Origin of the sequence: Paractinoplanes aksuensis (assembly GCF_024137025.1) — a bacterium.
In the GTDB taxonomy this organism is placed as follows: Bacteria; Actinomycetota; Actinomycetes; order Mycobacteriales; family Micromonosporaceae; genus Actinoplanes; species Actinoplanes aksuensis.
This window is the reverse complement of the sequence record NZ_JAMYJR010000034.1, coordinates 1-56,284: the sequence shown is the minus strand read 5'-3', so window position 1 is coordinate 56,284 and position 56,284 is coordinate 1. Positions and strand designations below refer to the sequence as shown.

Genomic DNA, 56,284 nt, shown 5'->3' with positions numbered 1-56,284 from the left:
CGCGTACGGCACGGCGGTTCCTCGGACGGGGGCGGGTGAGAAAGTCGCCCAGGGCGACGCCGGCGGCCAGGGCGAGGCCGATGGCCAGGGCCAGCGTCATGGTGACCAGGCCGGTCGTGGCCTGCTGGGTGGCCAGTTGGTAGAAGCCGCGGTAGGCCGTCAGGCCCGGCAGCAGGGGGATGATGCCGGCCAGGATGATGACCTGGGCGTGGACGCGGCCGCGGCGGCGGGACAGGCCGGTGGCCGCGCCGACCACGGCGGCGGCGACGCCGGTTGCGGTGGCCGGGCCGAGGTCGGCGTAGAGGGTCAAAGCGCCGTACACAGCCCAGCCGGTGCCGCCGGCCACGGCCGCTGCGGCCAAAGAGCGCAAGGGGGCGTACGAAGCCAGCGCGAACATTCCGGCCGCGGTGGCCGCGGCGAACGTGGACAGGCCGAACTGGGCCACGTCGGCGCTCACGGTCTGGGCCGGGTCCAGGCCGATGCCGAACTCCAGGCCCAGTTTGAGGCCGAGGATGACGCCCGACAGCAGCCCGGCCGAGAGCAGCGCGACCTCGGCCGCCCGGCCCGCCGCCGTCACGTAGTAGCCGGAGAGGGCGTCGCGGACCGCGCTCATCACCGACAGGCCGGAGAGCAGCGCGGTGATGCCGGCCGCGATGACCAGCGACGGCTGCGTGCCCGGGGGCAGGATGCCGGTGGCGAAGACGCCGACCGTGGCCAGCGTGGCCACCAGGCCGCCGGTGAGCTGCAGGAAGAACGGGGCCACGCCCCAGCGGGTGAGGACGCGGCCCAGGCGGTCGATCAGAGCGGTCACCACGAACGCGGTCAGGGCGATCAGCGCCGTGCCGCCCAGCAGCACCGCGACGGCGGCGGCCAGCCCGCCCCAGCCGGCGGTGGCGACCCAGCGCGGGTACGGGTGGCGGGCCGCGGTCGCTTTCGTCAGGGCTGCCGTGGCCGCCTCGACGGTCACCCGGCCCCGGGTCACCTGGTCGGCGAGGTCGGTGACCGCGGCCAGGCGGGTCAGGTCGGTGGTGCGGTAGTGGACGATCCGCATCGAGGTGACCGGGGCCGCCACCTTGCCGCGGTGGCAGCACATGCTGATCGAGTTGAACGTGATGTCGACGTCCACGGTGGGCAGGCCGCACGCTCCGGCCAGCCGGGCCATCGTGTCGGCCGTGTCGCCCGCAGGCTCGCCGCTGGACAGCAACACCTCGCCGACACCCATGCACAGGTCGACGACCTGCACGACCTCGGCGTCGGAGGGCACCTCGGGCCCGACCGGCCGCAGCAGGTCGGCCGTTGGCGGGCCACCCCGCAGCAGGTCACGGCGTAACCGGAAGCGGCGCAGGATCGGAGCCATGACCAACACTATCGGCGCTGGTCAGGCCCGGAGCGTGCGCGACTCGCGAATCTCAATGATGGAACTCTAGCCGGATATCGGCGCTGTCGCGCAACAGCAGCACGCGGCCCGTCTCCGGGCTCCATCCGTCGTTGATGAGCAGATACTTGTCCCCGGACCGCTGCAGCAACCGCAACCCGGAGTAATGGAAGCGGAAGGCACCGGCCGTGGCCGGATCGCTCCGAGCGCTCACGTTCGGTACGACGATGGCGAGATCCTTGGTGCTGTGGATCTCGACGGCGGCGAGCTGTCCGGGGTCGGTCACGACGCTGTCGGCCAGCCCCTCGCCCACGGCCCGGGCCAAGCGCTCGGTGTCACCGATCACGGCGATGACCAGCAGGGACACCATCACCACGCGGACCGCCAGGCTCCAGCGCAAGGCCGGTTCGAGGGCGGCCCGCAGATGCTCGCCGTACAGGGCGGAACCCGTGGCGGCGGTCAGCAGGAACGGCGCGGCCGGCGTGGCCGCCGAGGGCGCGAACTGGGCCAGGAAGACCGCGATGACCAGGCACAGGAGCCAGAAATGCAGCATTGCGTACGCGACCCGGCGGCGTCCGGCCGGGCCGACGCGCTCGGTCAGCCACCGATGGCCGCGCAGCGCTCCGAACGTGAGGACGAGCACCGCCACCAGCGGTAGCGACAACACGTTGACGCTGCGCAGAACGTAGTCGGCGGTGGTGAACTCGAGGATCTTCGAGTCGAAGCCCAGCGCCGCGGCCTCGGTCTTGGTCCGGACCCAGCCGAAGTAGAACAGCAGCACGGTGCCCACCGCCAGCGGCGACACGACACCGAGCACGGCCTTGAACCGTTCGGAGAGGCGGCCGTCCTCGGCGTCGCCGCGCTGCCGGTTCGAGTGGAGACGGCGATAGCTGTCTCGGGCAGCCGTGGGCCGGGCGCCCGGCCTACGGACCACTGCTCTCCTTGGCCGCGGGTGGGTCGTAGGTGAACGTCGGCGAGTGATTGCTCTCGTACGGCCAGCCTTCGACCCAGACGCCCACGTCGCGATACTGGCCGACCGGGGGCACGGTGAACCGGAGGGTCCGGCCGTTGCTGGTGGCGACGGTGCGGGTGACGGCACCGAAGTGGATGACCGCCGGATTCGGAAGCTGCTCTCCGGTGATCACCACTGGATAGCCACCCGCCGCCGGCCCACTGCTCGGCGTCACCGACAGCAGTCGCGGGCACGGTCCTCGCGCGCTGTCGGCACGGCCTCGCTCCAAGATCACATCAGGTTGAGTGCGATGGATCTCGACCAGCGCGCGGGTGACCTCATAGGCCGCTCGGTCGATGCAGTCGAACGACGAGGAACGTGCGCTGAGCCGTTCGACGCCCGCGCCGGCGGCGCTCCAGAGCGACGTCTTCCCGTGGAAGGCGGCCAGACAGGCCTGAGCCGCCGTCCGGTACAGCAGGGGAAGCCACGTCGGCATCTCGTCCGCCGACGACCCGTCGACATGGCTGAGCAGTTCGGCGCATCGGCCCCAGCTCAGCTCCGCGAAGAAGGCCTCCTGATAGGAGCCACCGCCGCCGGTGAGCCCAAGATCCTGCATCCAGGCCACCACCCGGGAGCTGACCTTCCCGGCGGTCTGCGTGGCCGTGACTTCCGGCGTGACCCGGGTCGTCGGCGCAGCGGCCCCGGTAGTGGGGAGCGGCGCCGGGGCCGGGCCGCCCGGCCCGGCCTCCGGGCCGCCCGTCTCGGCCTCCCGGGTCGGCGGTTGGGCCGAGCGGCTCACGGGCGTCGGGCTCTCGGCCGAAGGGGAACCGGCAGAGCGCTCGGACGGCACAGCCCTCTCGGGCCGCGACAGTCCGACGAGCAGCACGATGGCCACAACCAGAAAGGTCGCGGCAAAAGGCAGCGCGCGTTGGAGGGCAGCCCTCCGCTCGTTCCCGCTCACCGGATCACCCAGTTCCGTTGAGGACAAACCGACGTCAGGCTAAGCCCACAGCCCGCACGCCACGCTGCTTCTGTCCTTGAACCGATTCGACGCCGACCGGGCCGGGCAACGCGCGGGCGTTGGCCTCGGGATCTGGTGGAGGACGGCGGGGTGAGGTGCTGGTCAGGTCTCGAGGCCGAACAACGTGCGGGCGTTGGTTTCGAGGAATTGGCGCAGGACGGCGGGTTTGAGGCGCTGGGCCAGGCGGAGCAGGCTCTGGTTGTAGGTCTCGCGGGACTCCAGGTTGGGGGGCTCGCGCACGAAGTGGCGGGGGCCGTCGGTGGCCGCGTCCGAGCCGAACAGCACGCGGCTGGGGCCGACGTCGTCGATCAGGCGCTCGACCGTTCTGGAGCCGCACCATGAGGTTTCCAGATGCAGAGTGGGTATCCGTTTCGCGTGGGCGACGGCGCGGCGGCGGCCGTCGGGCGGGCCCAGATAGGTGTGGTAGAGCACGAACGGCACGGTGGGGAAGCGGTCGGCCAGGCGGGCGATCAGGTCGGGGTCGGCCGGGCCGGGGGCGCTGTGGACGGTCACCGGCACGCCGGCTTCCTCAGCCGCTCTCAGATAGGGATCGAGGCCTGCGGTGTCGGCCGGGTAGTTGTCGTACGCGGGATGCAGCTTGAGCCCGGCCGCGCCGTCTTCGAGCCTTTGCCGTACGTCGTCCGGGTCGGGTCCGCCCGGCCGCACCCACACGAGTCGCGTCAGCCAGGGCACCGCCTCGGCCGCGATGTCGACGAAGTCGTTGTCGCCCCACGACACCACCGCCTGGGTCATGCCCCCGGAGTACTCGGCGGCGAGCAGGCTGCCGAAGCCCAGCGTGTCGCGCCCCGGCGCCCGGACGTGCACGTGCGCGTCCACCGGCTCCACGCCAATCCATAATCGATAATCGGCGCCGAAGTTGTTGTCGCATTTAAAGTCGGCCCCGCCGACAGAACTCGAAACCGCCCCAGGTGCTCGGCCCGACCCAGCTGCGAAAGCTGACCGGGATGAAGGCGCGGAAGTCGAGCGGGAAGCAGGCTCGGATCGGATGACGCAATCGATAAGCGATCGGCCGCGCGTCGGCACGGCGGCCGTCCAGGAATGCTCGCCGATCCGGGTCATGGGCACGTCAGTGGGGTACTTCCAGCCGTCGTGTCCCAGGTGCAGCACCAGATTGCGGCCGTCGCGGGCGAGGCGGCCCGTGTAGAGCACCTGCCCCGGCGCCGACCAGCGCAGCGGGCGCTCGAACCGCCTCACAACGCGACGACCCAGCCCCGGCCGCCGTTGTCGTCCCAGCTCTCGCCGTCCTGGGCCGGGTCGGGCCGACCGTGCCGGATCAGATGGAGGGCGTACCTGATGCTGGTGCCCCGGACGCCCCAGACCCGCCCGCGGAAGACGTGCGGCAACGGCTGCGCGCGGACGAACTCGTAGAGGCTGCCCTCGCCGGGCGCGTCCCCCAGGGTCTCGAACGGCAGCCCGTCCATCACCGTGCTCGTGTAGTTCGGCGGCGCGCCGTCGGAGCTCCAGACGAGGCCGGCCGCGGTCAGGTCGCCGGTGGCGTCGGTGCAGGTCACTTCGGTCGAGACGATGTCCTCGGTGAACACCGGTGAGGCGGCGCGGTCGTCGGCGCCGACCACGAAGAAGAAGTGGTGGAGCTGGAAGTCCCCGGCGAGCCGGGGCACCTCGAGCACGGCCGCGCGCAGCGGACCGTCCTCAGGCGCGAGCACCACCTGCTCGGCGTCGGCCCAGTCGGGCGCGGCGCCGGGGTCCGACCACGTGTAGTGCGCCTGGACGAGTGCGATGCCGGGGCCGGGGTCGAGCCACGTCTTGCGCAGCCCGAAGTACGGGGTCACAGCCGGTGCGTCCAACAGTTGTCACCTCCCGGCGCCGACGAGCCGAGCGGCCCGAGCCAGGTCTCGTTCTTCTCCTCCGGCGGGTACATGCGCCCGACGTGGTACTGCTGCACGATCGTCGTGCCCCGCGGCCCCCACATGCGCGAATGGAAGCGGTGGGGCAGCCCCAGCTCGTACAGCATCTGGTACTTCTGCCGGTGGAAGCGCTCCTTGTCGTCGTACGTGTAATAGTTCTTGGCCAGGAACTCGGAGCCGGCGGGGATGCGCGGGTCTTCCATCGGGCTGTAGACCGGCGCCCGCCAGTCCCCGACCGACCAGTAGATGCAGATGTTGGTGACCCAGCCGTTGTCGTCGGTGTACTCGAGGTCGCGATAGACGATGTCCTCGGTGAACAGGTCGGTCGTCCAGCGGTGCCCGTTCTGGTGGATCTCGAAGTAGTAGTGGAACCGGTACTCGGGCGTCGACCAGCCGTGCTGCATGTCCCACACCTCGCGCGGCATGCGTAGCACCTTGAGCCGCTGCCGGGGGAAGCCGCCGACGTCCTGCAGCACGCGCGCGTCGTGGCGCCAGCTCCAGTCCGGCCACTGACCGGGCGGCGTGCAGCTGTAGTGGATCAGCACCTGGTCGATGCCGTCCTCCTGGTCGGTCCAGCCCTTCGGGTAGTACCAGCTCATGCCGGCCGCCACCCGTCGGCGCCGATGACCTCGAAGGTTCGTACGCTCGGCACGCCCATCAGCAGCGGGGGCAGCGCCTGATAGAAGGAGTTGGTCGCGGGCTGGTCGAGGTAGCTCTGCATGTCCTCGACGCTGCGCCAGCTCGAGACCGCGAGCACGCTGTCGCCGCTGCGCAAGGACTGGGCGAACACGATGCCGGGCGCGTCGGCGACTACCGACTGTTCCTGCTGGACGAGCAGTTCCGACAGCCGCCCGATCGCGCCGGGCCGGGCGGTGGCTTCGAGGATGCGAAAGACGGACATGGACGCCCCCTAAGAGCGTTGGTCGATCACTCGCTGGATCTTTCCGGCCGAGCGGGGAAGTGTCTCGGGCTCGACGGTCACCACCTCGACGCTGGTCCCGATGGTGTCCTTGATCGCCTTCGCGACCGCGGAGGCGGCCCGGTCAGCCGGGTGGTCCGGGCGCGTCTCGACCTGCACCGTGAGGTGGTCGAGACGGCCCCGGGTCGAGAGCACGAGCTGGAAGTGCGGGGCCAATCCGGGCGTACGCAGAACGATCTCTTCGATCTGGGTCGGGAACAGATTGACGCCGCGCAGGATGATCATGTCGTCGCTGCGACCGGTCACCTTCTCCATGCGGCGCATCCCCGGCCGCGCCGTCCCCGGCAGCAACCGGGTCAGATCGCGGGTGCGGTAGCGGATGACCGGCATCGCTTCCTTGGTGAGCGAGGTGAGGACGAGCTCGCCGAGTTCGCCCTCGCGCAGCACCGCGCCGGTCTCGGGGTCGAGCACCTCGGGATAGAAATGGTCCTCCCAGATGTGCAGGCCGTCCTTGGTCTCGACGCACTCCTGGGCCACGCCGGGCCCGATGACCTCGGACAACCCGTAGATGTCGACGGCGTCGATACCGGCCCGCTCCTCCATCTCGCGGCGCATCTGCTCGGTCCACGGCTCGGCCCCGAAGATGCCGATCTCGAGGCTGGACGCGCGCGGGTCGAGCCCCTGCTTCTCGAACTCGTCGATGACCGTGAGCATGTAGGACGGCGTCACCATGATGATGCGCGGCCGGAAGTCGGTGATGAGCTGCACCTGCCGCGGCGTCATGCCGCCCGAGACCGGGATGACCGTGCACCCCAGCTTCTCGGCGCCGTAGTGCGCGCCCAGCCCGCCGGTGAAGAGTCCATAGCCGTACGCATTGTGCAGTCGATCGCCCGGCCGCCCACCCGCGGCCCGGATCGAGCGGGCGACCACCGACGCCCACATGTCCAGGTCGTTCCGGGTGTAACCGACCACGGTGGGCCGTCCGGTGGTGCCCGACGACGCGTGGATGCGGCGGACGTCGGCCTCGGGCACGGCGAACATGCCGAACGGGTAGTTCTCGCGCAGGTCGGCCTTGCTGGTCGTCGGGAACCGGGCCAGGTCGGCCGGCTCGCGGCAGTCGTCGGGGTGCACCCCGGCCTTGTCGAACGCCTGCCGGTAGTGCGGGACGTTCTCGTACGCGTGCCGCAGCGTCCACCGCAGCCGCTGAAGCTGCAGGTCGCGCAGCTCGTCCACACCCATGCGCTCGGCTTCGTCGAGGTCCATGACACCGCCTCCCACGTCCATCGGTGTTCTGGTAACCCAACGCCGGGTCGCTACACCTGTCAACAATCAGAAGTTGTCGATCGCCGGGAGTGAACTGCGGTGATCTCGGCCGCGAACGGCGTAGCGTGCCGCTATGAGGGTGCGAGGTTTCGTCGCGGTCGTGCTGACCCGCCCGACCCGGGCAGCCTGCTCGACGGCACCATCCTTCCGGGAGTGACGTGACCAATCCCGCCATCATCGACTGCGACCCGGGGCACGACGACGCGCTGGCGGTGTTGCTGGCCGTGGCCGATCCGCGGATCGATCTGCTCGGCGTCACCACCGTCGCCGGGAATCAGACGCTGGACAAGACGACCGTCAACGCGCAGAAGATCCTGGCCCTGGCCGGGGCATCGGACGTGCCGGTGGCCGCCGGCTGCGAGCGGCCGCTGGTCGGCGAGCTGACCGTCGCCGACGACATCCACGGGGAGTCGGGGCTGGACGGGCCCGACCTCGACGGGCCGGTGGCCGGGACGGTGGGGGTGCACGCGGTCGAGCTGATGCGGCGGCTGATCGAGCGCTCGCCCGAGCCGGTCACGCTGATCGCCCTCGGGCCGCTGACCAACGTCGCGCTGTTCCTGCGCCTGCACCCCGACACCGCCCGCAACGTGCGGCGGGTCGTCTTCATGGGCGGGTCGACTGAGCGGGGCAACACCACGCCGTACGGGGAGTTCAACATCGTCACCGATCCCGAGGCGGCCGACATCGTGCTGCGGTCGGGGCTACCGGTGACGATGATCGGGCTCAACGTCACGCACCGGGCGCTGGCCACCACGCGGATCATCGACGAGTTCCGGGGGCTGGGGACCCGGGTCGGCACGGTCTGCGCCGAGCTGATGACGTTCTTCGCCGACGCCTACCAGCGCAACTTCGGCTTCGCGCATCCGCCCGTGCACGACCCGGTGGCGGTGGCCTGCGTGCTCGAGCCGGCCGTGGTCCGGTCCGTGCCGGCGCCGGTCGTGGTCGAGCTCGGGGGTGCGTACACCCGGGGCGCGACCGTCGCCGACCTGCACCGCCGCACCGGGCTGCCGGTGAACGCCGAGGTCGCGGTGGATCTCGACGTGGACGCGTTCTGGTCGATGCTTATCGGCGCGGTGCGCGCCCTAGGTATGCCTAGGACGGCCGTGACCAGCCAAGATAGGTAAACGCACCCGATGTGACAGGCCTTCTGCCGGCCGAGGATTGAGTCATCAACCGGCACCCAGGAGGCACGTCATGCTGATCCACCCCGAACTGATGCTGACCATGGTCAACGACCGCCACCGCGAGCTGATCGCCGAGGCCGAGAAGTCGCACCTGCTCAAGCGCGCTCGCGAGTTCCGCCTCCCGCGGCGGGCCCGGACCGCGCCGCCGCCCACCGGTAGGGTGGCCCCGTGCGAACCCTCCGTGGCGGTGCCGGCCCGGTGATGATCGGGCGGGAGGGCGAGCTGCGCCGGTTGGCGCGGCTCGCCGCGTCCGGTGACCCGGCCGTCGCGATCGTCGCGGGCGAGCCCGGCATCGGCAAGACCCGCCTGGTCCACGAGCTGCTGGCCACCCTGCCGAGCTCGACCGTCACTCTGGTCGGCCAGGCCGAACCGGGATCGCTCTCCCGCCCGTACGAGGTGCTGCTCGACGCCATCGACGGCCGGCCCGAGGTCGGTGACGAGCAGGTGGCGGCCCTGACCGACGCCCGCCGCAGCCCGGTCGAGCGCCTGCACACGGGCGTCGCCATCCTGACCGGCCTGATCGGGGACGCGCCCGCGGTGGTCGTGTTCGAAGACCTGCACTGGGCCGACTCCGAGAGCGCGGCCCTGTTCGAGCGGCTGGCCGACCAGCGCGGACCGCGGCTGCTCATCGGCACCTACCGGCCCGACGAGGTGACCCGCCGCCAGCCGGTGGCCGGTCTGCTGGCCCGCTTGGAACGGCGGCACGCGGTCACCCACGTGCGGCTCGACCGCCTCACCCCGGCCCAGACCGCGGCCATGCTGGCCGCCGCGACCGGCGGCCCGGCCCCGCTGCGGGCGGCCACGGCCCTGCACCACCGCACCGGCGGCAACCCGTTCTTCCTCGAGGAGCTGCTGCGCGCGCTGCCCGGGCACGACGTCGAGGCGCTGGTCGAGCAGCCGCTGCCGTGGAGCCTGGCCGACGTGCTGCGCCGCCACGTCGACGACCTCGACCCGGCCGGCCTGCGCATCGTCGAGGCGGCCAGCGTGCTCGGCCACCGCATCCTGTTCGACCTGCTGGCCGACGTCTCCGGGGCCGGCGAGGACCAGCTCATCGCCGTGCTGCGCGACCTGGTCACGCGGGGCGTGCTGGTCGAGTCGGGCGACGACGAGTTCGCGTTCCGGCACGCCCTGGTCCGCGAGGCGATCGCCGGTCAGATGCTCGGCCGCCAGCGCCGCCGCCTGCACGAGGCCGCGCTCGAGGTGCTGCTGCGCGGCGGCGCCTCCGATCCGGCGATGGTGGCCCATCACGCCCGCGGCGCCGGCCGGTACGACGACCTGGTCGCCGCCGCCCGCAGCGGCGCCGCCCTCTACCTGTCGATCGGCTCCGCCTACCAGGCGTTGCAGCTGGCCGAGATGGGCCTGGACGAGCTGCCCGACGACACCGAACTGCTGGGCGCGGCGGCCCGCGCGGCCTGGCTGGCCGGTCTGCTCGACGACGCCCTGCGCTACGGCCGGCGCTGGCGTGACCTGGCCGGCGCCGCGACCGACCGGGCCGAGTCGCTCTACCTGCTCGTCCGGCTGGCCTGGGAGTCCCGCGAGTACGACGAGATGGGCGCGCTGACCCACGACATCGAGACCCTGATCGCGCAGCTGCCACCGGGCGCCGCTCAGGCCCGAGCGATGACCGCGGTCGCGCAGTCGAAGTACCTGCGCGACGACCTCGAGGCGGCCCTGCTCTGGGCCGACCGCGCGCTGGCCCTGGCCGACGAGTTCGAGCTGCCCGTGATCCGCCTGACCGCGTTGCTCGAGAAGGGCTCGGCCCTCAGCGAGCGTCCGCAGTCGGCCGCCCAGGGCCGCGAGATCCTGTCCGCGCTGGTCGACGAGGCCGAGAAGGCGGGGGAGTGGGTGCTGGCCGCGCGCGCCCTCAACACCCTGGTGCAGGAGGTGCCGCCCGAGTCGCCCGACGAGCAGGCCGAGGCCCTGGAACGGATGCGGGTCGACGCCGAGCGGGCCGGGTTCGAGTCGCTGGCCGTGGCCACCTACTTCCAGGGCCGGGCCCGGCTGGCCCAGCGCTCGGGCGACCTGCGGGCCGCCGTCGCGGCGCTGGAGGAGGGCCGCCAGCACGACAGCGGCTACCGGCGGAGGGGCCGTTGGGCCGACTACCACGGCGTCTTCCTGGCCGGGCTGCTGATCGAGGCGGGCGAGCTCGACCGGGTCGAGCAGATCGTGGCCGATCTGGCCGCGCTGCCCAGCAACCCGCCGATCACGATCCCCGGCCTCACCTTCAACCTGGCCTGCCGCCGCGGCGACCTGCCCCGGGCCGAGGCCGCCCTGGACGAGCTGATCGCCGGCCTCAAACTGCAGGAGTGGCGCAGCGGCGAGATGGCCCACGACCTGATCTCGGCCGCCCTCGAGCTGGGCCTGCCCGCGCCGCAGGTCGACCGCCTGCTCGGCGAACTGCTGGCGGCCGACGTGGCCCCGGCCTACCGCACGCTGGTGGCGGCCCAGATCGCCGAGGCCCAGGGCCGGCCGGCCGAGGCGCTGCCCGGTTATCTCACGATCACCGAGGTGCCGTTCTTCAACCCCGCAGTCCGAGGCGCCGTACGGGTCGGCGCCGCCCGCTGCCTGCTGGCCGCCGACCAGCGGGCCGAGGCAGCCGCGCACGCCGAGGCAGCGGCGACCCTGCTGGCCGGCTGGTCGGGCTGGCGGGTGGCGCAGCTCGACCAGGTACGCGCCCGGCTGGGCCTGGCCCCGGCCGACGCGCCGCCCGCCGTCTCCGGCCCGGCCTCGCTGACGCCCCGCGAGCGCGAGGTGGCCGTGCTGCTCGGCGACGGCCTGACCAACGCCGAACTGGCCCGGCGGCTCTACATCGCCCCGAAGACCGCGGCCGTTCACGTTTCCAACATTCTGCGCAAGCTCGGCGTCTCGTCCCGCACCGAGGTGGGCCGGGCTCTGACGACATCCGCCTCGTAACCGCCTGAATTCGGACCGTGTAGATAACGGGACGGTAACAGCAGGCGGTCGACGGTCGACAATCAGCGGTCGACGATTGAAGATCCGTTCACGCCACAGCAACCGCTGACGGTCACCGTCGCGAGCTATAGCGACACGGTCTGACCGCGCTCGCCTGCCTGGGCAACGAGGCCGTGGTGCACGGCGGCGCGGCAGCCGGGCGGCGCGGCCGGGTGCTCGGCAAGCGCGGCGAGCAGGGCCGGGTGATCGTCGTCTTCCCCGACGATGTGCTGGCGCTCCTGCTGCCGGGCGACCCGATCCTGGTGCGGGCCCACGGTCAGGGTGCGGCTCCCTCGGCCGACGTGACGATGATCAACACAGATCCGGACTTCCTCGATCGGCTGCCGAAATCGTCAGTCGGCTTGGGTGTCCGGGCCATTGTGCCGTCATCGCTGGCCGGCAACGGGATCGGCCGACCGGCCCACATGTGGGACCTCGACCTGCAAGTCACGGCGGACACCGCGGCGGCGGCCGGGCTGGCCGGGCTGCGGCTGGGCGACCTGGTCGCGATCGACGATCTGGACGTCCGCCACAACGCCGGCTACCGCCGGGGCCGGCGCACGGTCGGCCTGATCGTGCACGGCGGCAGCCCCCAACCCGGGCACGGCCCAGGCCTGATGCCGATGTTCTGCGGCCAGAAAGAGGCGCTGACGATGGACGTCCAGGGCGACCAGCACCGGGGCGTGACCACCGACGACATAGAACTCCGGCCATGAGCGACCCCGCGAGCTTCCTGCACCGCTCCCTGCCGGAGGCGGTCTACCTGGAGCTGCGCCGCAAGATCCTCAACAACGAGTACGAGGCCGGCCAGCGCCTCGTCGAGGCCCCGCTCGCGGAGGAACTGGGCGTCAGTCGCTCCACCGTGCGCGAGGCCCTGCGCCAGCTGAACACCGACGGCCTGGTCGACATCTCACCCCGCCGCCACAGCGTGGTGACCCGCATGTCGTACGAGGAGATCCGGGACGCCTGCTACGCGCGGTTCGTACTGGAAGCCGGCGCGGCCCGCCTGCTGACCTTCCAGAAGGACCCCATCGTCGACCGCCTGCAGGCGGTCGTCGACCGCATGGCCGCCACCGCCGCCGGCGGCGACGTGGCCGCAATGATCGACCTGGACACCGAATTCCACAGCTGCATCATCGACGCAGCCGGAAAACACCGTTTGGCCGCGCTCTGGCGCACCCTGGACGCCCAGATGGGCGCCCTGATGCGCTCCTCGATCGACCGCCAACACATCGGCCTCGACGAGGCAGCCCGCCGCCACCAACAGGTAGTCGACGTCTTCCGCGTCGGCACCGCCGAAGACTTCGTCCAAATCCTCGAGGAGCACTACCTGGGCACAGTCGACAGCATGGCCCAGGCCGGCGTCCTGGACTCGGCGGCCGCCTTCAAACCCTGAAGTTGGGCGGTAGCCGAGTCGCCGCCTGCGCGGCGACCACGGCCACCCCACCAGCTGTCAGCCTGACGCGACGATCGGCTCTCCCAAGCGGGTTGAGGCTGAGTTCTGTGCTAAAAACGCGACGTGACCGACGAAGGTCTGCGCGATGCACTCCGTTCGTGTTGGACGGCCAGAGACGAGGCAGTCGACCGTTCCTCGCGTGCGGGTCGGACGTTGCCGCTCGGCGCCTCACTTCCCCTCGACCCGGTGCGGAAGCTCGTCGTTGATGGCCTGGCCGAACGGGGTGTGCCTCGTTCTGACATCCGCATCAATCTGCGCCAGCCTTTGGTTCACTCCTACCGGAGCATGCCGCGCCGCTTTGACCTGGCAATTCAGAACGGCAACGATCTGATGGCCGTAGTCGAGTTCAAGCTTCAAGTCGGTGGGTCGTTTGGGAATAATTTTCATAACCGACTGGACCAGATCATCGCCCTAGCGGCCGACAACGCCCGGAATCGTCGCCCGGGTGGCGGACCCTCGAGACCGTTCCTCGGTCTCTTCTTCGCTTTGGAGGATTGCGAGGAAACTCGGAGACCGCGCCGGTCCGGGTCGGAGAGTGTGCCCTCGATCGAGGAACTCTACGGAACGGCGTTCCAAGGATTGATCGATGATGCCATGTTCGACGCGGTCTGTTTCGTGACAACGGCGGGCTCCCCGAACTTCTCGGTGCGCGAACCCCTCCCGGCCCTGGGGTTCTCGGCGTTTGTCGATAAGATCGCGAGTTATGTGGTCGGCGGGGGAATGTGGAGGGACCGAGTGAAATCCGAGGTCTTCCTGTGTCACTCCTCCGGAGACAAGGAGCAGGTGGCTGAACTATATCGACGCCTGACGGCGGATGGCTTCAACTGTTGGTTCGACCAGGAGAGCCTTCTACCGGGGCAGGACTGGGACCTTGAGATCGGTAGGGCGATCCGCCGGTCACATTTCGTTCTGGCTTGCCTCTCCAACAGTTCCATCATCAAGCGGGGATATGTGCAGAAGGAGCTGCGCCGAGCCCTCGACGTTGCCGACGAACAGCCGGAAGGGTCGATCTTTCTCGTCCCTGTGCTGCTCGAGCCTTGTGAGGTCCCTGAGCGGCTGCACCATCTGCACCGGGTAGACCTGTCGGTACCGAACGGCTACAGCCATCTGGTCCGAGCACTCCGGCTTGGCGAGGGCCCTCTGCCTAGCGAGGGCTCTCTATCAAATGGAGTGGGCGCTGCTGGCGACAACCCATCCATGAACGTTCTGCCGCTCCCCTCACCCGGCAGGCAAACTCTCGAGGATGGCGCTTCCAGCGGGTCGAACAGCAGCGAGGCAATCCGCGTGGACGAACCGACTGCCATTGGCGCGGTCGAGCCACCGCAGTTCGCTCTTTGGTCAACGCTGCCCCCCGAAGCCGCGCGCCTTGCCTTGTATGCTCGGGATCAGAGCAGTATCTACAACTCGCCGGTCGTCGCCGGCGGCAGGCAAGCCGAGTTTCGGTTTCTCTGGCGCATCGCCTGCGCGGAATTACCTACAGCGCAACGAGCAAAGCGCATATCGGATGCCCTGTTGACCCTGCTCAGCAGTCCGGCGATGACAACGGCCCTTGCTCGCCACGCCGACATCGGCGGCTTGACATGGACTCGCTACGGTGACCACTCGAAGACCAGCTTCGGTGCCATACTTCGCGCAGTCGACGACGACGAGCCGGTTGCCTGGGCCCGCTTCAGCCCGCCCCCCACCTCGGCATACCCGATGTTCGGCCGTGAGTCGGGATGCGCGGACCTCGTGCTCGCTGTGCGATTCGGCGAGGGCGGTGGTCCCTCGGGTCTACCTGCATCCCTCTTGGCCTGGTCAGAGACGTTCACCAAGTGGCTCGAAACGTTCCCCGACGTTGGCGCCTTCCTGAGCGGGCTAGGCCTTGACCTCAACGCGCAGCCAGCCACTCGAGCCGCAGTTGCTATTTCTACTCGGTCCAACCTCAGCGAATTGGTGGACCTCAACTCGGTCACGTTAATCCCAGGTACCTCCGTCGCAGCCTGGTTCCACGCTGTGGCTGCCGCCGATCGAAGCGGCGTGCCGGCCGGTGATGTGAGTTCTGAATGGCTTGAATCGATGTGCGAGGATGCGCTTCACGTGGACGACTACGGCTCAGTTCTCGGTAGCTAGTCCAGTGAACTTCGAGGCGATGACGGCCTTCCTCGCCCTGCACGTGGCCGTGGTCGTGCACTACGTCGTAAGCCATCGCAGCCGGGAGTGGTGGCGGCACCTGGTTGTGCCGGTGGTCGGGTTCCTGATCCTGCTCTACGTGGTGATCAACGCGGACATCGCCGCGCAGACTCTCGGGTTTGCCTGGCTCGGGGTCGGCGTGATCGTGCTTATCGTGTTCTCCGTGACCGGCCGCCGTCCCGCGCTGGCCGGCCTCTCGGATCAGGAGGACAGCCGATGACCGACGTCGTGAGCTATCGCCCCGCCCCGGAGGAGTTGTCGTACACCTTCGGCGGACGCGAGCCGGTACGCCGGGTCAAGCCGGGCACGATCGTCGAGCTCTACACCGAGGACTGCTTCGGCGGCCGGGTCCGCGACGTCGGCGACCTGCCCTCGGTGGTCTGCGAATTCCCCTACCTGAACCCGGTCACCGGCCCGATCCACGTCGAGGGGGCCGAGCCCGGCGACACCTTGGCCGTGCACTTCGTCGAGATCGTGCCGGCCCGTGACTGGGCCGTGTCGTCAACGTTCCCGCACTTCGGTGCGCTGACCGGCACCCACACGACGGCGACCCTGCACCCGCCGCTGGACGAGTTGGTGTGGCGCTACGACGTGGACGTGGCGGTCGGGGTCGTCCGCTATCACGCCCGGCGCAGCGACTTCACCGTCGAACTGCCGTTGGACCCCATGCACGGTACGGCGGGAGTCGCCCCCGCCGCGTTCGAGAGCCGCATGACGATCGTTCCCGACGCGCACGGCGGCAACCTGGACACCCCGGAGCTGCGGGCCGGTGTGACCGCGTACTTCGGCGTCAACGTGCCCGGCGCGCTGTTCGCCCTGGGCGACGGCCACTGCCGCCAGGGCGACGGCGAGGTCTGCGGCACCGGCGTCGAGTCAGCCATGAACACTGTTGTCATCCTTGACGTCATCAAGGGCGCGGCCACCCCGACGCCGCGCTTCGAGACCGACGCCGCACTCATGTCGGCCGGCTCGGCCCGCCCTCTCGAGGACGCCTACCGCATGAGCCAGCACGACCTGGTCACCTGGACCGCCAACCTGATCGGCCTCGACCTCCTCGACGCCTACCAACTGATCAGCCAGGCCGGCGAGGCCCCCGTCGGCAACGTCTGCGACCCGAACTACACGATGCTGGCCAAGGTCGCCAAGACCCACCTGCAAAACCCTTCCGCGTACGACGGGATCCACGCCACCCTGCGCACCCGAGCCCAGGAATATCTGGCCACCCGCTGACCGCACACCGCTGCCGGATCACAGACACATGGGTTGCCGCACGCGCATCGACCGGGATAGGCCATTTGACGACGGCCCGGGAGGTGCGCTGTGGACACTGTGCCGGCAGCGGAACCGAGGCAAAGCTCCTACGGCTCGGCGCTATGGACGATCACTGTCGTCGGCACCGCTCTTACCGTGGCGGCTGCCGTCCTCCTCGCCAACAGCGGTGCGCCCCGGGCCTGGTGGGTGGCCGTCAGTTTGGCCGGGGCGGCCACCGCGGTCCTCCTGACGACAATCGTTCTCGCATCGAAGTCCGGCGGCCTGAGCGCGACCACCTCGACAAGCCGGGAGCCGTGAGAATCCGAGCAGCGAGAGACACCCTGCAAACCGGAGCCGCTAAGCGGGAACACCGCCGCGGCAGACACCTCGCCGAAATCCACTGAATCGCCCTCTTCGGGAAGGCGCAGCTACAGGGAGGTGCGGGAGCCCGTGGAGAACGTCGGCGCGGTGCCGCCGGTCGACATTTCGGACGCTCACCTGAAGAAAATCCTCGAGAAGAGGTACGAGGCGGCTTCGAGTACTCACGCCGCGGCCCAACGTGAGTGGGATGCGGCTAAAGCGATTCTGGACAAAGCTCGGACAAAGCTGGAGAAGATTCCGAGGGAGCCCGAACCATGGCCGAACACCTTGTATGAAGATGGCGCGGGCCTGGCCAGGCTCACCCACGACGAACTAAAGCGTCGCGTCGCCCGTGAAGTTGTCGACGCCGAAATTGCCGAGGATGAGTGCAACAGGATTCTGAAGGAGGCGGCCGCCGCCCTCGCCAAGGAAAACGAACTGAGGGCGAAGCTCAGTGAGGGGAACGTTGACACATGAGCAATGAGGTCCGGGCCGGATTCATCGCCGGCGCCGCTCAGATCGTAGCGGCGGCGGTCGCACTGGTGGGCGTGCTGACCACTGCGCCTTCGAAGACCGAGCCGACTCGGTCTGTCAACGCTCAGTCACCGGCCTCTTTCTCGTCCTGCTCGGACGTCTTCGAACACTATCGGCGGATCGTGCGCCTCGACTTGAGGACGCTGGAGGCGCTCGTGGCAACCGGCTCCGACGGGGTCGCGCCGATCGAGGCCGACCCGGAAGCGCGCCGGTGCGGCGTCAACGAAGCCGCGCTACGGGCGGTGCGGTGACCAAGTTCCGGCGGTGAGGATGGAGAGCGCGGAGCGCGTCGGGGAAGGGCGAGCGTCACGCCTCGTCGGCGACCACGTGGATCAGGTTGCGGGTCTGCTGGGCGATGGCCAGCCGCCACGCGTCGAAGGTGGGGTCGCTGGGCTCGTAGTCGGTCTCGAAGTGCTGCATGTCCGGGGTGTGGATGTGCCCGGCCGGGATGCTCAGGTCGAGCCGGTCGCGCAGCAGTGTGTTGCGGTAGGCGCTCTCGTTGGACAGGTAGTTGCCGCCTCCGCCGCTGTAGGCGCAGGACTGCGGTGACGGCGGCACCCCGTCGCGCGTGACCCGTTCCGGCGCCGCGCAGTCCGGGAACTCGGTGTACGACGTGCGCCAGACGACGCCGAACGCGACCGACTCGTCGGGCCAGGTGTCACCCGGTGGCCGCGGCACATCGGCGCCCGTGTTGGCCGCGATCATCTGCTCGACCGGCAGCGTGGCCGCCGTCCACTGCGGCGGGTTGCGCAGCTCGGGCGTGGCCGGGCCGCCCCAGCGATCGGGTATCACGATGTTGCACTCGGGGTTGTTGACGGCCAGTTGCGGCACTCCGCCGACCGCCGCGCACGGCCGGAAGTTGTCGTTGCCCAGGGAAACGCCGTGGTAGCGCCCGTTGAACTGCTCGAGGTTGAACACGGCGCCACCGGCCTGGCTCACGGTGATCGAGGCGTCCAACTGCGGCAGGAGCGGCCCGACCGTGTCCTCCAGATAGCCGCGCCGGAACTCGGGATAGCTCACGGGCAGCGTGTAGGTCTCGATGAATGCGTTCCCGTGGCGGGTGCCGTCGAGTGACAGCGCCGTCGCCCCGGAGGGGTTGCCGTGCCGGATGTTGTTGCCGCCGACCCCACCATCCAGCGTGTACGGATCGAAACCGCTGACGATGACCCGCTTCTTGGTGGCGCCCGTCGGCAGGTTGATGTCCGACATCCCGCGTGACGCCCGGTCGAACTTCTCGATCAGCTGCAGGTTCTGCCCCGAGAAGAGCGGGAACTGCCGGATGGCCGCCATCGCCTCGACCCGCGCCCAATAGAGGGGCCGATCATCACTGTACGGAAGCTCTCCGCGCACCGGTCCGTGCCGCTGCGCCCGGTCGACGGCCGCGCGCCACAACCTCTCGCCGTCGCGGGCCACGACCCGCTCGGCCGCCGCGAGCGAGCGGGTGGCGCAGAGCCGCCGGACCAGGGCCGGGGTGAAGTTCTGGAAGCCCGCGCCCTCGATCATCTGCCGCGCGAACGGCCGGTCCTGCCCTGGCAGTGTGAAGGTCAGCCGGTTCTCCTCGACCGACGGCGGCCGGCCGGGATCGAGACAACTGGCCGCCCGGGCCGGACCGGCGACGACGGCCACGGAGCCCGCGGCCAGGGACAGCACGGCGAACGCTCGGAGAAGCCTCATCTCATCAATATAGGTTGTAATGATGAGCATCGATGGATTTCAAGAGGGTGCCATTCGGTACCAAAGCGGTGACCTTCGGATCGGCCTCCGCGGGCCGCCCGGCCAATGGCGCCAACCTCGTGGCCGGCGCCAACCGGGCCATGACCTTCGGCGGCCGCAAGTCCGTCGTGGTCCCGGCCGGGAAGACCGTCCTCAGTGATCCGGTCCGCGTGGTGGTGACCGACGCGCAGACCCAGCGGCTCGCGGTCAGCTCTACGTGTCCGGCGCGACCGGCCCGATGACGCGTCCACGCCCGCGGCATCAAGATCGTCGGCGCCACGCTGACGCCCTCGGCGGGCACGGAGTTCGGCCTCTACGGCACGCCCGAGACCGACGCCAAGCGCCGTGCCGTCAACGACTTCATCCGCAGCGGCGCCTTCGACGGGGTCGCCGACTTCGCGGCCGTGACCGAGGACCCGGCCCGCCCCGGCCACCTGCGTCCTGAGTTCGACACCAACAGCAGTGTCGGCGGCCCCGGCGACCACCTGCACCCCAACCGCGCCGGCTTCCTGGCCATGGGTGGCGCGGTCGACCTGACCCAGCTGCGGCGCTGGACGCAGCACGCTGTCGCGGTCCGCTAGGCCGGAAATACGTTTCTCCGGTGGCGCGTACTCCCTAGGATCTTCCACGATCCAGGAGGCATGGCATGGGAGATTTCCAGCAGTTCGTGGCCGACGTGACCATGCGTCTGTCCGCGATGTCCAAGGGCGAGTTGTACGTCGTCGGCGACGGTCTCGACCGGGATTCGCTCTGGCTGACCTTCCTCGAGTCCTTCCCGGCCGGGACCAATCCACGGTTCCGTGAGCGGACCGAGTACGACTGCTCGACCTGCCGTGGGTTCATCAAGAACTTCGGCAATGTGGTCGAGATCGACGACGGGCAGGTCCGCTCCGTCTGGTCCGGCGTGTCCGCGGCCGACCCGGTCTTCTCCGTCGTCGCCGCCGCGATGGACGAGTTCGTCGCCACGCTGCCGTTGTCCGGCCTCTTCCGGTCGACCGAGGCGCAGTACGGGGCGAAGGTCACCCGGTCGCTGCGCGACGGCCAGGTCGAGGTGTGGCATCACCTGCACGGCCCGGTGGCCAAGCGGCACCGCACCCAGGACGTCGGCGCCGCCCGCGGCGAGTTCGACGCCGCGGTGCAGGTGTTCCAGCGCGGCCTGGCCGAGCTGACCCCGGCCGCGCTGGACACTGTGGCCGACCTCATCGACGACAACGCCCTCTACCGCGGCACGGAGCATCTGCGGGCGGTGACCGAGTTCCGATACCTGCGGAACCAGTGGACGCAGGCGGCCGACCAGCGGGCCTTCGTGTTCGCCTACGCCACGAACCCGGCCGCCCGGTTCCGGAACACGGTGATCGGCACCCTCGTCCAGGATCTGTCCGCGGGTGTCGACCTGGAGCAGGCGGTCCGGTCGTTCGAGTCCAAGGTGGCGCCGCAGAACTACCGGCGGCCCCGGGCCCTGATCACGCCGGCCATGGTCAAGGCGGCCATGAAGACGATCGACGAGCTGGGCCTCGAGGAGTCGTTGCAGCGCCGGTTCGCGCGGCTGTCCGACGTCTCGGTCACTAACGTGCTGTGGGTCGACAACGACACCCAGGCGCGGATGAAGGACGGCCTCGAGGGGTTGCTCATGCAGGCGGCCACCACCACCTCCAGCGCGCGCCTGCGGGACGCCAAGCCGGAGGAGGTTCCCGTGGTCACCTTCATGAAGGACATCCTGCCCGGCGCGGCCACCGTCGACCTGTACGTCGCGAACAGCCACGAGCCGCACTTCGTCAGCCTCACCACCGGCCGGCACCCGGGCGCCCCGCGGCTGTTCACCTGGGACAACGACTTCGGCTGGTCCTACAACGGCAACGTCACCGACTCGATCAAGGAGAGGGTCAAGCGGGCCGGCGGCAACGTCACCGGCAAGCTTCGCGTGAGTCTGTCCTGGTTCAACCACGACGACCTCGACCTGCACGTGTTCGAGCCCGGCGGCGACCACATCTGGTGGAAGAACAAGCTCGACAAGCTGGACGTCGACATGAACGCGGGCGGCCGGTTCACCCGCCAGCCGGTCGAGAACGTCACCTGGGCCGGGAAGGTCCCCGACGGCGAGTACCGGATCGAGGTGAACCAGTTCAACCAGCGGGAGGGCACCCAGACCGGCTTCGTGATCGAGACCGAGAGCAACGGGCGGCTCGAGCACTACAGCTACGAGCGGGCGGTCGGCCAGAAGCAGACCGTCGAGGTGGGCCGGATGACGGTCGAACGGGAGGTGATCACGGCGTTCCGGCCGGGGGAGGCCATGAAGGCGGGCCGCGCCGGCCAGGAGCTGTGGGGCATCACCACCGAACAGTTCGTGCCGGTGTCCACCGTCATGTACTCGCCGAACTACTTCGACGACAACGAGGTCGGCCATCGCCACTACTTCTTCGTCCTGAAGGGGTGCGTGAACGACCAGCCGACCCGGGGCATCTACAACGAGTTCCTCCGCGGCGACCTGCAGCCGCACCGCAAGGTGTTCGAGGTTCTGGGCGACCGCACCAAGTGCGAGCCGTCGGAGGATCAGCTGTCGGGCCTGGGCTTCAGCTCCACGGTCCGCAACTCCGTGGTGGCCAAGGTGAAAACGACCGGCGGCCGGCGCCGGCTCATCAGCATCCAGTTCTAGTTTTCAGAGAGGCATCGTGAGCGTTTTCGAGAAGGCCACGCGGGAGAAGTTCCGCTACCCGTCGGCCAAGGGCCAGCTGACCACCGAGCAGCTGTGGGAGCTTCCGCTGACCGCCAAGTCCGGCTTCAGCCTCGACGACGTGGCCAAGGCGGTCAACACCGAGCTCAAGGCCGTCGACACCGAGTCGTTCGTGGCCACCGAGACCAACCCGGCCAAGGCGACCCTGGAGGCCAAGCTCGAGATCGTCAAGCACGTCATCGCCTTCCGCCTGGCCGAGGACCAGGCGGCGAAGGCGGCGGCGGCCAAGAAGCTCGAGAAGGAGAAGCTGATCGCCGTCCTGGGCCGCAAGCAGGACGCGGAGCTCGAGAACCTGACCGAGGCCGAGCTGCTGGCCCGGATCAACAACCTGTAGGTCAGCGACGGGGCGGGGCGGTCGAGCCGCGGATGATCAGGCGGGTGGGGACGGTCACCCCGCCCGCCGTCTGCTCGCCCGCCAGCAGTGCGAGCACCATCCGGCCGGCCAGCACACCCTGGTCGCGGACGGGCTGGGCCACCGTGGTGAGGTCGGACAGCTCGGCCATCGGGTGGTCGTCGATCCCGACCACCGACATGTCCTCGGGGATGCGCAGGCCGGCCCGCCGCAGCGTACGCATGGCGCCGAACGCGACCTCGTCCGAGTGCGCATAGACGGCCGTCGGTGGGTCGCGCAGGCTCAGCAGACCCGACATGGCGTCGGCGCCCGACAATCCACCCCACGGCACCGTCACGACCAGGGCCGGGTCGAACGGCAGGCCGGCGTCGGTCAGTGCCATTTCGTACGCGTGGGTCCGCCCGGGATTGGCCGGCCACCCGGGCTCGGCCGGGTCGATCGCGGCGATCATGCCGATCCGGCGGTGCTTGAGGAAGATCAGGTGGTCGACGGCCTGGCGCCCGGCCGCGGCGTCGTCGATGGAGACGTACGGATAATTCTCGACCTGCCCGCCGGCCGCCACGATGTGCACGCCCATGAGCTCGAGCCGGTCACGTTCGCCGTCGCGCACCGGCATGCCCAGCACCACCACGGCGTCGACCTTGCGCCGGGCCGGCAGCCGTTCGAAGAAGCGGCGGCGGTCGGCCTCGTCGCCGACGTGATACAGCAGCACGTCGAGGTCGGCGTCGCGCAGCACCGACTCGAGCCCCTCGAGCAGCGACGCGAAGAACCAGCGGGCGATGTGCGGCACCACCACGGCGACCCGGTCGGTGGCCCCGCCGGCCAGGCGTGACGCCTCGGGCGAGACCACATAGGACAGTTGCTCGGCTGCCGCCAGAACCCGGGCCCGCGTCTCGGCGGCGACGTGCGGGTGGTTGCTGAGGGCGCGGGACGCGGTCGCCATCGACACGCCGGCTCGGCGCGCCACATCGGCCATATTGACCCTCATGTGCGGTGGCACGGGATGAGCGTAGCAACCGCTGGAAGCGTTTCCGATCACGCAGTGCATGCACATAGTGACTCTTGACATGAGACGCAGATCACAAACAGTCTGAGATCTGCAAGCGGTTCCAGGGCTCGCTCTGTAGCGAAGGGACGGCACCGTGCTTGAGAGAAAACCCCGGCGCTGGGCGGCCGCGTCCGCCCTCGCGCTCTTCGCCTCCGTCCTCACCGGATGCGGTGGCGGCGACGGCGGCGCCAACACGCTCACCTACTACATCGCCGACGCCGCCCAGGAGTCCGTGGCCACGCGCTGCGCGGGCGAGTCCGGCGGCGCCTATCAGTTCAACATCCAGCGGCTGCCGAACACAGCGGCCGGCGGGCGGGAGCAGTTGCTGCGGCGACTGGCCGCCGAGGACCGGTCGATGGACATCGTCAGCGTCGACCCGCCGTTCATGGCCGAGTTCGCCAACGCCGGGTTCCTGCGGGCGTTCACCGACGCCGAGCGGCAAGAGCTCTCCCAGGGCGTGCTCGACGGCCCGCTCAAGCAGTCCACGTTCCGCGACACGCTCTACTCGGCCCCGCTCTACGGCAACACCCAACTGCTCTGGTACCGCAAATCGGTGCTGCAGAAGGCCGGAGTCGACCCGTCGGCCGGCCCGGTGACCTGGGACCAGCTGATCAAGGGCGCGACCCAGGCCGGAGTCACGGTGGCCGCGCAGGGCCGGCGCAACGAGAGCCTGATGGTCTGGGTCAACGCACTGATCTCGTCCAGCGGCGGATCGATCCTGGCTCCCGGCTCCGAGAATCTGCCGGCCAACGAGGTCAAGGGCGGGATCAACTCGCCGGCCGGCGCGACCGCGGCCCGCATCATGCACGACCTGGCCGTCTCGCCGGCCGCGCCGCCCGGGTTCAGCACCGCCGGTGAGGAGGACTCGCGGGCCTCGTTCCAGGAGGCCAACGGCGGGTTCATGGTCAACTGGCCCTACGTGTGGGCCGCCTTCGACTCGGCCATCGAAGAGGGCTCGTTGCCCGCGAACTTCAAGGACGACGTCGGCTGGGCCGCCTATCCGCGGGTCGAGGCGGGCACCGAGAGCGCCTCGCCGTCCGGTGGTCTCGGCCTGTCGATCAGCTCGTTCAGCCGCCGGCAGGACCTGGCCGCCCAGGCCATCCGCTGTCTCGCCAACGAGCAGAGCCAGAAGGACTTCATGATCGAGGCCGGTAACCCGGCCGCCTTGGCGTCGGTCTTCGACGACCCCGAGATCCGCGAGAAGTTCCCGATGGCCGACGAGATCCGCACGGGTCTCGACGCGGCGACCCCCCGGCCGGTCAGCGCGTACTACGGCGACGTCACCGGTTCCATCCAGACCTCCTTCCACCCGCCGGGTTCGCTCTCGTCCCAGAACACTCCGCGGGAGGCCAACCAGCTTCTCGAGGACGTCCTGTCCAACAAGCGAATGATCTAGGAGCGGCCATGAGCATCACCACTCCCGCCGCGCCGCCGCGAAAGCCCACCGAGACCCGCGCGGCGCGCCGGATCCGGCTGACCGACCGGGCCCGCAAGGAACGCAACCTGGGCTGGATGCTGGCCGGGCCGGCGTTCATCGCGATGGTCGCGGTGACCGGATATCCCATCCTCAACGCCATCTGGTTGTCGCTGTTCGACTTCCGCCTGACCGACCCCGACGGACGCACCTTCGTCTTCCTGGGCAACTACGCCACGATCCTGACCGACGGGTTGTTCTGGAAACAGTTCGGCGTCACCGCGATCATCACCGTGGTGACCGTGTCGGTCGAGCTGGTGCTCGGCTTCGGCCTGGCGATGGTCATGCACCGCGCGCTCTATCTGCGCACGGCCTTGCGGGTGGCCATCCTGGTCCCGTACGGAATCATCACTGTGGTTTCGGCTTATGCCTGGGCCTACGCGTTCAGCAACACGTACGGCTTCGTCAACAGCCTGTTCGGGCTGGGTGACTTCGACTGGTTCGGGGGCACGTGGTCGGCCCTGTTCACGGTGTGCGTGGCCGAGATCTGGAAGACCACGCCGTTCATGTCGTTGCTGCTGCTGGCCGGTCTGGCCCAGATCCCCGACGACTACCTCGAGGCGGCCCAGGTCGACGGGGCCACCGCCTGGCAGCGGGTCAAGCGGGTGATCCTGCCCAACATGAAGGCCGCCATCATGGTGGCGCTGCTGTTCCGCACACTCGACGCGTTCCGCATCTTCGACAGCGTCTTCATCATGACCGCCGGCGCGCAGAGCACCGAGACCCTGTCGTTCCTGGCCTACCGCCAGACGATCAGCCGGGTGATGGTCGGGCTCGGCTCGGCCGTCAGCGTCATCCTGGCCATCCTCGTCGTCCTGATCGCCGTGCTGTTCGTGAAGGTCTTCAAGACAGATCTGTCGCAGCAGAGGGGGGACAAGAAGTGAAGGTCAGCCGCCGAACGCAGGCGTACTGGATCGTCGGGGCCGTCCTGATCATCGCGTACGCCATCATCCCGGTCATCTGGATCATCTCGCTCTCCTTCAAGGAGGGCGACGACATCACCAACAACGCGTTCCTGCCGACGGTCTGGAGCTGGGAGAACTACAAGACGGTCTTCGCCTCCGACCTGTTCACCTCGGCGCTGCGCAACTCGGTCGGCATGTCGCTGATCGCCACCACGATCTCGGTCATCCTGGCCACCCTGGCCGCGTACGCGATCTCGCGCCTGGAATTCCCGGGCAAGCGGCTGGTGCTCGGGGTGGCCCTGGCCATCACCGTCTTCCCGGTCATCGCGATCGCCACGCCGCTGTTCGACCTGTGGCGCAATGTCGGACTGTACGACACCTGGCTCGGCCTGATCATCCCGTATCTCTCGTACTCGTTGCCGCTGTCGGTATACGTGCTGGCCGCGTTCTTCCGCGAGATCCCGTGGGAGATGGAACAGGCGGCCCAGGTCGACGGCGCGACGGCCTGGCAGGCGTTCCGCCGGGTGATCGTGCCGCTGGCCAGCCCGGGCGTGTTCACGGCGGCCATCCTCACGTTCTTCGCCGTGTGGAACGACTTCGTCTTCGGCATCACGCTCACCTCGAGCGAGGCGGCCCGGCCGGTGCCCGCCGCGCTGGCGTTCTTCCAGGGCGCCTCGCAGTTCTCGCAGCCGACCGCCCCGATCGCGGCCGCCGCCGTGGTCGTCACCATCCCGGTCGTCATCCTCGTGCTCCTCTTCCAACGCAAAATCGTCGCCGGCCTCACCAACGGCGCCGTCAAGGGCTGAAAGGACTCGACATGGCAGCCATCGAGATGCGCAACATCGTCAAGGAATACGGCGACGGCTTCAAGGCCGTGAACGACATCAGCCTCGACATCGCCGACGGCGAGTTCATGATTCTGGTCGGGCCGTCCGGGTGCGGGAAGTCGACCCTGCTCCGCATGATCGTCGGGCTCGAGGACATCACCTCGGGCGACATGGTGATCGGCGGCGAACGGGTCAACGAGAAGGCGCCCCGCGACCGCAACCTGTCCATGGTGTTTCAGAACTACGCGCTCTACCCGCACCTCACGGTGTTCGAGAACATCGCGTTCCCGTTGCGGCTGAACAAGAAGGTCAGCGAGGACGAGATCCGCCGCCGGGTCAAGGAGGCGGCCGACATGCTCGAGCTCAACGAGCACCTCGACCGCAAGCCGGCCAACCTCTCGGGCGGGCAGCGGCAGCGGGTCGCGATGGGCCGGGCGATCGTGCGCCAGGTCAACGCGTTCCTGTTCGACGAGCCGCTGTCCAACCTGGACGCGAAACTGCGCGGCCAGATGCGTACGGAAATCTCGCGTATGCAACGACGCCTGGGCACGACCACGGTGTACGTGACCCACGACCAGACCGAGGCCATGACCTTGGGCGACCGGGTGGCCGTGCTGCGCCGCGGTTTCCTGCAGCAGGTCGCGTCGCCGCGCGAGCTGTACGAGCAGCCGGTCAACATGTTCGTGGCCGGGTTCATCGGTTCACCGCCGATGAACTTCCTGCCCGCCGTGGTCTCCGGGCAGCGGCTGAAGTTGCCGTTCGTCGAGGTCGACGTGCCGGCCATCGCGGCCGACAAGGTCACCGACGGCCAGCTGCTGATCGCGGGCATCCGGCCCGAGCACTTCGAGGACGCCCGCGTGCTCGACGAGTCGAAGCGGGCCAAGGGCGCGACGTTCCGGGCCCAGGTGGATGTCACCGAATGGCTGGGCGACTCCCAGTACGCGTACATCCCGTTCGAGGCCAACGCCGAGGTCACCAAGCAGCTGGCCGACCTGGCGGCCGAACTCGACGGCGAGGCCCTGCGGACCCAGCTCATCATCTCGATCGACGCGATGAGCCGGTTGCGGGAGGGTCACGAGGGCGAGTTCTGGGTCGACACCCGCCGGATGCACCTGTTCGACCCCGGCAGCGGCGAGAACCTGACCCGTGACGAAGCGGCCGCGGCCGACCTGGCCAGCCTCGAGGAAGAGGAGCTGCGGGAGCGGACGGCCCGATGAGCTGGTGGCGCCACGCGGTGATCTACCAGGTGTACGTGTGGAGCTTCGCCGACTCCGACGGCGACGGGATCGGGGACCTGGCCGGTGTCCGATCCCGCCTGCCGTACCTGCGCGACCTCGGCGTCGACGCGATCTGGCTCAACCCGTTCTACCCGTCCCCGCAGGCCGACAACGGCTACGACGTGGCCGACTACCGCGACGTCGACCCCCGCTTCGGCACGCTGGCCGACGCCGACGCGCTGCTGCGAGAGGCGCACGAGCTGGGCCTGCGGATCATCATCGACCTCGTCCCCAACCACACCTCGTCGGACCACCCGTGGTTTCAAGAAGCGCTGACGGCCGCGCCCGGCAGCCCTGAGCGTGGCCGCTACCTGTTCCGCGACGGGCGGGGCGACGAGCCGCCCAACAACTGGATGAGCAACTTCGGCGGCCGGGCCTGGACGCGCGTCCCCGACGGCCAGTGGTACCTGCATCTGTTCGCGCCGGAGCAGCCGGACCTGGACTGGACGACCACCGACGTGCGGGAGGAATTTCACGCGATTCTGCGGTTCTGGCTCGACCGCGGGGTGGACGGCTTCCGGATCGACGTCGCCCACGGCCTGGCCAAGGACCCCTCGCTGCGCGACGTGGCCACCGCCGGCGAGGACAGGCACCCGCACTGGGACGTCGACGAGGTGCACGACGTCTACCGGGGCTGGCGCCGGGTGATGGACTCTTATCCGGGCGACCGGGTCTTCGTCGGCGAGATCTGGGTGCAGACGGTCGAACGGCTCGCGCTGTATCTGCGGCCGGACGAGCTGCACACCGCGTTCAACTTCGCCTTCCTGACCGCCCCGTTCGAGGCGGCGGCGCTCAGAGAAGCGGTCGACAGCAGCATGCGGGCGCTCGGCCAGGTGGGCGCGCCGCCGACCTGGGTACTCTCCAACCACGACGTGGTCCGGCACGTCACCCGGTACGGCGGTGGGGCGCTCGGCCTGCGCCGGGCCCGCGCGGCGGCATTGCTGATGCTGGCCCTGCCCGGCAGCGTCTATGTCTATCAGGGTGAGGAACTGGGCCTGCCCGAGGTCGAAGACCTTCCCGACGACGTACGCCGTGACCCCGTGTTCCAGCGCACCGGCGGCGCCGAACCGGGTCGTGACGGCTGCCGCGTGCCTTTGCCGTGGTCGGAAGCGACGCCGTCGCTCGGTTTCGGCCCGGGCGCGGCCACCTGGCTGCCGCAGCCCCCGGGGTGGAACGCGCTGACCGTGGAACGGCAGGCGGCCGATCCGACCTCGATGCTCAACCTCTATCGCGCCGCGCTCGCCCACCGGCGTACGCTGCCGTCGGCCGCCCTGACCTGGCTGCCGGCGGGTGAAACGGTGCTGGCGTTCCGGCGCGGCCCCGGATTCCTGTGCATAGTTAATGTGGGCGACGACGACGTGCCCCTGCCGGAGGAGGCGCGGTCGGCCTCCCTGATGCTGCACAGCGACCCGGCCGCAACCGGCGAGGTGCTGCCGGGAGGGAGCACGGCCTGGTATGCGGATTCTGATCGTGACCGCGGGCTCGCGGGGTGACGTAGCGCCGTTCACCGGTCTGGGACAGCGGCTTCAGGCGGCCGGTCACGAACACTCGGGACATGCGACACCCCCGCGTCAGCTGTCCGTCCATTATGTTGCGTCGACTTCATCGATCAAGGTCAAAGCCGCGAGCCATCACCACGCGCAAAACGTTCATCTGCCCGTGACCCGTCGAGGGCAGTCTGCTGGGCGCCGGTGGAGTCGTGCCGGCCGCCGACAGGTGGACGCTGACCCTTTACGTGTGGACTGGAGTCAATGTTGACGTCAATGTTGATTCAGTCAACATGAACGACGATTCAGGCGGTGGCGACGGTCAGCAGGATGACCGTGTCCTGCACTGCGGTCACCTTGTGCCGCTCCGGGCCGATGACCACGTGGTCGCCGGTGCGGCCGTCCCACTCCGCGCTCGTGGTGGTCAGCCGTGCGTGACCGGCTAGTACCTGCAGCGTGGCCTCGCCGGGACTGTTGTGCTCGGCCAGCTCGCGACCCTCGGCCAGCGCGATGACAGTCTGCCGCAAATGGTGCTCGTGGTTGCCGAACAACGTGTGGGCGCTACGTCCGCTGTGCGCGGCGCGCGCCTCCGTCAGCAGGGATTCGGCCAGCTCAGGCAGCGTAGTGGATTGCATGAACCCAGCCTACGAACCATTTGTGACATGCCAGTGCGCTCGCTCTGTGCCCCCAACGGTCACCGCCGGGCAGGCGCTGGCGGACAGTTCTGCCCCCGAGCACTCCGTCATGGCCCGGCAACGTACCGGCTCGGGGAGGGCGCCGGCCGCGCTGGGCGGCGGAGGGCGACAGCTGCGCCCGGGCCGGCGTCGGGGCGGTGGCGGTTGTGCGGGGGCCGAGCGCGCGGGAGAGCCGGCGACGGTGAGGGCGGCCGGGTGGAGGGGGCCGGGCGAGGGGAGCGGCGGGCGCTGGTGGTCAGGCGCGGCGGATGGCTACGGCGGCGCGCTGGGCGGTGGTGGTCAGGCGCGGCGGATGGCTACGGTGGCGCGTTGGGCAGTGGCGTAGATGGTGCCGGCCCAGCCGTCGGCGTCGCGGAACGACAGGCTGGTGGCGCCGGCCTCGGCGTGGTCGGCGACGATCGTGAACGTCGATCGCTGCAGCTCGCGCCGGTAGAACGAGAGCACCGCCTCCGGCCCCGGCGCCGTCAGCGTGAATGACGCCCCGGCCTCGCCGTCGGCCAGCCCGGCCACCCGGCTGCCGGGCGGCAAGCGGAAGGCCGCGGGCACATTCCGCACGCCAGTGGTGGCCGCCGCCACCGCCTGGACCTCGCGCGTCGGCGTGCGGGCCTCGGCGGGAGCGGGCGCGATGGCCGCCGGCTCGGTGCGCCGGGGGTCCGTGGTGGCCGCGTTTCCGCAGGCCCCGGCGCCGCCGACGGCCAGCAGGGTGGCGACCAGGGTGGCGATGCGCCTTGCGATCATGCGACCCATTCTCCGCTATCCGGTCAAGGTGGTGGCCGACGCCGGGGCGCCGGCCACCATTTTCTCTCTCAGCTGATCCAGTCGCCGTGGCTCGTCCGGCCTCCGGCCGAGCGGGCCGCTGCCGTCACGGCCGCGGCGCGCGGCGGGATCGAGGACGTGTCCTTGGCGTACGTGGCCACTGCGGTGGCGATCGCGTCGGCGTTGGTGTCGAGCGCGAACGTGTTGATGTTGCCGAGCAGTTTGTTCTTGTAGGCCTTCTTGAGCTGGGCGTACACCGCCTTGTCGGCACCGTCCCGCTCGGGCGTGAGGCTGTCGCAGGCCTGGTGGTAGCACGGGTCGTAGGCCGCCCCGGCCACACCGCCCCACTTCGTCACGTCGGCCGCCGTCTTCTGGACCTCGGCCCCGGTGAACAGGCCGCCGGCCGGAATGCCGGTGGCGATGAACGGGCCGTAGTCCGAGCGGCCGGTGAAGTCCGAGGCCGCCGTGAACTGCCGGCGCTGCTCGAAGAACTTCTGGAAGACGGCCTCGATCTCGGCCGAGCCGGCCGGGCCGGGGCCGGCGCCGGTGTTGTCAGAATTGTCACCGTCGTACACGCCGAAGGTGTAGTTGGGCGAGCCGATCATGTCGAAGTTGAGGTAGAGCGCGATCTTGGCGTGTTCTTCCTCGGTGAGCGCGTTGACATAGAACGTCGAGCCCACCAGGTTGGCCTCCTCGGCACCCCACCAGGCGAAACGCAGCTTGTTCTTGGTCTTGACGTTGCGCATCTGCAGGGCGGTCTCGAGGATGCCGGCGCTGCCGGTGCCGTTGTCGTTGATGCCGGGGCCTTCCGGCACCGAGTCGAGGTGGGCGCCGGACATGACGACCTCGTCGGGGTTGCCGTAGCGCGAATCGGCGATCACGTTCTCGGTCTGGCGCACGTCGGCCACGGTGTCGGTGGTGATCGTCAGGGTCAGGCCGGCCGTGCCGGCGAAGGCCACCCCTTGCGGGTACGACACCCCGATGGCGGGAATCCCGACCGGTGTGCCCAGGGTGCCGAGGAAGAGGTCCTGGCGGTCCGGTGCCGCGGTGTCACCCTGGTTCATGATGATGACGCCGGTGGCGCCGGCCGCGTCGGCGTTCGCGGCCTTCTGGCCGAACGGGCAACCGCCGCGCTGCACGAGGGCGATGTTGCCGCTCACGCCCACGAAGTCGGTCGCCTCGCAGCCCGAGGTGCTGGTGTTGGGCGTCGTCAGCTGCAGGTCGACGGGGACGATGCCGCCGGTCGCCGTGCCGCTGCCCGAGCAGTCCATCACGTCGTAGTCGACCTGGTCGGTGTAGGTGGTGGGCGTGGGCGCGGTCTGCGCGAACGACGACCCGTTCTCCGTACAGAAATTGAACTCGAACGGCTGCCGGGTGACCTTGTAGCCGGCCGCCCGCATCAGCGTCGCGACGTAGTCGGCGCTGCGCTTGTAGCCGGGCGTGCCCGACGCCCGCGTGTCCCCGCTGATCTTGGCGATGGCCTGGAACGCCACCAGGTGCCGCAGCACCCCGGCCAGCGTGACCGCCTTGGGCACGTCTTTGACCGAGCTATTTCCGGACGTGGCCTGCGCAGGCCCGGCGGCGACAAAACCGCCCAGCAGTACCGCCGCGGCCGCCGCGCCGCCTATCCGTCTCCATGTCGATCGAGACACCACGATGTGTTCCCCTCGTCGAGCGGTGTGAATATCCAGCAACCTAGATTCGCTACTCAACGTGGGGAACCCATCACACGGTCCGAATGCGCCGGGCGGACGGACACCGTCCGCCCGGCGATGGATCAGGGCAGGTCAGACGGGCGGAGCACCCGGTCAAGGCCGTGGGCGATCTGGCGGTTGCCCTTGTTGATGTCGAACCTGACAATCCGCGGGTCACGGTCGTTCCGGTCGGCGTCGACGAGCTTCACCCGCTTCCCGCAGAAGCGGTACACATCGACCTTTATGGAGCTTCCGGCCGCCGTCTTGAGGCGGGCGCCGTCGGACTTGAGGGCGGCCGCGCGGGTGATCGTGGTGCCGGGCACGACGTGGTAGAGCAGGATCGACTCGACGGTGTTGATGCCGAGCCCGGCCACCGCCGTGAACGCCTTCTTCTCGCTGGGCAGCCGCTTGGTTTTCTGCAGGTCGGCCACCAGCAGTTCGAAGGCGCGGTCGTTGGGGACGAACGCGGTCAGCGCCGTCTTGCCGTCGGTGAGCACCTTGACCGGGCTCGACGGCTTGGCTTCGAGCACGGCCAGCACGGCTGCGGTCAGGATGTCGTAGTCGTAACCGTTACGGTCGAAGCCGCTCTTGTCGGCGGTCAGCACCGCGGCCAGCGATTTGGTGCCTAAGGGCTTGGTCTTGCCGTGCGCGCTCGCCGGCGCCGCGGTCAGGGCCGACGCCACGAGGGCGGCGGTGGCCACGGCGGCCGCTCGGGTGATCCTCATCGTGAGGTGTCCTTCCGGTACGAGTGACAAGTACGGGTGACGGCTCGCTGCCGCCACCCGTACTTCGTCCGGAACCGAGCCGGTGGATGCACTCAGGAGGTCAGAGTTCCACGCAGCAGGCTCCGCCCGGAGTGGGTGGCGTCGCCGTCGTGCGGCTCGTCGCTGACGTCGACCAGGCGGTACCGGCGCAGATCGGTGCCCGGCGGCACGGCCAGCACCGAGTCCCGGTTCCCGGTCAGGCTGCCGATGGCCACCATCCGGGTGAGGTCGTCGGGATCGATCAGCCACACCTCGTGGAAGCCCGTGGTGAGCGGCAGGTTCCGCACGTCGACCTGCATCCGGCCGTCGGAGTGCACCCGTGCGCTGCCACCGGCCCCGGCCGGGACCGTCGCCAGGGGAGCGAGGGTGGCCCGGGCCGTGACCGGCGCGCGGTTGACCAGAACCGTTCCGGCCACCCCGGCCACGATCGCCACCGCCGCCGCGAGCACCGGGATCAGCCACCGCGGCCGGGAACGCCGGGCCGGCTGTTCCTGCTCGATGTCGGCGGCGATGGCCCGCCAGATGTGTTCCGGCGGCGCGGGCAGGTCGCGGACGTCCTGAGTCTCGGCGCCCAGCCCGGCCACGTCGCGCAGGTCGGCCAGCTCGTGCCGGCAGGCGGCGCACGTGGTCAGGTGGTCGGACTCGTCCGGTCCCGGCGGCTCAGAGAGCGCGAGTAGAACCAGCCGATCGGGATCCAGATGCTGCACCGTCCACCTCCCAACGACGTCGCAGGTTGGCCATTCCGCGCCGGATATGACTCTTGACGGTACCCAGTGGCAGCCCGGTGACCGCGGCGATCTGGGGATGGGTCAGGTCGTCGAAGAAGGCCAGCTCCAGCGTGCGCCGCTGCTCCTCGGGCAGACGGCTCAGCTCGTCGGCGATCAGCAGCCGGTCCACCACCCGCTCCGGGGTCTCCCGGCCGTCGGGCGGCGCCAGCTGCGCGCGTACGGACTCGGCCACCCGATCGTCGCGGGCGGCCGACCGCAGCCGGTCCACCACCTTGCGCCGGGCGATGCCGAGCAGCCAGCTCAGCATCGTGCCGCGTCCCGGGTCGTACCCGTCGCGCCCCTTCCACGCGGCCACGAAAGTCAGTTGCGTGACGTCCTCGGCGTCGGCCCGGTTACCCAGCAGGCGCTGGGCCAGGTGCAACACGGCCCCTCCGTGCCGTTCGTACGCCGTACGCAATGCTTTTTCGTCGCCGTCCCGCAACTGCTCGGCCAGCTCGTCGTCGGAGCTCATCGACCCCCCTCCCGCACAGAGTCCCGAGTGATTCGCAGGCACGGCCGGCGCGGATGGGTCCGCTTTTCTGAACGGGACCATCCAGAAGTTGTCCAGTCGGTCTTCCTAGCGTGGGGCGGTGAGCGAGAGCGGGTACGAAGAAGCCGATGTCGTCGTCATCGGGTCGGGCATGGGCGGCCTGGCCGCGGCCCGGATGCCGGCGCAGTTCGGCGGCAAGAAGGTGCTCGTCCTCGAACAGCACTACATGCTGGGCGGGATGACCCACGAGTTCTCCCGGGAGGAGCGGTTCAAGTTCGGCACCGGCCTGCACTACATGAGCGGGAACGCCGGGCCGTTCCTGGACTTCATGACCGACGGCCGGGTGCAGTTGAACCCGCTGCCCGACGACTACGACGTGCTGCATTTCCCGGATTTCGACTTCTCCGTCCGGGCTTCGCGCGAGAAGTACCAGGCCAGATGCCGCAGCGCCGCGACCGGGCCGGGGATCAGGATGGGTCACGCCCACTCGGGCCCGTCGGGGTAGGAGAAGCGCTGCAGCGTCTCCGGGCGGATCTCGGCCGAGAAGCCGGGGGCCGTCGGCACCTGGTAGGCGCCGTCCTGGATGACGACCGGGTCGACGAAGTGTTCGTGGAGGTGGTCGACGTACTCGATGACTCTGTCCTGCATCGAGCCGGAGACCGCTACATAGTCGAAGATCGACAGGTGCTGGACGAGTTCGCACAGGCCGACGCCGCCCGCGTGGGGGCAGACCGGCTTTCCGTACTTGGCCGCCAGCAGCAGGATGGCGATGTTCTCGTTGACGCCGGCCACCCGGGCCGCGTCGATCTGGACGAAGTCGACGGCGTCGGCCTGCAGCAGTTGCTTGAAGATGATGCGGTTCTGCACGTGTTCGCCGGTGGCGACCTTGATTCCGGACGGGCTCAGGGCGCGGCGGATCGCCGCGTGGCCGAGCACGTCGTCGGGGCTGGTCGGCTCCTCGATCCACCACGGGTCGTACGGGGCGAGGGCGGTCATCCAGCGGACCGCCTCGTCGACATCCCAGCGCTGGTTGGCGTCCACCGCGACCCGGATGCTGTCGCCCACGGTCTGCCGGGCCAGCTTCATCCGGCGTACGTCGTCCTCGAGGTTGTCGCCGACCTTGAGCTTGATCTGCGTGTAGCCGTCGGCCACCGCCTCGCGGGCCAGGCGCACCAGCTTCTCGTCCGAGTAACCGAGCCAGCCCGGCGACGTCGTGTAAGCCGGATATCCACTCCGTTTCAGATCCGCGATGCGATCGGCCCGGCCCGGTAGTGCCGCGGACAGGATCTCAAGCGCTTCGGCCGGATTGAGCGCATCGCTCAGATAACGCCAATCGACCAGGTCGACGATCTGCTGCGGGCTCATCTCGGCCAGCAACTGCCACACCGGCTTCCCGGCGGTCTTTCCGGCCAGGTCCCAGGCCGCGTTGATCAGCGCGGCCGCGGCCAGGTGGACCACGCCCTTCTCGGGGCCGAGCCAGCGGATCTGCGAGTCGTGGGTGAGCCGGCGCGCGAACTCGCCCAGGTCGTCCACCGACTGGCCGACCACGAACGGGGCCAGCGCCTCGATCGCGGCCTGGCACACCTCGTTGCCCCGGCCGATGGTGAAGGTGAACCCGTGCCCGGCCCGGCCGTTGTCGGCGTGCAGCACGACGTACGCCGCCGAATAGTCGGGGTCGGGGTTCATCGCGTCCGAGCCGTCGAGCTCGCGCGAGGTGGGGAAACGGACGTCGTACGTGTCGATCGCGACGATTTTCATGCGGCGTTCCTCACGGTGTTGCGCTGGCGGCCCAGCCCTTCGACCTCGACCTCGACCACGTCGCCCTCGGCCAGGTAGGGGAAGCGGCCCGACAGCGCCACCCCCTGCGGCGTGGCCAGGAACGCGCCGTCGATGTCGGCCGTCACCGCTGGGAGGTCGTGGAACCGACCGCCGCTCGCGGCGACGGGCCGCTCCCAGCCGACGGGTCCGACTCGCAGGTACTTCACTTGAGCTCCAGTTCGTAGGTGCTGATGGCGGTGCCGCCGAAGACATCCCCCGGGACGCCACCGAGCAACTCGGTCAGCGCGTCCCAGACCTCGGCGTACGTGGCCGCCACCTCGAGAACCGGCCAGTCCGATCCGAACATCAGCCGGGTGGCGCCGAACATCTCGACCGCGGTCTCCACGTAGGGGCGGAGGTCCGCAGGCGTCCAGGTGGCCCAGTCCGCCTCCGCGACCAGGCCGGAGAGTTTGGCCACCACGTTGGGCTGCGCGGCGACCGGGATGATGAGGTCACGCCACCGGTCGAAGTCGCCGGCGGCGATCGGCGGCTTCCCCAGGTGGTCGAGAACGAACGTCGAGCTGGGCAGGGCAGCGGCGGCCCGGGCCACCGAGGGCAACTGCGATGCGCGTACGACCAGTTCGTTGACCAGTCCGGCCGAGGCCACCGCGGCCAGGCCGGCCCGGACGTCGGGACGGTCGAGGTAGGTGTCGCCGTGGGCCTGCACCTGATCGCGTACGCCGACGAGCAGCGGACTGTCGAGGCCGGCCAGAGTGCCGGCCAGGCCGGGGTCGGTGAGCGAGGCCCAGCCGACCACGCCCGCGATCTCCGGTGTCTGTTCGGCGATCCGCAGGAACTCGCGGGTCTCGGCCAGATCGCCGCGGCCGCCCTCCACCAGGATCGTCCGTTCGACAGGCGTGCTGTCGATCGCCGCGCGCAGGTCGCCGACCGTGTAGTCGCGGCGGATCCGGGCCAGGGACGGGTCCTGCAGCCAGGCGTAGTCGGCCGTCCACAGGTGGTGGTGCGCGTCGATGATCACGTGAGCAGCCCTTCGGTACGCAGGTCGGCCCAGAGCGTGGGCGGGATGGGCACGGCCGCCATCCGTGCGGCGTCCTCGACCTCGGCGGCCGAGCGCGCGCCGACGAGCACGGTGGTCACCGCGGGGTGCGTGGCCGGGAACTGGATGGCCGCGGCGCGCAGCGGGATCCCGTGTCGCTCACAAACTGCTCGTATCGCCAGCGCGCGTTCGATCAGTTCCGGGTCGGCGGCGACATAGTCGAAACGAGCACCCGGCCGGGGATCGGCCAGCAGCCCCGAGTTGAAGACGCCCCCGACGATGACCGCGACGCCGCGGTCGGCGCACAGTGGCAGCAGTTCGGCGCGGCCGGACTGGTCGAGCAGGGTGTATCGGCCGGCCAGCAGGACGGCGTCGAGCAGCCCGGTGCGCACCAGCTCGGCGAGCATCTTGGCCTGGTTCATGCCGGCCGAGACTGCTCGAATCTGTCCACTTGCTCGCAGTTCGCTCAATGCGGGGAGCGCTTCGCTCACCGCCTGGTCGAAATGGTCGTCCGGATCGTGCAGATGCAGGATGTCGGCCCGGCCCAGGTTCAGGCGGTCCAGGCTTTCCGCGTACGAGGTCCGCACGCCTTCGCGGCTGAAGTCGAACACGGGGGTGACGCCGCTCGGCTCGGCCCAGATGTTCTGCGTATCCGAGCCGCCCGGTCGCAGCAGCCGGCCCACCTTGGTCGACAGCGCGAACTGGTCGCGCGGCTTCCCGGCCAGCACGGGCCCGGTGCGGCGCTCGGCGAGCCCGTTGCCGTAGAGCGGCGCCACGTCGAAGTAGCGCACGCCCAGCTGCCAGGCGCGCTCGACGGTGGCCCGGGCCTGCTCGTCGGTGACCGCCTCGAACAGCCCGCCCAGCGGCGCCATCCCCAGCCCGAGCCGGGTCACGTGCACATCCGAACGGCCCAACCGGACAACTTCAAACGGGTTCATGCGCGAGTTCAGCCTTCAGTCCTTCAAACAACGGTCAAATGATGCGCGTTTCGCGCGAGTGCGGCTCGTGACGGTCGGATGATGCGCGTTTCTGGGGGCGCTGGCGCGGATTCGTGGTCGGGTGATGCGCGTTTTCGGACGCGCGAGTAGTGGGTGGTGAGGTCATGCGGTGTGGACCTCGGCGTGGATCATGCGGATGATTTGCTGGCTCATTTGGGCGTAGTTGTGGGTGTTATCGAGTTGGCCCACCACGCGCAGGTCGCTCATCACGGCGATGCGGTCGGCCAGGACGATCGTTTCGGGGAGGTCGGAGGAGATGAGCAGCAGGGCCAGGCCGTCGGCGGCCAGGCCGGCGATGAGTTCGTGGAAGGCTGCTTTTGTGCGTACGTCGATGCCTACTGTGGGCTCGTCGACGATCAGGATGTCGCATTCAGCGGCGAGCCACTTGGCCAGACTTACTTTTTGCTGATTGCCTCCGGACAGCTGGCCTGCCAGCTGCTGGGCGGAGGAGATGCGGATGCCCAGCTTTTCGACGTACGTCGCGGCCAGGGTTCGTTCTTGGCGGTCGGGGATGAGGCCGGCCTTGGCCAAGCGGCGCCATACCGTCACGGCGATGTTGCGGGCTACCGGTTGTTCCAGGAACAGGCCCTCGTGTTTGCGGTCCTCGGTGACGTAGCCCAGGCGGTAGCGGCGCAATGCCTCGCCTACGTCTTTGATGCGGGCCGGCTTGCCGTGTACCTCGACTGTTCCGGCTGTGATGGGTTCCAAACCGAGAACGGCCTTGGCCAGTTCGCTGCGGCCGGCGCCGACCAGGCCGTACAGGCCGAGGATCTCGCCGGGGCGCACCGAGAGCGAGATGTCGCGGTGGCCCAGCGCCGTGTCCACGCTGTCCAAGCGGAGGGCCGGGGGCTTGGAGGCGTCGACCGTACGCTGGGGAAGCTCGATCGACGCGAAAGCGCGACCGACCATCAGATCTACTATCGCGCTTTGCGAGTAGCCCTCCAACGGGGCGGCTTCGGCCACGCTGCGGCCGTCGCGCAGCACGGTGACCGTGTCGGCTACGGCGAAAACCTCCTCCAGTTTGTGGCTGACCAGCACCACCGAGTGGCCGGAGTCGCGCAGCCGGCGCACCACCGTGTACAGGCGGTCGGCCTCGTCGCCCGTCAGCGAGGCTGTCGGTTCGTCGAGCAGCAGCACCTTGCTGTCCAGGCTGAGCGCCTTGGCGATCTCGACCAGCTGGCCCTGGGCCACCGAGAGGCGGGCGACGGGGGTGTCGGGGTCGAGTTCGACCTCGAGCAGGTCGAGGCAGCGGCGGGCCTCGGCGCGCATGCGCTGTTTGTCGAGCCAGCCTGCTTGGCCGGGCAGGTGGTGCAGCACGATGTTCTCGGCCACCGTGAAGGCGGGGATGAGGTTCCTTTCCTGGTGTACGACCCCGATGCCGGCCTTCTGCGCGGCGAGCGGGCCGCCGAAGTGCAGTTCCTCGCCGTCCCAGGTGATGCGGCCGCCGTCCGGGCGGTAGACGCCGGTCAGCAGCTTGACCAGGGTGCTCTTGCCGGCGCCGTTCTCGCCGAGCAGCGCGTGCACGCTGCCGGGCCTCAGGGTGAGCGTGGCGCCGTCGAGCGCACGCACCCCGGGGAACGTCTTGACCAGCTTGTCCGCGACAAACATCAGGGCGACCGCCTCTCCTCGTCCCGCGACGAACCGGGCTGCGCCGAACTGGGCTGCGCCGAGTCGGGTTGCGCTGAGCCGGGCTGCGCCGAAGCAGGTTGTGGCGAACCTGGGCGTAGGGAGAAGAGTTTTTGGCGGGCTGTGCCTAGTAGGACTGCGCCCAGCACCACGGCGCCGATGATCAGGTCTACCCAGCGGGGGTTGATGCCGAACTGGGCCTGCATGACGTCGACCAGGCGGACCAGGAAGGCGGCCAGCACTGTGCCGGTCACGCTGACCATGCCGCCGGTCAGGGCCACGCCGCCGATGATGGGGGCGGCGAAGCTGGGTAGCAGCAGGTCGTCGCCGATGGTGGCGTTGACCGAGCCTGATGCGGCCACCGTGAGCACTGCGGCTACGCCGGCCAGCAGGCCGGACAGGCCGTGGGCGATGACCAGCGAGCGGTCGTTCGAGATGCCGGAGAGCCGGGCCGCGAACGGGCTGCCGCCGCTGGCCAGCAGTTTGCGGCCGGACACCGTGCGGGCGAAGTAGAGCCCGACCAGCACGACGACCACGAGCGCGACGAGGAACACTGCCGGCAGACCCAGGATCGAGGCGCGGCCGAAGGCGCGCAGGCCCTCGGAGTAGCCCTGGTAGGTGTCGGGGCCGTTCACCCCGTACCGAAGGCCTTGAATGATCGTCATGGTGGCGAGCGTGACGATGAAGCCGTTGATCCGGGTCAGGACGACCAGCAGCCCGTTGGCCAGACCGACCGCCAGCCCCAGGGCCAGCGCGGCCAGCACGGCGATCGGGGCGGGCAGTCCGGCTTCGAGCATCAGCCACGCCGAGGCCATCGCGCAGAAGCCGGTGAGCGCGCCGACCGACAGGTTCATCTGACCGACCGCGAGCACCACCATCTGGGACAGCCCGATGACGATGGGCACGGCCAGGAAGCGGAAGAACGCCTCGAGCGTGCCTGCCGACAGCAGATTGCCGCCGGTCGCGATGGCCAGAGCCACAAAACCAGCAATAGCGAGCACGGCAAGAGTGAACTCGGGAGCCCGCCAGATGCTGTCCCGGGTCGTGAGAACACGGGATGAAGCGGTGAGCGTCATGGCGCGCCTCCACCGGTGCGGCCGGGCCGGATGCCGGCGGCGAGCTCGGCCCCGGCGATGCGACGGCCGGGCCGGGGGACGGTCGGGGTGGCGCCGGCGATGTGGTGGCCGGCCCACGGGCGACAGCTCATGGCGCAGCCCCTCTCCGCTCGGCGAGCACGTGGCGGGCCCGGTCGAGCGACAACGCCGCCAGCAGCACCAGCCCGATGTAGAGCTGCAGCTGGTCGAGCTGGAACTGCAACAGGTTGAGGCCCTTGTAGATGACCTGGGTCAGGGTCGCGCCGAGCACCGTGCCGAGCACACTGACCGCGCCGCCGACCAGCAAGGTGCCGCCGAGGACGGGGGCCAGGAACGACGGCAGCAGGAACGAATCGCCGATGCCGGCCGAGAACGCGCCGTTGTTGGCGGCCAGCAGGAACCCGGCCAGCGCCGCGATGAGACCGCTGAGCGCGTGGGCCTGCACGACCCGCGTACGGGTGGGAATGCCCGACAGTTCGGCCGCGCGCGCGTTCGAACCGGTCATGAGGATCTCGCGCCCGAGCCGGGACCAGCGGAACAACAGGCCCACCAGCAGCGCCGCGACGAGCGCGATCGGCACCACCAACGGGATGCGCGGTCCGCAGATGTCACCCAGGCAGTAGTCGGCGAACGTGTCGAAGCGCAGCGCCTCCATGCCCGCCGGCATGGTCGGGAACGCCACACCGTCGGTGGCCGACGCGTACAGGATGGTGATCAGGCCGACCAGGGCGAAGTCCATGGCCAGGGTGACCACGAACGAATTCACCCCCGTACGCGAGATGATCAGCCCGGCCAGCGCGCCGAGCAGAGCCCCGACCAGCAGACCGACAGTCAGGCTGACGATCAGCCCGGCGCCGAGTTTGTCGTGGGTCAGGCCCATCGCGAAGGCACTCGTCGCCGCCATGCGGCCCACGGCCAGGTTCATGTGGCCGAGCGACAGCACGCTGAGCTGAGCCAGACCCACGACGAGGTAGACGCTGATGTCGGACTGCAGCGGCGTCAGGGTGAGCCGGGTGTCGAGGAACGCCGGGCGCAAGATGCTGAAGAACGCCACGAGCAGCACCAGCAGCACCACGAGGCCGAGGCGGGGATTGGCCCAGAGCGGCAGGCGGCGCGGCCGGCCCGGCGGCGCCGCGGTCTTTTCCATCAGCGCGGTCAATGAGTTCTCCGGTCGTCGATCGCGTCGCGGTCCCAGTCGATGCCGAGACCGGGGGTGGACGGCGCGAGCGCGTGCCCACCGGCGAGGCCGATCTCGCCGCGGGTGATCGCGCGCAACTGCGGGATGTGTTCGAGGTAGCGGCTGTTCGGCACCGCGCAGCAGAGACTTACGTGCAGCTCCATGAGGAAGTGCGGGCAGACTGTGACGTTGGCCGCCTCGGCCAGGTGGGCCACCTTGAGCCACGGGGTGATGCCGCCGATGCGGGCCACGTCGACCTGGACGACCCCGGCCGCGCCGCGCCGCAGGTACTCGGCGAACTGGCCGGGGGCGTACATCGATTCGCCGACGGCCACCGGGATCGAGGTCGACGCGGCGACCAGTTCATGCCCGGCCACGTCCTCGGCGGGCAGCGGCTCCTCGAACCAGAACGGGTCGTAAGGCTCGAGGAGCCGGGCCCGGCGGATGGCGTCGGACGCGGTCAGCGACTGGTTGGCGTCGAGCATCACGTCGAAGTCGGGGCCGACCGCCGCCCGGACGGCCGCGAGGCGTTCCGCGTCCTGGGCGGGGGAGCGGCCCACCTTCATCTTGATACCGGGCCACCCGGCGGACTGGCTGTCCTTCGCCCCCCGTACCAAATCTTCGGTGCTCAGGTGCAGCCATCCGCCTTCGGTGTCGTACAAGGGAATGCGGTCTTTGGCCCCGCCGGCCAGCAACCAGAGTGGCTGGCCGGCGGCGCGGCACCGCAGGTCCCACAGGGCGGTGTCGACCGCGGCCAGCGCCAGCGAGGTGATGGCGCCGACCGTTGTCGCTTTCGTCGTCAGGAACAGGTCCCGCCAGATCGCCTCCACCCGCCGCGGATCCTGCCCGACGAGCCGGGCCAGCAGGTTGTCGCGCAGCAGCGCGAGCACCGCCGTGCCGCCGGTGCCGATCGTGTAGCTGTAGCCGACGCCCGCACCGCCGTCGTCGGTGCGGATCTCGACGAAGATCGTCTCTTGCTTGACGAAGGTCTGCAGGGCGTCGGTGCGGACCGTCTCGACCTCGAGGTCGATGAGGTAGGCCTCGGCCTGGGTGATGACGGCCATGGTCACTTACACGTCAGGTACTGGCCGTCGAACGCCGAGCGCAACTCGTCGGTCTTGGCCTTGCGGTCGGTCTCGTAGTTGTCCACGTTGGCCTTGGTCACGATGAACGAGCCGGAGTCGACGACCACGCCGGGCTGGGCCATCGTGCAGCCCTCGGAGAGCTTCAGCAGCGCGTACGACCCCACGAGCGCCTGCCCGGTCGGGTTCTGCAGCACGGTGCCGGAGACCGACCCGTCCTTGATGCCGTCGAGGATCGTCTTGTCGTCGTCGATGGCGATCACCTTGATCGGCAGCTTGGCCTGCTTGACGCCCTCGGCCGCCGCGACCGCCGGGTTGTAGGCGGTGGTGACGATCCCGTTGATCTGGGTGCCCTTGGCCGCGAGCAGGTCGGCCACGGCCTTCTGCGCGGTCTGCAGGTCGGTGTCGATGTCGGTCACCACCTGGATCACCTTGACCTGGCCGCCGGTCTCGCCGACCGCCTTGTCGACGCCGGCGATGCGCCGCTGGGTGTTCGAGTCGACCTTGTTGCCGGTCAGGTGGACCAGGTTTCCTTTGCCGCCGATCGCCTCGATCGCCGCCTTGGTGGCCTTGTAGGCCGCCTCCCCGGTGTCGGTGGAGAGGCAGAAGTCGGCCTTGTTGACGTCGCCGGCGGGGCACGAGGCCAGCGAGCCGACCGCGAAGCCCTGGCGCTTGAGGTCCTCGAACGTGGAGTTGATGTTCTCGGGGGCCACGCCGAAGATGCCGAACGCGTTGTAGCCCTGCGCGGCCAGAGACTTGATGACGTCGTTCTGCTTGGTCTGGTCCCAGCCCGAGGTCTCGTTGAAGGTGGCGTCGCCGAGCTTCAGTTCGCTCTTGGCCTCACCGGCGGCCGTCTTCCAGGGCTGGAAATAAGGGTGGGCACCGCCGGGGACGAGAGCGACGCGGACTTGGTCAGCCGTCTTGCCGCCAGCGGCAGCGGTGTCTTCGTTGTCGGCCTTCTTGGTGCAGCCGGCCGTGGCGAGCAGGCCCAGGGCGGCCGCGCCCAGGCCCAGGCGGAGGAACGGGGACCGCTTCATGCGGGTTCCTTTCGGCTTCGTAGATCCTATAGGATCTTTCCTGGATGTGTACTCGCTCACATCGAGGGCAGTCAAGACACGATTGCGAAATCCCTGCGAAACACCAGGATGGTGGCCATGACCAGCCCCGCGCCGCTGCCGCCGCTCAAACGCTCGACCCTCGGCGACGACGTCTACTCGTCGCTGCGGTCGGCCGTGCTCGAGCACACCCTGCCGCCCGGCGACCGGGTCAACATCGACGCGCTCGCCCGCGAACTGGACGTCTCACCGACGCCGGTGCGGGAGGCGCTGGCCCGGCTCGAGTCCGAGGGGCTCGTACGTAAACGCCCACTGGCCGGGTACACGGTGAGTCCGCTGCTCACGCGGGCCGAGTTCGCCGACATGTTCGACATGCGGTTGCTGCTGGAGTGCGCGGCGGCCCGCTGGGCGGCGTCCCGGGCGACCGAGGCCCAGCGCGCGGAGCTGGTGACCGAGTCGGCCCGCATCATCGCGCCCGGCGACGACCGGGCCTGGCACGCCGAGTTCACGGCCCTCGACGCCCACCTGCACGACCTGGTGGCGCAGGCCGCGACCAGCCCGCTGCTGCGCGACTCGATCAACCGCCTGCATGCCCACTTGCACCTGCATCGGCGCTACTTCCCGTACTCCCAGACGGCCGTCACCAACGAGGAACACCGGGCCATCGCCGCTGCCGTCCAGGCCGGCGACCCCGACACCGCCGAGTCCGCCATGCGCCTGCACCTGACCCGGGCCCGCGAACGCCACCTGGTCGCCTTCGACGAGTGATCAGGGTGACTTCGCCGGCGCTGGTAGCCGGGGCTCGTGGGTGCCTACCGTGGGCCGCATGACGAGCGATTACCCTCGTCCGCCCGGTTATCGGCGGCTGGGCGGCGGCGACTTCGTGGACCCGGTCGGTCGGCCGGTGACCGATGGCGACGTTGTCGCGCGGCTCAAGTCATTGGCGGTCCCACCTGCTTGGCGGGACGTCTGGATTGCTGTCGATCCCGAGGCCAAGGTGCAGGCGGTCGGCGTGGACAGTGCGGGCCGGACGCAGTATCGGTACGCGGCCTGGTGGACCGAGAGCCGGTCGCGGGACAAGTTCGCTCACGTGCCGGGGTTCGCGGCGTCTCTGCCGTCGCTGCGGGAGCACGTCAACGGTGGGCTGGCCAATCATCGGCGGGCGCTCGATCGCGACCACGTTTTGAGCGCGGCCGTGCGGTTGCTCGACCTCGGGTTCTTCCGGGTCGGTTCGGAGCGGTATGCCCGGGACAATCACACGTACGGGCTGACCACCCTTCAGCGGCATCATGTGCACGTGAGCGGCGAAACGGTCACGTTCGACTACTCGGCCAAGGAACATCTGCATCGGGTGGTCGAGGTGGACGATCCGGTGCTGGCACCGTGGGCCCGGCGGCTGCTGAAGCGCGGCGATGACGACCCGGCGTTCCTGGCCTGGAGCCGCGACGACGGCGGCTGGCAGCGGGTGCACAGCTCGCACGTCAATGCGTTCATCCATACGTACACGGGGATCGACGCCACGGCCCGGCGGTTCCGCACCTGGGCCGGCACTGTGCTGGCCGCGGCCGCCCTGGGTGGGGCCCGGCACGATGAGAAGGGCAAGTCGCCGCAGTTGGCCGCGGTGCGCGCGGCGAGCCGGCTGCTCGGCAACACGCCGGCCGTGGCGCGAGCCTCCTACATCCACCCGGCGGTGCTCACGTCGTTCGACAGAGGTCACACCATCGCCGCCGCTGTTCGCGATGCCGCCGGACGAGTGGGGGACGACCGCCTCGCCGTGCTCTGGCGCGACCCCGCAGTACAGGCGGCCACCCTGGCCCTGCTGCCACGCCCGGAGTAGACCGCGCCCGAGGCCGAGCCCGGCGGAAGGCCGCGCCCGGAGTGGGGCGCGCCGGGGGTCAGGTCAGGTTGTAGCGGGTGGCGCAGAAGGTGCGTAGGCGTTCGGCGATGGCTTGGATGGTGTCGGCGCCGTGGTGGTGGGGTTCCCAGGCGGCGTAGAGGCTTATCCGTACGCCTTGGATGGCCAGGGGGCGCAGGTCGAAGCGGGGGTCGTCGGAGACCACGGCCACGCCGCGGCCGGAGGCGGCTACGGCCTGGGCCACCTCGGCCGAGGCGAACTCGTGGATCGGGCCGTACGCCACCCCGGTCGCTGCCAGCGTCTGGTCCAGCGCCCGGCGTGGGTGGAAGTCGCGGGTCTGCACCAGCAGGGGCCGGGTCACCAGGTCAGCGACGCCGACGGAGTCGCGTGAGGCCCACGGGTCGTCCGGCCGCACGTACGCCCAGACCGGCAGTTCGGCCAGCGGGATGCCTACGCAGGTCGAGGGCCACAGCGTTGTGCCGATGGCCAGGTCGGCGCCGCGGCCCAGGGTCGCGTAGACCGATGCCGGCACCTCCTCCCACACCGCGGGCATCGGGTCGTCGCCGGTCAGCGTGGCCAGGAACGGCGCCACCACGTCGGTCAGGGTGGTGCCGGGGGCCGCGATGGTCAGGCGTTGCAGGCGGCCGGCGGCGATGGCGCGGGCCGTTTCCCAGGTTGCTTCGGCCTGGGCGAGCAGGCGCTGGGCCAGGGGCAGGAACTCGCTGCCGGCCGCGCTGAGCCGGAACGGGCCGCCGTCGCGGACGAACAGGTCGATGCCCAGTTGCCGTTCGAGTTGGTGCACCTGGCGGGACATCGACGGCTGGGTCAGGTGCAGGGCCGCCGCGGCGGCCGTGACCGAGCCGGCCTCGGCGATCGCCACGAAGTAGCGCAACGGTCGGAGTTCCACGCCCATGCCTCCCGAGCATCGTGCCGCGGCTTTTCAAGTATTGGACAGCATGGCACCCGGCTGCGGAGGCTGGAAGGCATGACGCACAGGGGCCTCTTCATCGGCGGCAGTTGGCGCGACTCCGGCGACGGCGCGACCGTCGACGTCGAGAACCCGGCCACCGGGCAGGTGCTGGCCTCGGTGGCCGACGCCACCCCGGCCGACGGGCTGGCCGCGCTGACCGCCGCCCACGACGCCCAGAAGCAGTGGGCGGCCACCCCGGCCCGCACCCGCGGCGAGATCCTGCGGGCCGCGTTCGAGCTGCTCACCGAGCGCCGCGAGCAGTTCGCCGAGCTGATGACGGCCGAGATGGGCAAGCCCCTCGCCGAGGCGAAGGGCGAGGTCGCGTACGGGTCCGAGTTCTTCCGGTGGTTCGCCGAGGAGAGCGTGCGGGCCGGTGGCACGTGGTCGGCCGCCCCGGACGGCGCGTCCCGGCTGCTGACCATGCGGCAGCCGGTGGGGCCGGCCCTGCTGATCACGCCGTGGAATTTTCCGCTGGCCATGGGCACCCGCAAGATCGGGGCCGCGGTGGCCGCGGGCTGCACGATGGTGGTCAAGCCGGCCACCCAGACCCCGTTGACCATGCTGGCCCTGGCCGACCTGCTGCGCGAGGCGGGTCTGCCGGCCGGCGTACTTAATGTCGTGACCACCACACGTACGGCGGAACTGGTGGAACCGCTCGTGCGGGACCCTCGCACGCGCAAGCTCAGCTTCACCGGCTCGACCCCGATCGGGCGGCTGCTGATGGAGCAGTCGGCCGAGCAGCTGCTGCGCCTCTCGCTGGAACTCGGCGGCAACGCGCCGTTCCTGGTCTTCGCGGACGCCGACCTCGACGCCGCGGTCGACGGCGCGATGGCGGCCAAGATGCGCAACATGGGCCAGGCCTGCACGGCGGCCAACCGCTTCCTGGTCCACGAGTCGGTGGCGGCCGAGTTCACCGCGCGCTTCGCCGACCGGATGGCCGCCCTGCGGGTGGGCGAGGACGTCGGCCCGCTGATCGACGCCCGGGCCCGGGCCAAGGTGGCCGAGCTGGTCGACGACGCGGTCCGGCTGGGCGCCAGGACGCTGGTCGGCGGGGCGCCGGTCGACGGGCCCGGCTACTACTACCCGCCGACCGTGCTCACCGACGTGCCGCCGGAGGCCGCGCTCAACCACGAGGAGATCTTCGGGCCGGTCGCGCCCATCGCCACCTTCACCGACGACGCCGAGGCGGTGGCGCGGGCCAACGACACCGAGTTCGGCCTGGTGGCGTACGTGTTCACCCGGGACCTGGCGCGGGCCGTCCGGGTCAGCGAGGCGCTCGAGGCGGGGATGGTCGGTGTGAACCAGGGCATCGTGTCGCACCCGGCGGCGCCGTTCGGCGGCATCAAGGCGTCCGGCTTCGGCCGCGAGGGCGGCGCCGAGGGCATCGACGAGTACCTCGAGACGAAGTATGTCGGTCTGGCGGTCTGAGCGGGGCTGAGGAATCGGCGGATCAGGCGGAAACTGGCTGGGTCCACCCGATCCGCTGAACTGAGAGGCCGTGACCCATGCTCGACGACACCCACCGGATCATCGCGGGCTCGGTCCTGCTGTCCGTCATCGGCATCGCTTATGGCGGCACCTTCCTGCTCCGCGTCGTCCGCGGGCACGCCCCGGCCAACCCGCTGCAGAAGTCGTTCTTCCGGGCCGGGCATGCGCACGCGGGCGTCCTGGTCATCCTTGGCCTGCTGGTGATGGTGCTGGTGCAGTCGAACGATGTGGCCCAGCCGTGGGCGACTCTCTCGACCGGGGTGCTGCTCGCGGCCATCTTCGTACCCGCGGGCTTCTTCCTCTCGGTCGCGAGCAAGGATCCGCAGCAGCCGAACCGGCTGGCGCCCTGATCTGGATCGGCCTCGGCGTGCTCGTGATCGGTCTGCTCGCGGCGGGCGTCGGCCTGATCGCCTCCGGCGTGAACTGACCGGCCGGCCCCGTCTTCCGCGCGTGGCGAGGTTCGGCTAAAAAGGTGCCTGTGACATCCATCGAAGCGTCCAGCGACCGCCCCGCGCCGATCGGGGCCGTTCGCGGGCTGGTCGGGCTGCAGCTGTACGTCGTGGTGGCGTACCTGGCCGGGGCCGTCCTGCCCTATCTGTGGGCGCCCCGGGCGTACCCGCCGACCGAGTTGTGGATCGTGCCCGGCTGGCTGCTGGGGGTGCCCGGCTTCTACATCGCGCTGCTGGGCCCGATCTTCGCGGCGCTCGTCGCCGGCACCGCGCTCGCCCAGCTGGCCCTGCGCCGCAGCCTGCCCCCGCGGCTGTACCGCTGGTGCATCGCCACCGCCGTGCTCACGACCGCCCTCGCTCTGTTCATGCTGACGCCGTTGGGGCAGACGATCGCCGTCTTCACCGCTGACTAGACCGGAACGGCGTCCGGATTCTCGACGCGCCGGGCCGTGGACTGGGCCCGGCGGCCCGTCGTGACCACGCCCAGGGTCAGCACGGCCAGGCCGCAGCCGACCACGATCCACCAGCCGGTGTGGCTGGCCGAGGCGAAACCGGTGGCCATCGAGCCGTCGAAGCCGGACACCACCGCGGCCCCGATCACGGCCACCCCGAGCGACCCGCCGACCTGCCGTGACGTCGACGCCACGGCCGCGGCCACCCCGGCCTGGGCCCGCGGCATGCCGGACAGGGCGGTGTTGGTGATCGGGGCGTTGACCAGCCCGAACCCGATGCCGAAGAGCAGATAGCTGCCGATCAGCACGGCGTCCGGGGTCGTGGTGGTGAGCTGGGTCAGCGGCAGGATGGCCAGTGTCATCGCGGTGCCGGCCAGGATCAGCGGGAGCCGGGCGCCCCGGGCGGCCACCAGACGGCCCGACAGCGGCGCGAACACCGCCGTCATGGCGGCCATGGGCAGCGTGTAGAGGCCCGCGTGCAGGGCCGACAGCCCGCGCGCGTCCTGCAGGTAGAGCGTGTTGAGGAACAGGAACCCGGCCAGCGCGGCGAACGCCGACACGGCGATCACCGTGGCCCCGCTGAACGGGACGCTCCGGAAGAAGCGCAGATCCAACAGTGGTTCCGTACGCCGGGGTTCGTACAGCAGCAGGCCGGCCAGCGCGGCCGCACCGAGCACGAAACAGCCGACGATCTCGGCCGAGCCCCAGCCCGTGCCGGGCCCCTCGATGATCCCGTACGTGACCGAGGCCAGCAGGATAAGCACGAGCGCCTGCCCCACCAGGTCGATCCGGCGCGGCCGCGGCGCCCGCGACTCGGGCACGAACAGCGCAGTCAGCACGATCGCCGCCACCCCGACCGGCACATTGATCCAGAAGATCGACCGCCATCCCAGCGAATCCACCAGTACGCCGCCCAGCACCGGCCCGAGGGCCATGCTCAGCCCGACCACGCCACCCCACACCCCGATCGCCCGCGCCCGTTCCTTGGGCTCGGTGAACGTGTTGGTGATGATCGACATGGCCACCGGATTGAGCATCGACCCGCCGACCGCCTGCACCATCCGGAACGCGATCAGCCATCCGAGCGAGGGCGCCACACTGCACAACAACGACCCGATCGTGAACAGCGCCAGCCCGGCCTGGAAGGTGCGCCGCCGCCCGACCCGGTCGGCCGTGCTGCCGGCCAGGATCAGCAGGCTGGCCAGCACCAACGTGTAGGCGTCGATCACCCACTGCAAACCCGACACCGACGTGTCCAGGTCGGACCGCAGAGCCGGCAACGCGATGTTGACGATGGTGTTGTCCAGCCCGACGATGAACAGGCTGAGACAACAGATGGCCAGCACCAGCGCACGCCGGCGGGGACTCAGTTCGGGCACCCACGCTTTCTACCCCCGAACGGCCCGCACAGCCCAGCGCGCCTACACCAATGTGACGACTTCGAACAGCGACGAAACCGACACGTCAGCCTGTGCGCGCAGCCGGGGGAGCGCGTCCGGGGTGGCGGCCTGTTCGGCCAGGACGACCAGGCCGAAGCCGGCGGCCCGGGCCCCTAGCAGCTCGTCGTTGCTGCCGTCGCCGACATATACGGCCGAGCCCGGCCGCACCGCGAGGCGTTCGAGCACGTACGCGTAGGCCTGGGGCTCGGGTTTGATGTGCCCGATCTCGTGCGAGAACGCGACGACGTCGACCAGCGGCGCCAACGGCGAGCGGGGCCAGGCCCGCATCTCCAGGCCGTGCGTGTTGCTCAGGACGCCCAGCTTGAGGCCGCGGTCGCGCAGCGCGACCAGGGTCGCCACCGAGCTCGGGGGCGGATTCAGCAGAGCCTCGCGGCGGGTCAGGTCCCAGTCGGCTTCGGCCCCGCTCAGATCGGTGGCCTTGGTGACGCCGCGCAACCAGGTCAGTTCGGGGTCGGGGCCGGGCGCACGGCCCGCCTCGAGCACGGGCTCGAACTCGTCCCACCGGGCTTTCAGGGACGCCCGGTCGACGCCCAGCAGTTCGGCCAGCCATCCCACCCGCCCCACGCCGCCGGGATAATCCCGAGGATGGACGAGCGTGTAGAGCAGGTCGAAGACCACGGCTTCCACCGCCCCACCATAGTCGTCGTAGGCGCGAGTCAGCGGCGACCGAAACAGTCAGGGGGCAGGGCCGTCGGAGGAGATGCCGGGACGGGCCAGAGCCCGTACGGCCGGGCCGGCGTCGGGCGGAGGACGGTCGCGACGGTCAGAGGCTCGCGCAGCCCTACGGCGCCGCCGGCCACCACTGACGCCGGAAGGTCGAAGAAGACCAGACCGGTCGCCCGGGTCCCGGCCGGGATGTCGTACCAGGTGAACTCACCCCGCCGTTCCTGGCGCGACGGTGGGAAGGTCGTGCCGTCAGCGGCGGTGAAGAGGAAGTCCCAGAGGTTGGCCGATCCGAGGCAACCCGAGCTGGTGACCTCGACCCGGGCCGCCAGCCACACGTTCCCCGGTCCGGGGCCGGTCACGCCGATCTCCTGAATCGTGTACTTGGCGCCGAAATAGACGATGGGTTCGCCCAGCGGGGCCGTGATCGGGCGGCCGGCCGGGCCGGGCGACGACACGCATCGTCCGGGCGGCTCGGCCTCGCCGACCACGAAGCTAGACACGCTCAATTCCGGCTGGGGCGCGGACGGATCGTTCATGGCGAGCCGCTGCGCGGCGTCGGGCACCTCGGGCGCCGGCCGCGGGCCGGTCGGGGGCGGCCCGACCACCGACGAGCCGCCGAGGGCGAGCGTCAGGGCGATGCAGGCGATCCGGAGCAGTCTCATGTCGGGTTGGTCCATCGGCTCGCGCCGCGCCGGCTTGAGGGTTCCGGAACGATCACGCGGCGATAGGCCCCAGGTGACATGTATCGATGCCTGTCTATTCAGGGCTACCGTGTGGCCGGGCCACCGGCCCGCAGCGATTCCCTACCGGTCAGACAGGACGATTCGCCATGCGCCTTCTCGCTCGGACCCTGCTCACCGCCGCCACCGTGCTCGCCGCGGGCCTCTTGTCGCCGGCGGGCGCCGCGATGGCCGCGCCCAGCGCCGACCCCGGCGTGGGCACCAACGTCGTCGGCGGTCAGCCCGCCACCGAGAACTACCCGTTCATGGTCTACACGTCCGGCTGCACCGGCTCGCTGATCAAGGCGAACTGGGTGGTCACGGCCAAACACTGCCCCACCCCTTCTTCCGTACGGGTGGGAAGCATCAACCGCACCAGCGGCGGCACCGTGGTCTCGGTGCGCCGCGCGGTCAGCCACCCGAGCATCGACGTGAAGCTGTTCGAACTGGCGTCCTCGGTCAGCTACGCGCCCGCACCCATTCCGACCACGTCGGGCGCGGTCGGCACGGCCACCCGCATCATCGGCTGGGGCCAGACCTGCGCCCCGCGCGGCTGCGGCTCCGCCCCGACCGTGGCCCACCAGCTCAATACCTCGATCGTGGCCGACAGCCGCTGCGCCGGCATCAACGGCCCGTACGAGATCTGCACCAACAACACCGGCGGCAACGCCGGCGCCTGCTACGGCGACTCGGGCGGCCCCCAGGTCCGCTCGGTGAGCGGCCGCTGGAACCTGATCGGCGTCACCAGCCGCGCCGGCAACAGCAGCTCCACCTGCGCCACCGCCCCCTCCATCTACGGCGACCTGCCCTCCATCCGCACCTGGGTCAACACCCAGGTCGGCGGCCTCCCGGTCTGACTTTGACGAGTTGTGGCCCGCCGCGACCGCCGTGGCGGGCCACAACTCGATTCGGCGCGGTTGCCGACTGGTTCTGGGCGCCGGCCTGTGTTGTCGTTGACTGGTGGATGCGCTTGCCGTCTTCGCCGAGGCGGCCCAGGACCTTCGGCGGCGGGTCGGTGAGCCGACGAAAGTCTGGCTGTCCAGCAGCAGTGGCATCTCGCGCCAAGCCTTGGACGACCTGCTCAACGGCTCCCGGAAACCGCGCTGGCCCACGGTGGCCAGGTATGTCGTGACGTGCAAGGCCCGTGCGGGTTCGGGCGTCGATCCGGGCTTGTTCACACTGGAGCGTTGGCGGGACCTGCATGCGGCGATCGACGCGCCGGCCGGCGGACGTGAGCTGGTGTTCGGTCATCCGCCGCCGATCGCGCGCGCGTTCCAGGAGCGGGTCATGGGTCTCGAGGCCGCGGGGTGCTACATCCTGGCCGGCACTGGCGGGACGGGGAAGACGCAAATTGCCCGTCACGTGTGGGACGACCTCGGGTCCGATGTGCGGATCTGGACTGACGGAACGTCGCGGGACGCGATCGTCGCGTCCTACGCCGCGGCGCACGCCGAGATCACCGGGGCCGCCGTGGACAGCGAGACCGAGGCGGCGAAGCAGTTCCTGGCCTGGTTGGGCCGCACCGGCCGGCGCTGGCTGGTGGTGATAGACGACCTGCACGTGCCGGGCGACCTCGACGGGCTGTCCCCACCGGTCGGCCATCCGTCGGGACACACGATCGTCACCACGCGCCGGGCCGACGACGCCCTCGACGGTCACGGACGGATCCTCGTTCCTGTCGGTGTGTTCACGCCCGCCGAGTCGCTGGCCTTCCTCCAGCAACGGCTCGGTCCCGCCGGACTCACCGATGGTGCGGCCGCGTTGGCCGCGGCGCTCGGGTATCTGCCGCTCGCGCTGGCCCAGGCGGTCACTTTCCAGATCGACCGCCGGCTCACCTGTGCCGGATATCTGGAGCGGATGGCCGGGGCACCGCTCAGCACACTCGTCCCGGAACAGGGCTCACGGCCGGACGGCCAACCAGGGTCCGTGGTGATGACATGGAGCATCTCGGTCGAACTCGCCGATTCCTTGCAGCCGGCCGGTGTCGCCCGGCCGGTCATCGAGTTGCTCAGCCTGCTGGACCCAAGTGGCATTCCCGGGGCAATGCTGAAGACCGACGCGGTGACCCGCCACCTCGGGGTGGACGCCCAAGGCGCGGAGGACGGACTGCATTGCCTGCGCCGGCTGAACCTGGTCGACTACCGCGACGAACCGTTCCGCGAGATCGGACTCCATCGCGTCGTGCATCGGGTGACCCGCGAACATCTCAGTGCGCCCGAGCTCGCCCGGATCGCCCGTGTCGCGGCCGAGGGGTTGACCGACTTGTGGCCGGACGAACGGTCGGCGCAGGTGGCCCCGCCCTACCTGCGCACCAACGCCCGCGCGGTGATCGATCACTGTGGCGGGTCGCTGGTGGCCGGCGGCGGCCATCCGCTGGTGCACCGGTTCATCATGAGTGCCGGGGAATCCGGTGACATCGAGGCCGCGATCGGGCACTGCGAGAGTCTGTACGCCCTCGCCGAGTCGCTGCTCGGTCCCGGGCACCGGACGGCCCTCGAACTGCGGCACGATCTGTTGTACTGGCTCGGCAGCAGTGGGGAGCGGGCCGCGGCCCGCTCCCGGTCGACCGATCTCATCGCCGACTGTGGCCGGCACCTCGGAGGCGGCGACGAGCTCACTCTGTCGGCCCGGATGTACCGCGCCCGCTGGGCCGGGATGGGCGGTGATGCAGCGACGGCTGTCGGCGAGCTGACCGACCTGGTCGGCGACTACCACCAGGCGGGGCTGGCCGATCACCCGACCCTTCTGACCCTGCGCGCGGACCTCGCGCACTTCATCGGCGGCGCCGGGGACCCCGGGGGCGCGGTGACCGAATTCCGGGACCTGGTGTCGATGCGGCAGCGTCAGGACGGCTCCGACCACCCGTACACCCTGCAAGCCCGCAACGGTCAGGCCTTCTGGACTTGGAAGGCGGGGGCGATCGGGGTCGCGACGGTCGAATTCGCCGCGCTGCTGGACGACTGTCTCCGGATCCTCGGCCCGTTCCACCGGTACACCCTCGGGGCCCGGGGCAACCTGGCCCAGTGCCGGGGCGACGCCGGGGACATCGCCGCGGCCGTCGCCGGCCTCGAGAGGGCGCTGCGGGACGCGACGCAGTCGCTGGGGCCGGAGCACCCGCTTGCCCGCCGGACGCGGACGTATCTCGACTCGTGGCGGGCCCGGCAGCCCGACGATGTCTGACTCTGTCTGATTCAGACGACGAAGCACCGAGCCGGGCGCACGGTGAATCCATGATGACCAAACGCCTTCGGGCCATCGCTGTCGCCACCGCCATCGCCGGTGGATCCGCCGTCGTGCTCGCTCCGGCGCCGGCTCAGGCCGCCCTGCCCAACTGCAACACCTCGACCCAGAGCGGCGGCCCGATCGGGCCGCGGTTCGCCACCTTCAGCGGCAACAAGAACTGCGTGATGGGCGTCGGCAACGCCTCGAGCGGGGTGTGGGCCCTCCAGATGAGCCTTCGCTATTGCTACGGACAGAACCTCACCGTGGACAGCGCCTTCGGTAACCAGACGCGGAACGCGTTGATCAACGTCCAGCGCACGGTGGGCACGTCCGCGGACGGGGTCTACGGGCCGGCCACCGGCGGGCGGATGGTCTGGTCGCTGGGCGGCGGCCTCCCGGGTTGCGCGCCGTGGGGCTGACGTTCACCGACCTGCGGGACGGGCTGTCGGTCGCTGCGTTCCTGATCGTCGTGCTGATCGTGGCCGCGCTGGCGGTCCGGTATGCCCGCTCGTCGGTCCGGCCGGTCCCCGTGGCGGAGCTGCTGATCGGGCTGCTCGCACTAGCGGTGATCACCGCCCTGGGGATGTACGAGAAGGTCAACAAGGATGCCGTGACCGGGATCGTCGGGACGATCGTCGGCATCGTGGCCGGGGGCGCGGTGCGACGGGGCGGATCGGGCCCGCCCGACCCGCCGGCTGACGAGAACTGAGAAGCGGGGGGGGGGGGGGGGGCGGCCGCGCGGCGGGGGGGGGGGGGGGGGGGGGGGGGGGGGGGGGGGGGGGAGAGGGGGG

At 70.0% G+C, this 56,284-nt stretch carries 59 protein-coding genes (1 of these 59 cut by a window edge); 29 read left to right on the top strand and 30 right to left on the bottom strand.

The annotated features are described in order from the left end of the window. The 8 genes from M1L60_RS31500 to paaK form a co-directional block, all read right to left on the bottom strand. Positions 1 to 1,357 carry the 5' portion of a threonine/serine exporter family protein gene (locus M1L60_RS31500; RefSeq protein ID WP_253241183.1) on the bottom strand. 5 nt of this gene lie to the left of the window's left edge, so only the first 1,357 of its 1,362 coding nucleotides appear in the window; the start codon lies at positions 1,355 to 1,357; its stop codon lies off the left edge, out of view. A 52-nt stretch (positions 1,358 to 1,409) separates the two neighbouring features. Continuing rightward, positions 1,410 to 2,309, bottom strand: coding sequence for a hypothetical protein (locus tag M1L60_RS31495; RefSeq protein WP_253241182.1), 900 nt, complete (start codon positions 2,307 to 2,309; stop codon positions 1,410 to 1,412). After that, entirely contained in the window at positions 2,299 to 3,288 is a 990-nt protein-coding gene (locus M1L60_RS47995; protein WP_253241181.1) for an IPT/TIG domain-containing protein, read from the bottom strand. Before M1L60_RS47995 ends, M1L60_RS31495 begins: the two co-directional genes overlap by 11 nt. 162 nt (positions 3,289 to 3,450) lie before the next feature. Next, on the bottom strand, positions 3,451 to 4,194 hold the full coding sequence (locus M1L60_RS31485) for an amidohydrolase family protein (RefSeq protein ID WP_253241180.1): 744 nt from the start codon (positions 4,192 to 4,194) through the stop codon (positions 3,451 to 3,453). 365 nt (positions 4,195 to 4,559) lie between these two features. Then, positions 4,560 to 5,174 (bottom strand): hypothetical protein, encoded by a 615-nt coding sequence (locus M1L60_RS31480; RefSeq protein WP_253241179.1) that lies wholly within the window; start codon positions 5,172 to 5,174, stop codon positions 4,560 to 4,562. Further along, on the bottom strand, positions 5,156 to 5,833 hold the full coding sequence (locus M1L60_RS31475; protein WP_253241178.1) for a hypothetical protein: 678 nt from the start codon (positions 5,831 to 5,833) through the stop codon (positions 5,156 to 5,158). The genes M1L60_RS31480 and M1L60_RS31475 overlap by 19 nt, the downstream gene beginning before the upstream one ends. Next, positions 5,830 to 6,135, bottom strand: coding sequence for a putative quinol monooxygenase (locus tag M1L60_RS31470; protein ID WP_253241177.1), 306 nt, complete (start codon positions 6,133 to 6,135; stop codon positions 5,830 to 5,832). Before M1L60_RS31470 ends, M1L60_RS31475 begins: the two co-directional genes overlap by 4 nt. Before the next feature lie 9 nt (positions 6,136 to 6,144). Continuing rightward, positions 6,145 to 7,416, bottom strand: a complete 1,272-nt coding sequence (gene paaK, locus M1L60_RS31465; protein WP_253241176.1) for a phenylacetate--CoA ligase PaaK — start codon at positions 7,414 to 7,416, stop codon at positions 6,145 to 6,147. Positions 7,417 to 7,634: 218 nt separating this feature from the next. Here paaK and M1L60_RS31460 point away from each other — a divergent pair, with 218 nt between their 5' ends. The 10 genes from M1L60_RS31460 to M1L60_RS31415 all read left to right on the top strand — a co-directional run bounded on the left by M1L60_RS31460 (position 7,635) and on the right by M1L60_RS31415 (position 17,636). Continuing rightward, positions 7,635 to 8,600 carry a nucleoside hydrolase gene (locus tag M1L60_RS31460; protein ID WP_253241175.1) on the top strand — a complete coding sequence of 322 codons (966 nt, stop codon included), beginning with the start codon at positions 7,635 to 7,637 and terminating at the stop codon, positions 8,598 to 8,600. 70 nt (positions 8,601 to 8,670) lie between these two features. Continuing rightward, on the top strand, positions 8,671 to 8,862 hold the full coding sequence (locus tag M1L60_RS31455) for a hypothetical protein (RefSeq protein WP_253241174.1): 192 nt from the start codon (positions 8,671 to 8,673) through the stop codon (positions 8,860 to 8,862). Then, complete coding sequence (locus M1L60_RS31450; RefSeq protein ID WP_253241173.1) at positions 8,829 to 11,573, top strand: ATP-binding protein; 2,745 nt, start codon at positions 8,829 to 8,831, stop codon at positions 11,571 to 11,573. Before M1L60_RS31455 ends, M1L60_RS31450 begins: the two co-directional genes overlap by 34 nt. 140 nt (positions 11,574 to 11,713) lie before the next feature. Then, the gene (locus M1L60_RS31445) at positions 11,714 to 12,328 is read left to right on the top strand and encodes a DUF4438 family protein (protein WP_274622920.1); all 615 of its coding nucleotides are present in this window, start codon (positions 11,714 to 11,716) and stop codon (positions 12,326 to 12,328) included. Then, positions 12,325 to 13,008, top strand: coding sequence for a GntR family transcriptional regulator (locus tag M1L60_RS31440; protein ID WP_253241171.1), 684 nt, complete (start codon positions 12,325 to 12,327; stop codon positions 13,006 to 13,008). The genes M1L60_RS31445 and M1L60_RS31440 overlap by 4 nt, the downstream gene beginning before the upstream one ends. 123 nt (positions 13,009 to 13,131) lie before the next feature. Further along, entirely contained in the window at positions 13,132 to 15,180 is a 2,049-nt protein-coding gene (locus M1L60_RS31435; protein ID WP_253241170.1) for a TIR domain-containing protein, read from the top strand. Positions 15,181 to 15,199: 19 nt separating this feature from the next. Beyond that, the gene (locus M1L60_RS31430) at positions 15,200 to 15,460 is read left to right on the top strand and encodes a hypothetical protein (RefSeq protein WP_253241169.1); all 261 of its coding nucleotides are present in this window, start codon (positions 15,200 to 15,202) and stop codon (positions 15,458 to 15,460) included. Beyond that, positions 15,457 to 16,470 (top strand): acetamidase/formamidase family protein, encoded by a 1,014-nt coding sequence (locus M1L60_RS31425; protein ID WP_253241168.1) that lies wholly within the window; start codon positions 15,457 to 15,459, stop codon positions 16,468 to 16,470. The genes M1L60_RS31430 and M1L60_RS31425 overlap by 4 nt, the downstream gene beginning before the upstream one ends. Before the next feature lie 471 nt (positions 16,471 to 16,941). Beyond that, on the top strand, positions 16,942 to 17,328 hold the full coding sequence (locus M1L60_RS31420; RefSeq protein ID WP_253241167.1) for a hypothetical protein: 387 nt from the start codon (positions 16,942 to 16,944) through the stop codon (positions 17,326 to 17,328). Beyond that, positions 17,325 to 17,636, top strand: coding sequence for a hypothetical protein (locus M1L60_RS31415; protein WP_253241166.1), 312 nt, complete (start codon positions 17,325 to 17,327; stop codon positions 17,634 to 17,636). Before M1L60_RS31420 ends, M1L60_RS31415 begins: the two co-directional genes overlap by 4 nt. A gap of 55 nt (positions 17,637 to 17,691) precedes the next feature. Here M1L60_RS31415 and M1L60_RS31410 read toward each other — a convergent pair whose 3' ends face one another. Further along, positions 17,692 to 19,059 (bottom strand): PA0049 C-terminal domain-containing protein, encoded by a 1,368-nt coding sequence (locus tag M1L60_RS31410; protein WP_253241165.1) that lies wholly within the window; start codon positions 19,057 to 19,059, stop codon positions 17,692 to 17,694. A 68-nt stretch (positions 19,060 to 19,127) separates the two neighbouring features. Here M1L60_RS31410 and M1L60_RS31405 point away from each other — a divergent pair, with 68 nt between their 5' ends. The 4 genes from M1L60_RS31405 to M1L60_RS31390 all read left to right on the top strand — a co-directional run bounded on the left by M1L60_RS31405 (position 19,128) and on the right by M1L60_RS31390 (position 22,163). Beyond that, a complete protein-coding gene (locus M1L60_RS31405; protein ID WP_253241164.1) occupies positions 19,128 to 19,340 on the top strand; it encodes a hypothetical protein in 213 nt (70 codons plus the stop codon). A 162-nt stretch (positions 19,341 to 19,502) separates the two neighbouring features. Continuing rightward, complete coding sequence (locus M1L60_RS31400; RefSeq protein WP_253241163.1) at positions 19,503 to 19,679, top strand: hypothetical protein; 177 nt, start codon at positions 19,503 to 19,505, stop codon at positions 19,677 to 19,679. A gap of 65 nt (positions 19,680 to 19,744) precedes the next feature. Continuing rightward, positions 19,745 to 21,751 (top strand): DUF8224 domain-containing phage-derived protein, encoded by a 2,007-nt coding sequence (locus M1L60_RS31395; RefSeq protein ID WP_253241162.1) that lies wholly within the window; start codon positions 19,745 to 19,747, stop codon positions 21,749 to 21,751. A 16-nt stretch (positions 21,752 to 21,767) separates the two neighbouring features. Continuing rightward, positions 21,768 to 22,163, top strand: coding sequence for a hypothetical protein (locus M1L60_RS31390; RefSeq protein WP_253241161.1), 396 nt, complete (start codon positions 21,768 to 21,770; stop codon positions 22,161 to 22,163). Position 22,164: 1 nt separating this feature from the next. Here M1L60_RS31390 and M1L60_RS31385 read toward each other — a convergent pair whose 3' ends face one another. Next, positions 22,165 to 23,157: a LacI family DNA-binding transcriptional regulator gene (locus M1L60_RS31385; RefSeq protein ID WP_253241160.1), complete on the bottom strand. Its 993-nt coding sequence runs from the start codon at positions 23,155 to 23,157 to the stop codon at positions 22,165 to 22,167. Positions 23,158 to 23,323: 166 nt separating this feature from the next. Here M1L60_RS31385 and M1L60_RS31380 point away from each other — a divergent pair, with 166 nt between their 5' ends. The 5 genes from M1L60_RS31380 to M1L60_RS31360 are packed head-to-tail and all read left to right on the top strand — an operon-like array spanning position 23,324 to position 29,205. Further along, entirely contained in the window at positions 23,324 to 24,625 is a 1,302-nt protein-coding gene (locus M1L60_RS31380) for an extracellular solute-binding protein (protein WP_253241159.1), read from the top strand. Positions 24,626 to 24,633: 8 nt separating this feature from the next. Next, positions 24,634 to 25,587 (top strand): carbohydrate ABC transporter permease, encoded by a 954-nt coding sequence (locus M1L60_RS31375; RefSeq protein ID WP_253241158.1) that lies wholly within the window; start codon positions 24,634 to 24,636, stop codon positions 25,585 to 25,587. Continuing rightward, on the top strand, positions 25,584 to 26,414 hold the full coding sequence (locus M1L60_RS31370; protein ID WP_253241157.1) for a carbohydrate ABC transporter permease: 831 nt from the start codon (positions 25,584 to 25,586) through the stop codon (positions 26,412 to 26,414). Before M1L60_RS31375 ends, M1L60_RS31370 begins: the two co-directional genes overlap by 4 nt. 11 nt (positions 26,415 to 26,425) lie before the next feature. Further along, positions 26,426 to 27,652 (top strand): ABC transporter ATP-binding protein, encoded by a 1,227-nt coding sequence (locus M1L60_RS31365; protein WP_253241156.1) that lies wholly within the window; start codon positions 26,426 to 26,428, stop codon positions 27,650 to 27,652. Further along, complete coding sequence (locus tag M1L60_RS31360; RefSeq protein WP_253241155.1) at positions 27,649 to 29,205, top strand: glycoside hydrolase family 13 protein; 1,557 nt, start codon at positions 27,649 to 27,651, stop codon at positions 29,203 to 29,205. Before M1L60_RS31365 ends, M1L60_RS31360 begins: the two co-directional genes overlap by 4 nt. Positions 29,206 to 29,504: 299 nt before the next feature. Here the strand turns inward: M1L60_RS31360 and M1L60_RS31355 are convergent, their stop codons facing one another. From M1L60_RS31355 to M1L60_RS31330, 6 genes are all read right to left on the bottom strand, one after another. Further along, positions 29,505 to 29,834, bottom strand: coding sequence for a cupin domain-containing protein (locus tag M1L60_RS31355; RefSeq protein ID WP_253241154.1), 330 nt, complete (start codon positions 29,832 to 29,834; stop codon positions 29,505 to 29,507). Positions 29,835 to 30,173: 339 nt separating this feature from the next. Next, positions 30,174 to 30,632, bottom strand: coding sequence for a hypothetical protein (locus tag M1L60_RS31350; protein WP_253241153.1), 459 nt, complete (start codon positions 30,630 to 30,632; stop codon positions 30,174 to 30,176). A 68-nt stretch (positions 30,633 to 30,700) separates the two neighbouring features. Next, a complete protein-coding gene (locus M1L60_RS31345) occupies positions 30,701 to 32,185 on the bottom strand; it encodes a M28 family peptidase (RefSeq protein ID WP_253241152.1) in 1,485 nt (494 codons plus the stop codon). A gap of 242 nt (positions 32,186 to 32,427) precedes the next feature. After that, on the bottom strand, positions 32,428 to 33,069 hold the full coding sequence (locus M1L60_RS31340) for a fasciclin domain-containing protein (RefSeq protein ID WP_253241151.1): 642 nt from the start codon (positions 33,067 to 33,069) through the stop codon (positions 32,428 to 32,430). A gap of 92 nt (positions 33,070 to 33,161) precedes the next feature. Beyond that, a complete protein-coding gene (locus M1L60_RS31335; RefSeq protein ID WP_253241150.1) occupies positions 33,162 to 33,815 on the bottom strand; it encodes an anti-sigma factor in 654 nt (217 codons plus the stop codon). Further along, entirely contained in the window at positions 33,769 to 34,347 is a 579-nt protein-coding gene (locus M1L60_RS31330; RefSeq protein WP_253241149.1) for an RNA polymerase sigma factor, read from the bottom strand. The genes M1L60_RS31335 and M1L60_RS31330 overlap by 47 nt, the downstream gene beginning before the upstream one ends. A 118-nt stretch (positions 34,348 to 34,465) precedes the next feature. On the opposite strand from M1L60_RS31330, the gene M1L60_RS31325 reads away from it, so the two are divergent. Next, positions 34,466 to 34,870: an NAD(P)-binding protein gene (locus M1L60_RS31325; protein ID WP_253241148.1), complete on the top strand. Its 405-nt coding sequence runs from the start codon at positions 34,466 to 34,468 to the stop codon at positions 34,868 to 34,870. Here M1L60_RS31325 and M1L60_RS31320 read toward each other — a convergent pair. From M1L60_RS31320 to M1L60_RS31280, 10 genes are all read right to left on the bottom strand, one after another. Then, entirely contained in the window at positions 34,843 to 36,123 is a 1,281-nt protein-coding gene (locus M1L60_RS31320) for an enolase C-terminal domain-like protein (RefSeq protein WP_253241147.1), read from the bottom strand. The genes M1L60_RS31325 and M1L60_RS31320 overlap by 28 nt on opposite strands. Then, on the bottom strand, positions 36,120 to 36,350 hold the full coding sequence (locus M1L60_RS31315; protein WP_253241146.1) for a hypothetical protein: 231 nt from the start codon (positions 36,348 to 36,350) through the stop codon (positions 36,120 to 36,122). Before M1L60_RS31315 ends, M1L60_RS31320 begins: the two co-directional genes overlap by 4 nt. After that, a complete protein-coding gene (locus M1L60_RS31310) occupies positions 36,347 to 37,162 on the bottom strand; it encodes an amidohydrolase family protein (protein WP_253241145.1) in 816 nt (271 codons plus the stop codon). Before M1L60_RS31310 ends, M1L60_RS31315 begins: the two co-directional genes overlap by 4 nt. Continuing rightward, entirely contained in the window at positions 37,159 to 38,094 is a 936-nt protein-coding gene (locus M1L60_RS31305; RefSeq protein ID WP_253241144.1) for an aldo/keto reductase, read from the bottom strand. Before M1L60_RS31305 ends, M1L60_RS31310 begins: the two co-directional genes overlap by 4 nt. A 186-nt stretch (positions 38,095 to 38,280) precedes the next feature. Continuing rightward, positions 38,281 to 39,786: a sugar ABC transporter ATP-binding protein gene (locus tag M1L60_RS31300; RefSeq protein ID WP_253241143.1), complete on the bottom strand. Its 1,506-nt coding sequence runs from the start codon at positions 39,784 to 39,786 to the stop codon at positions 38,281 to 38,283. Beyond that, on the bottom strand, positions 39,786 to 40,880 hold the full coding sequence (locus tag M1L60_RS31295; protein ID WP_253241142.1) for an ABC transporter permease: 1,095 nt from the start codon (positions 40,878 to 40,880) through the stop codon (positions 39,786 to 39,788). Before M1L60_RS31295 ends, M1L60_RS31300 begins: the two co-directional genes overlap by 1 nt. Beyond that, positions 40,877 to 41,011, bottom strand: a complete 135-nt coding sequence (locus M1L60_RS47225) for a hypothetical protein (protein ID WP_256517484.1) — start codon at positions 41,009 to 41,011, stop codon at positions 40,877 to 40,879. Before M1L60_RS47225 ends, M1L60_RS31295 begins: the two co-directional genes overlap by 4 nt. Further along, positions 41,008 to 42,045, bottom strand: coding sequence for an ABC transporter permease (locus M1L60_RS31290; protein ID WP_253241141.1), 1,038 nt, complete (start codon positions 42,043 to 42,045; stop codon positions 41,008 to 41,010). Before M1L60_RS31290 ends, M1L60_RS47225 begins: the two co-directional genes overlap by 4 nt. A gap of 8 nt (positions 42,046 to 42,053) precedes the next feature. Next, on the bottom strand, positions 42,054 to 43,139 hold the full coding sequence (locus M1L60_RS31285; RefSeq protein WP_253241140.1) for a mandelate racemase/muconate lactonizing enzyme family protein: 1,086 nt from the start codon (positions 43,137 to 43,139) through the stop codon (positions 42,054 to 42,056). Positions 43,140 to 43,141: 2 nt separating this feature from the next. After that, positions 43,142 to 44,194, bottom strand: coding sequence for a sugar ABC transporter substrate-binding protein (locus M1L60_RS31280; protein WP_253241139.1), 1,053 nt, complete (start codon positions 44,192 to 44,194; stop codon positions 43,142 to 43,144). A gap of 117 nt (positions 44,195 to 44,311) precedes the next feature. On the opposite strand from M1L60_RS31280, the gene M1L60_RS31275 reads away from it, so the two are divergent. Beyond that, complete coding sequence (locus M1L60_RS31275) at positions 44,312 to 44,980, top strand: GntR family transcriptional regulator (protein WP_253241138.1); 669 nt, start codon at positions 44,312 to 44,314, stop codon at positions 44,978 to 44,980. Between the two features lie 58 nt (positions 44,981 to 45,038). Continuing rightward, on the top strand, positions 45,039 to 46,049 hold the full coding sequence (locus M1L60_RS31270) for a DNA topoisomerase IB (RefSeq protein ID WP_253241137.1): 1,011 nt from the start codon (positions 45,039 to 45,041) through the stop codon (positions 46,047 to 46,049). 58 nt (positions 46,050 to 46,107) lie between these two features. On the opposite strand, the gene M1L60_RS31265 is transcribed toward M1L60_RS31270, so the two are convergent. Beyond that, positions 46,108 to 46,974 carry a LysR family transcriptional regulator gene (locus M1L60_RS31265; protein WP_253241136.1) on the bottom strand — a complete coding sequence of 289 codons (867 nt, stop codon included), beginning with the start codon at positions 46,972 to 46,974 and terminating at the stop codon, positions 46,108 to 46,110. A gap of 78 nt (positions 46,975 to 47,052) precedes the next feature. Here M1L60_RS31265 and M1L60_RS31260 point away from each other — a divergent pair, with 78 nt between their 5' ends. The 3 genes from M1L60_RS31260 (at position 47,053) to M1L60_RS31250 (ending at position 49,387) form a co-directional block, all read left to right on the top strand. After that, on the top strand, positions 47,053 to 48,465 hold the full coding sequence (locus tag M1L60_RS31260) for an NAD-dependent succinate-semialdehyde dehydrogenase (RefSeq protein WP_253241135.1): 1,413 nt from the start codon (positions 47,053 to 47,055) through the stop codon (positions 48,463 to 48,465). Between the two features lie 77 nt (positions 48,466 to 48,542). Further along, on the top strand, positions 48,543 to 48,875 hold the full coding sequence (locus tag M1L60_RS31255; protein WP_253241134.1) for a hypothetical protein: 333 nt from the start codon (positions 48,543 to 48,545) through the stop codon (positions 48,873 to 48,875). A 128-nt stretch (positions 48,876 to 49,003) separates the two neighbouring features. Continuing rightward, on the top strand, positions 49,004 to 49,387 hold the full coding sequence (locus tag M1L60_RS31250) for a hypothetical protein (RefSeq protein WP_253241133.1): 384 nt from the start codon (positions 49,004 to 49,006) through the stop codon (positions 49,385 to 49,387). Here M1L60_RS31250 and M1L60_RS31245 read toward each other — a convergent pair. Genes M1L60_RS31245 through M1L60_RS31235 form a run of 3 tightly spaced genes read right to left on the bottom strand, consistent with a single transcriptional unit; the run spans position 49,384 to position 52,214 of the window. Then, complete coding sequence (locus M1L60_RS31245) at positions 49,384 to 50,805, bottom strand: MFS transporter (RefSeq protein ID WP_253241132.1); 1,422 nt, start codon at positions 50,803 to 50,805, stop codon at positions 49,384 to 49,386. The two genes, M1L60_RS31250 and M1L60_RS31245, sit on opposite strands and share 4 nt — an antisense overlap. A gap of 42 nt (positions 50,806 to 50,847) precedes the next feature. Further along, positions 50,848 to 51,513: an HAD family hydrolase gene (locus M1L60_RS31240; protein WP_253241131.1), complete on the bottom strand. Its 666-nt coding sequence runs from the start codon at positions 51,511 to 51,513 to the stop codon at positions 50,848 to 50,850. Positions 51,514 to 51,542: 29 nt separating this feature from the next. Next, positions 51,543 to 52,214 (bottom strand): hypothetical protein, encoded by a 672-nt coding sequence (locus tag M1L60_RS31235; protein WP_253241130.1) that lies wholly within the window; start codon positions 52,212 to 52,214, stop codon positions 51,543 to 51,545. A 167-nt stretch (positions 52,215 to 52,381) separates the two neighbouring features. Between M1L60_RS31235 and M1L60_RS31230 the strand changes: the two genes are divergently transcribed. The 4 genes from M1L60_RS31230 (at position 52,382) to M1L60_RS31215 (ending at position 56,202) form a co-directional block, all read left to right on the top strand. Beyond that, positions 52,382 to 53,128: a S1 family peptidase gene (locus tag M1L60_RS31230; protein ID WP_253241129.1), complete on the top strand. Its 747-nt coding sequence runs from the start codon at positions 52,382 to 52,384 to the stop codon at positions 53,126 to 53,128. 103 nt (positions 53,129 to 53,231) lie between these two features. Beyond that, a complete protein-coding gene (locus M1L60_RS31225) occupies positions 53,232 to 55,451 on the top strand; it encodes a tetratricopeptide repeat-containing protein (RefSeq protein WP_253241128.1) in 2,220 nt (739 codons plus the stop codon). Between the two features lie 50 nt (positions 55,452 to 55,501). Beyond that, the gene (locus M1L60_RS31220) at positions 55,502 to 55,912 is read left to right on the top strand and encodes a peptidoglycan-binding domain-containing protein (protein WP_253241127.1); all 411 of its coding nucleotides are present in this window, start codon (positions 55,502 to 55,504) and stop codon (positions 55,910 to 55,912) included. After that, on the top strand, positions 55,903 to 56,202 hold the full coding sequence (locus M1L60_RS31215; RefSeq protein ID WP_253241126.1) for a hypothetical protein: 300 nt from the start codon (positions 55,903 to 55,905) through the stop codon (positions 56,200 to 56,202). Before M1L60_RS31220 ends, M1L60_RS31215 begins: the two co-directional genes overlap by 10 nt. Positions 56,203 to 56,284: the final 82 nt, after the last annotated feature.

Coding starts and splice junctions, on each gene's coding strand:
- M1L60_RS31475 (WP_253241178.1), bottom strand. CDS start 5,833: ATGAGCTGGTACTACCCGAAGGGCTGGACCGACCAGGAGGACGGCATC.
- M1L60_RS31470 (WP_253241177.1), bottom strand. CDS start 6,135: ATGTCCGTCTTTCGCATCCTCGAAGCCACCGCCCGGCCCGGCGCGATC.
- paaK (WP_253241176.1), bottom strand. CDS start 7,416: ATGGACCTCGACGAAGCCGAGCGCATGGGTGTGGACGAGCTGCGCGAC.
- M1L60_RS31455 (WP_253241174.1), top strand. CDS start 8,671: ATGCTGATCCACCCCGAACTGATGCTGACCATGGTCAACGACCGCCAC.
- M1L60_RS31440 (WP_253241171.1), top strand. CDS start 12,325: ATGAGCGACCCCGCGAGCTTCCTGCACCGCTCCCTGCCGGAGGCGGTC.
- M1L60_RS31430 (WP_253241169.1), top strand. CDS start 15,200: ATGACGGCCTTCCTCGCCCTGCACGTGGCCGTGGTCGTGCACTACGTC.
- M1L60_RS31425 (WP_253241168.1), top strand. CDS start 15,457: ATGACCGACGTCGTGAGCTATCGCCCCGCCCCGGAGGAGTTGTCGTAC.
- M1L60_RS31415 (WP_253241166.1), top strand. CDS start 17,325: ATGAGCAATGAGGTCCGGGCCGGATTCATCGCCGGCGCCGCTCAGATC.
- M1L60_RS31410 (WP_253241165.1), bottom strand. CDS start 19,059: ATGAGGCTTCTCCGAGCGTTCGCCGTGCTGTCCCTGGCCGCGGGCTCC.
- M1L60_RS31395 (WP_253241162.1), top strand. CDS start 19,745: ATGGGAGATTTCCAGCAGTTCGTGGCCGACGTGACCATGCGTCTGTCC.
- M1L60_RS31385 (WP_253241160.1), bottom strand. CDS start 23,157: ATGGCCGATGTGGCGCGCCGAGCCGGCGTGTCGATGGCGACCGCGTCC.
- M1L60_RS31375 (WP_253241158.1), top strand. CDS start 24,634: ATGAGCATCACCACTCCCGCCGCGCCGCCGCGAAAGCCCACCGAGACC.
- M1L60_RS31365 (WP_253241156.1), top strand. CDS start 26,426: ATGGCAGCCATCGAGATGCGCAACATCGTCAAGGAATACGGCGACGGC.
- M1L60_RS31360 (WP_253241155.1), top strand. CDS start 27,649: ATGAGCTGGTGGCGCCACGCGGTGATCTACCAGGTGTACGTGTGGAGC.
- M1L60_RS31355 (WP_253241154.1), bottom strand. CDS start 29,834: ATGCAATCCACTACGCTGCCTGAGCTGGCCGAATCCCTGCTGACGGAG.
- M1L60_RS31350 (WP_253241153.1), bottom strand. CDS start 30,632: ATGATCGCAAGGCGCATCGCCACCCTGGTCGCCACCCTGCTGGCCGTC.
- M1L60_RS31340 (WP_253241151.1), bottom strand. CDS start 33,069: ATGAGGATCACCCGAGCGGCCGCCGTGGCCACCGCCGCCCTCGTGGCG.
- M1L60_RS31330 (WP_253241149.1), bottom strand. CDS start 34,347: ATGAGCTCCGACGACGAGCTGGCCGAGCAGTTGCGGGACGGCGACGAA.
- M1L60_RS31320 (WP_253241147.1), bottom strand. CDS start 36,123: ATGAAAATCGTCGCGATCGACACGTACGACGTCCGTTTCCCCACCTCG.
- M1L60_RS31300 (WP_253241143.1), bottom strand. CDS start 39,786: ATGTTTGTCGCGGACAAGCTGGTCAAGACGTTCCCCGGGGTGCGTGCG.
- M1L60_RS31295 (WP_253241142.1), bottom strand. CDS start 40,880: ATGACGCTCACCGCTTCATCCCGTGTTCTCACGACCCGGGACAGCATC.
- M1L60_RS47225 (WP_256517484.1), bottom strand. CDS start 41,011: ATGAGCTGTCGCCCGTGGGCCGGCCACCACATCGCCGGCGCCACCCCG.
- M1L60_RS31290 (WP_253241141.1), bottom strand. CDS start 42,045: ATGGAAAAGACCGCGGCGCCGCCGGGCCGGCCGCGCCGCCTGCCGCTC.
- M1L60_RS31285 (WP_253241140.1), bottom strand. CDS start 43,139: ATGGCCGTCATCACCCAGGCCGAGGCCTACCTCATCGACCTCGAGGTC.
- M1L60_RS31280 (WP_253241139.1), bottom strand. CDS start 44,194: ATGAAGCGGTCCCCGTTCCTCCGCCTGGGCCTGGGCGCGGCCGCCCTG.
- M1L60_RS31275 (WP_253241138.1), top strand. CDS start 44,312: ATGACCAGCCCCGCGCCGCTGCCGCCGCTCAAACGCTCGACCCTCGGC.
- M1L60_RS31270 (WP_253241137.1), top strand. CDS start 45,039: ATGACGAGCGATTACCCTCGTCCGCCCGGTTATCGGCGGCTGGGCGGC.
- M1L60_RS31260 (WP_253241135.1), top strand. CDS start 47,053: ATGACGCACAGGGGCCTCTTCATCGGCGGCAGTTGGCGCGACTCCGGC.
- M1L60_RS31255 (WP_253241134.1), top strand. CDS start 48,543: ATGCTCGACGACACCCACCGGATCATCGCGGGCTCGGTCCTGCTGTCC.
- M1L60_RS31235 (WP_253241130.1), bottom strand. CDS start 52,214: ATGAGACTGCTCCGGATCGCCTGCATCGCCCTGACGCTCGCCCTCGGC.
- M1L60_RS31230 (WP_253241129.1), top strand. CDS start 52,382: ATGCGCCTTCTCGCTCGGACCCTGCTCACCGCCGCCACCGTGCTCGCC.
- M1L60_RS31220 (WP_253241127.1), top strand. CDS start 55,502: ATGATGACCAAACGCCTTCGGGCCATCGCTGTCGCCACCGCCATCGCC.